The sequence below is a fragment of the Corynebacterium sp. HMSC08C04 genome, assembly GCF_001807495.1.
Lineage (GTDB): Bacteria > Actinomycetota > Actinomycetes > Mycobacteriales > Mycobacteriaceae > Corynebacterium > Corynebacterium simulans.
In genome coordinates this window covers 55,904-101,518 of sequence record NZ_KV789191.1, presented here as the reverse complement: position 1 = coordinate 101,518, position 45,615 = coordinate 55,904, and the positions used below count along the sequence as shown (strand labels likewise).

Below are 45,615 nucleotides of genomic sequence, written 5' to 3'. Positions count from 1 at the left end.
CGAGGCCGAGGTTCCGGTTAAGGGCCACGAGAAGAGCCAGGACAACAACGGCAACGGCACGCCTGCTGGTGAGCAACCGGGAGAGCCGAACGAGCCTACTCCGAATGAGAACCAGCGTTGCTTGGCTACTGGTCTGGGTGTTGGTATCCCGCTGCTGTTCCTGATTCCGGTTGGTTTGGCTTCCCAGCTGAACATTCCGGGTCTGAAGGACTTTGTTGCTCCGATTGATAGCCAGATTCAGGCTTTGAATACTCAGCTGCAGAAGCAGGCTGGTGTGTTCAATGGCCCGCTGGCTGGCCAGGTTGCTGGTATTGATGCGCAGCTGAAGCGCTTCGGTATCAATGGCAGCACCCTTGCTTTGGTTGCTGCTGGTGCGCTGGCTATCGGCCTTATCGCTGATGCTTGTGCTCCGGGTGCAGGTTCTTCCAACGGTTCCTCCAAGTAAGAGAGACGCTGACGCACGCCGAGGGCCAGTCGGCCCTTAGGGGCCGGCTGACACATAGAAGGTCAGTCTAAAGACCAAGCCCCCTTTTCCACCGTTTCCCTGCGGTGGGGAAGGGGGCTTTGGTGATCCTGGGGCGAAGGGCGTGTTGTGTGCTGGTGCTCGGGTGAGGGAACGGTGAGATTGGGTAGGTGGGGGTTTGGGGGACGTCGCCAAGCAATGCAGCGCTAGAAGTGTGCGATAATTCGAGAATGACTACCGTAGGCGACATCGCAGGCCACATCGGAACCCCTCTGACAGGAAACGCCACCAAGGTGCTTCTTTTGGGGGCGGGCGAGTTGGGCAAGCAGTTGGTAATTGCCTTTCAAAACTTAGGGCTGGAGGTCCACGCCGTGGACCGCTACGCAGGAGCGCCGGCGCAGCAGCTCGCGCACTTTAGCTACATCGCAGATATCAGGGACCCGCACAAGGTGTGGGAGCTTACAGAGCGAATCAAGCCGGACTACGTGGTCCCGGAGGTCGAGACCGTCGCGGTGGAGGCGCTGAAGCGTATCGAGGAATTCGGCACCACCGTCGTGCCGACGGCGCGGGCCTGTGAGCTCACACAGTGCCGTGAGAGCGTGCGTGAGGTGGCTGAGAGCATCGGCCTGCCGGTTACGGCCTATCGCTTTGCTGAGTCCGCTGAGCAGCTGCAGGAGGCGGTGGGGGAGCTGGGACTGCCGTGCATCGTGAAGCCGGATATTACGACCTCCGGCAAGGGGCACGTCCTTCTTAAGGAAGAAGAAGATGTGGAGGAGGCCTGGGCCATGGTGCGCCACGTGTCCTCCGATAATAAGCGCGTGGTGGTGGAGCGCTTCGTTGACTTTGATTATGAGGTCACGCTCCTTGCTGTACGCTCCATTGACCCGGCTACGGGCAAGATGGCCACGTGGTTCAGTGAGCCCATTGGCCACCGCCACGAGAACGGTGACTTGGTGGAGTCCTGGCAGCCCATGGCGATGAGTGAGGATGCGCTGGCGAATGCGCGCTCCGTCGCGGCGCGTATCTCCAACGAGTTGGGTGGGCGCGGCGTCTACGGCGTTGAGCTCTTCGTGGCGGGCGATGAGGTGTACTTCTCCTCCGTCTCACCGCGTCCTTTGGATACCGCCATGCTGACCGGCTACACGCAGCGCTTCTCTGAGTTTGAGCTTCATGTCCGCGCGATTTTGGGCTTCCCCATTGACGTGACGATGGTCAGCCCTGGTGCTGCGGTCATCCTGCACGCGGACGCTGAGCTTGACGACGTCTCCTTCACCGGCCTCGACACCGCCCTATCCTATGAAGAGACCGACGTGCGCCTGTTTGGCAAGCCCTGGGCCTACGCCGGACGCCGCATGGGCATGGTGGCTACGACCGCCGAGGACGTTGAGACCGCCCGCGACAGGGCAGCGCTCGCGGCCGGGAAGATTACTGTTGGGCCGAATACTGATAAAACCGTCCACGGTGACTCACAGCCGGTGGAACCGACGCCCAATGCAGTCTCCGATATTGAGGTCATTGAAGTCCCGGAACCGGTGGTCGATGTCGATCCGAAGCTGACCCGCTCCGCCGATGACTAGGCCTAGTTAAGCGGAGGACTCCTCTAGCCGCGCGATATGCAGCGTCAGGTAGGAGACTTCATCGGGGGTTAAAGTGCTGTCGAGGCGCAGCTCAATCAGGTTGGCTACCATCTGGGCGGTCTCGACGGCATCGGGGTAGCGCGCGGAGATGGCGGTGGCCACCTGGCGGTCGTCGGAGTCGAGCTGCTGGTGCTCCGCCATGCGCACGAAGAGATAGCGCAGGTGGGTAATGAAGCGGGCGACGGAGATATCTTCGCTGTTGAGCTCCGTATCGTTGTGAGATCCGATAACGGCCAGAATCTGTTGGATGAGGCCCGTCATGCGGTAGGTGCCGGAGAGATCCCCCACCGCGAACCCGGCGTTGACCAGGTGGAGGGTGATGGCCACGGCCTCATCAGGAGCCAGAGGTTTGTGCAGGCCGCTGTTGATGGCGGCGAGTAGCTGTTGCGCGAGGGAAAAATCGTCGGCGTAGAGGTGGCGGACCTCCGCTTCCAGTGGATAGGACACGGTGTTGCCGCGGCTGACTGCGCCGTGGATGTGATCCGCAATTGCCACGACCAGTGTGAGCTTGCTACGCAGTGTCTCCGACATGTCGACGGAGTGCATGGCGTCGATGACTAGCTGGACGTATTCGCCGGGAATACCGGCAATCATGGCGGCCAGGTGGTCCGGATCGCGGCCGGAATCAGGGACGAAGACCTTCACCACCTTGGCCGGGTCAATCTCAGCACCAGGTTTGGCTTGGAAGCCGATGCCGCGGCCGGTGACAATGACGTCTTCCGCACCGCGCCGCGCGAGCACGACGTTGTTATTGAACACGCGCAACAGTTGCACAGGGCACCTTTCTGGTTGGGGTTAACCGGTTAGGGCGAAAACGACTAAAGCCGGCCACGATGGTGGTTCCATCGAGCCAGCTTAGTCAGGGTTCGTTAGAGGCGTGCTAAAGGTTTCCTAGTGGGTCCTTTAGCGGGTCGTGGTGATGACCGTATCGCCAGCGGCGGCGTGGTTCAGACCAGCCGGGGTGACGGCGGACAGCGCCTTGGTGTTGGTGACGGCCAAGACGATGGTGGTGTCGTAGCCGGCTTCGGTGACCTTGGCAAAGTCAACGGTGGCAAGCAGCTCGCCCTGCTTGACCGTGTCGCCCTTCTTGACGGCTGGGGCGAAACCTTCGCCCTTCATCTTCACGGTGTTGATGCCGATGTGGACGAGGACCTCCACGCCGTCCTCGGTCTTGATGCCGTAGGCGTGGCCGGACTTCATGGCACTCATGACGGTGCCGCTGACGGGGGCGTAGACCTCGTTGCTCTCGGGGACGATGCCCACGCCATCACCCAGTGTGCCGGCGGAGAAGACCGGGTCATCGATCTCAGCCATGGGGACAACCTTGCCGGTCGACGGCGAAGCGATGTCGGTGGTGGTACCAGCGGCAGGCTCAGCCGCCTTGGCGGGGGCGTCTTCCTTGGTGGCCGTTGCGGTGGCAGCACCGGCGCCAGCGCCGGCAGCGGTGGTTGCGGGGGCGTCGGCAAGCGCGGCGTTGTCGGCGGTGTTGGCGTTGTCGAGCTCGGCCTTTTCGGCTGCCTCGCGGGCGGCCTTAGCCTCAGCGCGCTCCTCCGGGGAGCGGTAGTCAGTGATGAAGACCGCCAGGAAGGCCACGACGAATGCCACAGCAATGGCGATGGCGTACTTGGCCATCGGGCTAAACACAGAGATGGTGAGCACGGAGGTGAAGACGAAGGCATCGGTAGTAATGCCGTTCGTGCCCAGGGTCAAAAGTGCCACGGTCAGGCCACCGGCAAAGCAGCCCACCAGCATGCGCGGGTAGATGCGCTTGTAACGCAGGTGAATGCCGTAGAGAGAAGGCTCGGAGACGCCGCCCAGCAGGCCCGCAACCAAGGCGGAGCCGGCGGTCTGACGCATCACGGTGTCCTTGTCGCGGATGGACAGTGCCAGCACGGCGGCGGTGGCGCCGAAGCAGGCGAAGTTCCAAGCACCCATTGGGCCTTGGATGAAGTCATAGCCCAAGGTCTGGATGTTTACCAGCATCAAGGCGTTCAGTGGCCAGTGCAGACCCAGCGGAACCAGGAACGGGTAGATCATCGGGATAGCCAGGGCGAAGACGAATGGAACGTTGTCATTCATCCAGGACAGGCCGGCGCCGATGCCGTTACCGGCCCATACGCCGAACGGGCCGATGATAAATGCCGTGAGAGGGATGACGATGAGCATAGTGAAGAACGGGACGAACACCATGTGCAGAGCCGAAGGAATGATCTTCTGGAAGAAGCGGTAGACCAGCGCTGCCACAAAGGCCATCATCAACGGTACGAAGACGTTGCCGCCGTACCCCGGAAGCTGCATGGTCATGCCGAAGATAGGAATGGAGCACTGCTCGCTGCCCAACGTATCGTTGACCACGCACTGGACGGCAGGGTTCTCAGAAAGGCCCAAGAACTCCGGAGTCAGCAGGGCGGCCATGATGGCGCCCGGGACCCACGGGTCGATGCGCAGCTTCTTGCCGGCGTTGTAGGCCACCATCAGCGGCAGGAAGTAGAAGACGGAGCGCCACATGGCGTCGACGAAGAACCACGAGGCGGGCTTGTCCTCGGCGCGGAAGTCGACGATTCCGAATGCGTCGAGGATCGACGCGAAGGCGATAATCAGCGAGGCGCCGAGCAACACACCCAGAATTGGTCGGAAAGAGTCGGACAAGTACTCGAAGAACTCGTCCATAAAAGGAACCTTGCCCTTCGCCTTCGAGCGGGCCGCGGCTTTGATGTCCGCATTCGAAGCGCCGCCGTCTTTCATCTCCGACAAAGCGTTGATCTCGTCGTAGACGGTAGCGACGTCGCCACCGATAACTACCTGGTAATTTGAGTCGCCTTGCGGCACGGCGCCGAGCACCTTGGGGATGGCGTCGAGCGCTTCCTTGTCGGCCTTCGAGGCGTCGTTAAGCTGGAAGCGCAGGCGGGTGGCGCAGTGTGTGAAAGAGGCAATGTTTTGCGCGCCGCCGATGCCATCCAAGATGGCCTCAGCTGTAGAGCGCGTTTGCGTCGACATGAGATTTCCTTTCGAACTTCTTACCGGGCGCAATGCAGTTCGCGGAGGTTCCTGGGGCCTGCCCAGGAGGTCTAAAAACTACAAAAAGACCCAGGAAGCTGGGTCTTTGCATTTCACAGTTCAGTGGAATGCGCGGTGCACACAGCATCCTAGGTCTTGCCCGAAGTAACAATCCTTATAAATTCAACCTACTCCGCGGCTCTCACTCTGGGCAATTTATGTGACTCACCACACCGCTTTTTCGGGTGGCTGGGCGATTGGAGGTTCCTAAATGTGTTTTAGATTGCACTAAGCCTTTTTAAAACGGCTAAATTCGGACATCTCCAGTATGGTGAAGAGGTCACTGTATGTTGTGCCTCGTGACGCGCAACACACAACATCGTCTACTCTTTGGGAAGAGAAAGGCTAGCAGTAAATGTCTTCACAGAACTCCGCACTCGTGAGCGTCATTGGCCGTGGTTTCGACGGCCTCGATATCGCCTCCCTGGCAACCGACCTCGGCGCGACCTTCGCGCAGCTCGATGACCTGGGCACCACCCTGGACCAGATTCTGGTCACCGTTCCAGAAGGCGACGTCGTGTTGCAGGGCACGGGTGTGATGGACTTTGACGCCAAGGCCGCAGCGGCCCTGGGCATCCCGTTTGTTCTGATTTCCAACGCTCCGCAGCGCACCTCCGACCTGGCCCTTGCACATGCCCGTTCCCTGGGTGCTGAGGTAGTAGGCGCGTTTACCGACGTCGCGTCTGTCCCCGGTGCGCTCGCAGCCATCGAGTCCGTCGCGCCGGTAATGAGCGCGGAGGTCTTCCAGAAGCAGTTGCTTGACCAAGCCCGTGCCGCCGGTGCGCACATCGTTCTGCCGGAAGGCGAGGACGACCGCATTATCGAGGCAGCCGGAGCGCTTATGGCGGGCAAGGTGGCGAAGCTGACCATCCTGGGTGATGAGGCGGACGTCGCCAAGCGTGCGGAGCTCCTCGGGGTGGATCTCACCGGCGTGGACGTCATTGACCACCTGAACTCCCCGCTGGCAGAGGAGTTCGCTGCCGACTTCGCGGAGCTGCGCAAGAAGAAGGGCGTTACCCTCGAGCAGGCGCGCGAGACCATGAAGGACGTCTCCTACTTTGCCACCATGATGGTGCACAAGGGCCTGGCAGACGGCATGGTTTCCGGCGCTGCGCACACCACCGCGCACACGATTAAGCCTTCCTTCCAGATCATCAAGACCGCGCCGGGCGCATCCGTTGTTTCCTCCATCTTCCTGATGGTGATGCGCGGACGCCTGTGGGCCTTCGGTGACTGCGCGGTCAACCCGAACCCGACCGCCGAGCAGCTGGGTGAAATCGCCGTGGTTTCTGCGAAGACCGCAGCGCAGTTCGGCATCGACCCACGCGTGGCCATGCTGTCTTACTCCACCGGCACCTCTGGCTCCGGCCCGGACGTCGACCGTGCAGTTGCTGCTGTTGAGGCTGCCCGCGGTATCGATTCCTCCGTCAAGGTGGATGGCCCGCTGCAGTTCGACGCCGCTTGTGACCCAGGCGTTGCTGCCAAGAAGGCACCGGAGTCCGAGGTGGCTGGACAGGCAAACGTCTTCATCTTCCCGGACCTGGAGGCGGGCAACATCGGCTACAAGACCGCCCAGCGTACCGGCGGCGCACTGGCAGTCGGCCCGATTCTGCAGGGCCTGAACAAGCCGGTCAACGACCTTTCCCGCGGCGCTACCGTTCCGGACATCATCAACACCGTCGCAATCACGGCTATCCAGGCAGGAGTCAAGTAAATGGCCTACGTACTCGTTCTTAACTCAGGATCTTCCTCAGTCAAGTTCCAGCTGGTTGACCCAGCAGGCAAGGCTACCGACGCCCCGCTGGTCTCCGGCCTTGTGGAGCAGGTCGGCGAGCCGATGGGTGCCGTCACCGTCAAGACTGGTGGCGAGGAATACAAGGAAGAGCTGGAGATTCCTACCCACTCTTTCGGCCTGGAGCGCGCGTTCGACATTATGCATCAGCACAATGTCGGCCCGATGGACGTTGAGGTCATCGCCGTGGGCCACCGCGTTGTGCACGGCGGCCGCCTCTTCTCCGATCCACAGCTGATTACGGACCAGATTGAGTCCATGATTGAGGACCTCATCCCGCTGGCTCCGCTGCACAACCCGGCCAACCTGGACGGCATTCGCGTGGCTCGCAAGATGCTGCCGAACATTCCGCACGTGGCCGTGTTCGATACCGCGTTCTTCAACACCCTGCCGCCGGCTGCTGCGCTTTACGCCATCAACAACGAGGTGGCCTCCAAGTACGACATCCGTCGCTATGGCTTCCACGGCACCTCCCACGAGTTCGTCTCCCAGCAGGTTCCGCGCCTTCTGGATAAGGACCCGAAGCGCGTCAACCAGATCACGCTGCATCTGGGCAACGGTGCTTCGGCAGCAGCAATCCGCCATGGCCGCCCGATTGACACCTCGATGGGCCTTACCCCGCTGGCTGGTCTGGCAATGGGTACCCGTTCTGGTGACATTGACCCGGGCATCATCTTCCACCTCTCCCGCCAGGCGGGCATGTCTATCGATGAGATTGACAACCTGCTCAACAAGCAATCCGGTGTGAAGGGCATTTCTGGCGTCAACGACTTCCGTGTGCTGCGTGAGCGCATCGAAGCCGAGGACCAGGATGCATGGCTGGCATACAACATCTACATCCACCAGCTGCGCCGCTTCATCGGCTCGTACATGATTGCGCTAGGCCGCCTGGATGCGATCACCTTCACCGCGGGTGTGGGCGAAAATGACACTGAGGTGCGCCAGGATTCGCTGTTCAACCTGGGAATGTATGGCATCCACTTTGATAAGGAAGCAAACCTTGTGCGCTCGAAGGAGCCGCGCATGATTTCCACGCCGGACTCGCCGGTCAAGGTCTTCGTGGTGCCGACCAACGAGGAGCTGGCTATCGCACAGAAGTCCGCTGAAATCGCCGATATGGCGCGTGAGGCGGGGCTGTACTAGTCCGCGTTTGGAAGGGGCCAACCTGGTGGTTGGCCCCTTCGTCGCGATGAGTTATCCACAGATTTGACCTGTTGCGCCAATTCCCTCTTGCGCTAGTACTGGCCCGGCTAGTGGACTAGCCCTATGGAACAATTCGGGGGAGTAGTAGAAGGGCAGTCGCTTCCTTGGCATGAAGAGCAGCTGGCGCGGTGTTTGCGGGCGGGCCATTGTGCTAGGCGGGCTGTGCTCGTGGGAGTTTCGGCGGCGCGGGTGCATGGGTTGTGGGTCCTTCCGCCGCGGTGCGGCGAGGAGCCGGTGACGCTCGCTCTGCGCTCTGGCGTTATGCCGCCGCGGAGAGACTGGGGCCACGGCCGAAGTTACAAGAAGATGCGTCTGCCAGATTCTATGGTCGAGAAGGCGCAGGGCGTTCGCGTGACGTCTGCTTTGCGCGCCGCGTTGGATGTCGCGCGCTTCGAAGGCTGGATTCGCGGCTTCGTGGCACTCGAATCATGGTTCCGGATGCATCCTGAACTCGATGTCGAGGCTGCTAAGGCTATGGCTATGGATTGCCTCGAAACTATGGGGCGGGTCAAAGATATCGCTGAAGCACGTCGAGCTATATCGCTTCTCTCTGGTCAATGCGAGTCGCCCTACGAGGCATTATGTATCGCGTTATTGGCACACGCAAAGATGGGTCATTCCATCCAACAGCAAGTCTGGGTGATTCCCAGTGTTCGAGTTGATGTTCTGATTGATGGTTGGCTGGTATTGGAAATTGATGGAGCCGTGAAGTATGACGGCGAAACCTATGGCTCGGATACCCGGCGGGTAATCGTGGAAGAGCGTCGCCGCGAGGTGCGATTGCAGAATGCCGGCTACACGGTATTCCGTGTGACTTCGACTGAGCTGTTTCATCAGCCGCAGAAGTTCCTCGCAGATTTGCGGGCAACTTGGGTGTCTGGCCGTGAGCGGGGACTGCAGCAAGTGGTGCGCCAGGCGTAGGCGCTTCCTCTCACCAGGGTCCTCACCATTTGCAGGTGGTTGGCCTAGATGGTGAGGTCGAGCTGTAACTACTGTGACTGGCGCTGTCTGCTGGGGCTGGTGATCACTCACCTCACCATGTGGTCCTCACCATTTGGGCTGAGGCACGACGCGAATAGTCAAATGGTGAGGTCGCGATGTGACTATTGGGGCCAGTGTTCGTTGCTGGGACTGGTGGTGACTGTTGAGGTGGCGTTTGGAGCGGTTGACCTCACCATTTGGAAAGGCGGCCATGGCGGAGGGCCGGGCCGTGGGGCCGGGCCGCGGAGGCGGACCAGGCTAAAAGTTGGTCACAGGCCGCACTTGGTTCGCCAGGTCCACCAGCGTGTAGCGGTGCCGCGCGAAGGGCGCCTGCCGGGCCAAGGCGCGCAGAGTATCGGCCAAGCCGTAGCGTAAGCCACGCTGCGTGAAGGCGAACTCGAAGAGGTCGTTCGGAGAGGCCGCCGCATCGAGGTCACAGTCGCGGAGGAAGTTCAGGCCCGCGGAGATGACTGCCGCCTTGACCTGCAAGAATCGCGGCTCATTTTGCGGGATCTCCTCCAGACGGCGGGCAGCGCGGCGGATACGAGATTCGGAAAGATCGTGCAGTACCAGTTGCAAAATGGTGGTCAGCCGGGCCATGCGGTAGTGGCGCGAGGCGTTGGGCACGCGATCTAGCGTCGTCACGGCCAGCTCCACCTGCTGCTCCGAGCGCAGCTGGCGGGCCAGGCCGAAAGCGGATGAGACCGTGGTCGGGTAGGTGGCCCACACGATTCCGTACAGACGCATCGAGTTAAAACGCAGGTGAGCCGGGTCATCGGTGACGTGATCCCAGATTCCTCGATCGTCGGTAAACAGTTCGTTCGGCAGCTCGTCCAGGCTGGTAGTGAGGTTCGCACAAGCCCGCGCGATGGCAGGATCGATGAGCGAGACTTCGTTGTAGCCCAGCTGCTGCAAGATGAGCTCGTTAATCGCCGCGATAGCCAGCTTCGGCGCCGGCTCGCCCGGCAGTAGGTTGAGGACGTTCGCGAAGTGCACTTGGGCGGCGCGATAGTCGTCGAGAAGCAGCACGGCGACGCCGGAGTACCACTGGAAGCGCCAATCGTTTCCGAGCTTGTCCTCAATCGAGGCGAGCCATTCGCGGGCCTGGCCGGTATAACCCAGGTCGATCATGGAACGCACCACGCCGAGCGGGATTTCTGCGGATTCCTCGTACTCCGGGGCCTGCATGGCCTGACGCAGCGTTTCGAGGGCTTCCTGCGGCTCCGTGTAGGAAGCACCCTGCAGGAGCGCGGCGCCCACGTCGGAGCGGTCCACCAGGGGCGCCGGCAGCGCCGAGACCACCTCGGAGGCGGTGATGCGCACGGTGCGGTCGATGCCGTCAATCAGCTGGTCCGTGCGAAAGACCAGGTGCTTGGTGCCGAAGGTCGTACGCTGTGGGGAAAACAGCGAGTGCTGCGAGGGATGCTGAACGCCATCGCGCAGGGCGATGACCTCGCGGAGCACACCAAAGAGCTGGTCCCGCAGCTGCGATACGCTCTGAAAGCGCTTGGCCGGATCTGGGTCCGTGGCGCGCAGCAGCAGCCGGTAGAAGGAGAGGTAGCGGCGCAGCAGCGGCTCCTCGGCAGGGGAGGGCAGTCCGGGTAAGTAGACGCCGTCTTCCTGCGGCAGATGGAAGGTCAGGCAGGCCAGCGTGCGGCCGATGGTGTAGATATCGGAGGCTACCGAGGGGCCATCCTTGGCAATCTCCGGGGCTTGGAAGCCCTTCGTGCCGTAGATGTGCCCGAAGGCGCCGATGCCGGAGACCGCGCCAAGGTCAATCAGCTTGACCTGGTCCTCGGTGATGATGATGTTCGAAGGCTTTAAGTCGTTGTAGACCACCCCGCGGGCATGGAGATAGTCCAGCGCCGGCAGCAGCTCCAAGATGTAGGCAATCGCGGTATCGACCGGGAACAGGCGGTCTGCCTGGTCGTTGCGCCGCTGTTTGAGCGAGGGGCCGCCCACGTACTCCATTACGATGAAGCCGCCGTCCACGCGGGGGTCATCGATGAAGTTGAAAATCTTCACGATTCCCGGGTGCGTAATATCCGCCAGGAACTCGCGCTCGACCTCTGCGGTGGCGGTCTCGTCTGATGACTTTTCCGCCTGCATGCCCTTGAGCACCACGATGCGCCCGGAGACGAAGTGGTCATTAGCCAGGTAAATCCAGCCCAGACCGCCGTGGGCAATAACGCCCAGAATTTCGTACTGACCTGCCACGATATCGCCGGGAGAAAGCTGCGGCGGGGCAACCTTCTCCTTTGCGGGGTCGATGAGCGCCGCCGTAGGGTTGCGCGGCACGATGAAAGGCAAGCGCGCCATGCCGTCGGCCACCTCGCGGTCGGTGCGCTTGGCCGCACGCCGCTGGCGGAAGGTATCGATGGCCGCGCGCCGCGAGCGCTGCGAGGCATCCTCCTGCTTGCGGCGGTCACGCAGCTGCCCCAGCTCCGCAATCAGGGCGCCGATACTATCCGGGTCGTTGAAGTCGCTGTCCGCATCCGCGCCGTCCTCGTCCGCGAAGGGGTCGAAGGCCACGGCCGAGGTACCCTCCTCATCTGCAAACGGGTCGAAGGGCACTGCTTGGGTGGCATCATGCGCCGCGCTAGCCGACGCCGCACTGGACGCCGTGTGCATCGCCGCCGCCGTCGCTTGATCGTCCGCGTGCTCGCTGGGCTCTTCCAGCTTCTCCGGCTCCAAGTGGTCGAGCTCGTCCTCGCTGAAGCTATGGCCTTGAGTAGGGCTCAACGCTTATGCCTCCTCATCGTCTAGGTAGTCAGGGCTGCCCAAAGCCGGCTTGGCCAGGTAGTCACCGAGCCAGCGATCAAAAAGCTTGTCCCAGGTGCCGTCGCTGTGGATGCGCTCCAGGGTGGAATTGACCTGGCGCAGCAGCGGCCGCGAATCATGGGTGGAATCGGGCTTGCGCACGGCCACGCCGTAGTCCTCCGTGGTCAGCGGCTCGCCGACGATCGAGGTATAGGAATCTTGGGCCACCATGCCCGAGAGGAGGGCGTCGTCAGCCACCACGCCGTCGACCTGGTTGAGCTGCAGCGCCATGAGGCAGTCTCCCCAGGCACGGGTCTGCAGGATATTCGCGGTGGAGGCCTCACGGCGGATGGTGTCCACGATGGTGGAGCCCTGGACCGCGCACAGCGTCTTGCCGGCGGTGTCATCGATCGAGCGGATGCCGGAGCTGGTCAGCACCAATAGGCGGGTCTTGGTGGTCATATACGGCGCGGAGAACGCAACCTCACGCTGACGCTCGGCGCTAATGGACATCGTGCGAATGACAATATCCACGCTTTCGTCGTTGAGCGCTCTCGTGCGCTCTGAGGACTCGACGAAGCGGAAGTCAACCTTGTCCGGGTCGCCGAAGATATCGCGGGCAATCTCGCGCGCGATATCCACCTCAAAGCCACGCACCTCGCCCGTTGCGGTGTCGCGGTAGCTCATCAGGTTATTGGAGCGGTCCACGCCGACGATGATGCGCCCGCGCTTATAAATGGCAGGGATTCTTTCCTTCGCGCTCTTGCCGTCCGGTTTATAGGTGCCCTTCAGCGGCGCGTCCAATACCGGCCGGGGTTCGGCGCTGCCGGCGGGCTCGAAGATGGAGTTATCGGGAAGGGGAGGGCCAGCCTCTGCGTCTAAGGAAGCGCGCGGAATCCTTTCCTCCTTGCTGCCTAAGTCGGGGACACCGCAGGAGGCGGCACACAGGGCGGCCGCAGATAAGACGGCTAGAAGGCGAGTGGAATGAGCCATTAGAGGTACTCCTGGAGTCGCGGACGAATACCCAACCAGACGGCGATGATAGCGCCCATGGTCAGCAAGAATACGGCCGTGGCCACCATGGTCATCGCGTTGAGGCCTTCTTCCAGATAGGAACGCATGGCCACGCGCGCCTCGCCGATGAGCTCCGCCAGCGCGGAATCCACGTCGTTGAAGGAGCTCGCGGTGGTCGGAGCGCCGTCCGGGGTAATCGCCGTGGCTTCGTGGATAGCGTCGTCATAGTGGCCGTCGGCAAGCGCGTTCATGAAGACCTCGTGTGAGGCCTCCCATTCTTTGGTGGCGCTTTGTGCGGTTGGCAGGAGGGCGGGATCGGTGACGGGAATGTCGTCGTCGGCAAGCGCGGCTTCGTAGTCCTCGAGGGCCTGGTTGATGGAATAGACCGTCGAGCCAAAGCGCACCGTCATGTCGGACTCTGAGGAGCGCAGGACCAGCGCCAGGGTCTCCGAGGTGCGGGTCTGCTGGGCCTCAATCCGGGAGGCGGTGAGCGAGTCCCACGGACGGGAGACCGTTTCGAAGCCGTGATAGCCGGAGCTCCAGGTGGCGAAGTTCGCCATCGCGGCCCAGGAAAGCGCCAGGAAGAGCAGCACGCTGGCGGCTAAGAAGCCACGGTTGAAGCGGCGGCGCGTCAGGCGCCACAGCCACCACTGTGCGACAAAGAGGAAGAAAAGCGCCGCCACTAAGCCGGAAAGCGGGACCCACTGGGGGCTGGTCAGGCGCTGCTGTTGCTCCTTGACCTTGGCCGTGGTGAGCGAGAAAAGCTCGGCGGCCGCGGGCAGGATCTTGTCACTCATCAGCGAAGAGGCGTTGGACATATACGAGTTCGCCACCGCATTGCCCGCGCGGTGGTTGGTTCGCGCCTTTTCCACCAGGGCGGTATAGACGGGCAGCTCGCGCTGGATAAAGGTGACCAGCTCGCGAATGCGGGCGTCGTTAGTGTTGGTGCCCAAAACGGACTCGGTGGCCGCCACGGAGGCAGCGTCGATGGCCTTGTTATAGCGCTTGCGGTTGATCTCGGAGTCCACGCCCGCCTGGACGAAGCCCGTGGTGGCGACGGTATCCGCCAGCGAAAGGTTGGTGTAGAGGTGGTGCGCCGCGTTAGACATCGGCTCGGTGGAATTGAGCAGCTCGTCCAAGGCCTCGTGGCGGCTGGCGGAAGTATTCGACATCGACAAGCCGGCGGCGGCGAGCGCCACCGTCAGAATCACAGTGACGGTAAAAAGCTTGCCTGGGGTAGTGGCCGCGAAGTGGTAGAGACGGCGGGCCAACCGCGCCGGGCCAGCGAAGGAGTTCATGGCCAGCTGCGTGGCGTTGTTGAAGGCCGGGGTAGCGGGCTCGGTGACTTCGTCGAGCCAGTGATCGCCTGGATGCGCTTCGTGCGCGGCCGGATGCTCGCTGGGACGTGCGGCAGCATCCTCCAACCCTGTGCCAGTCATTCCCATAGAATAGCGCAGTTCCGCGCCGCTTTGGTGATGCACGCCACCGCTGTGCGCTGTCGCTGCACGCTGTCGCATGCAGCGAGAGGATCGTAGGATGGGCGCCATGAAGCAAGGAGAGCACATAAGTGGCGATGGCTGGGCAGCCGGCCCGGGCGGGATAAAGCTATGGGGCAAGTTTGGCGCGGCCGGGCTTTTCCTCCTTGCCGGCGAGCGCGTGCTGCTCCAGCACCGTGCGGAGTGGACCAACCACGGCGGCACCTGGGGCATTCCCGGCGGCGCGCGGGATTTCCACGAAAGCGCCGTTGCGGCTGCACTGCGAGAAACGCAGGAGGAATGCGCCATCGCGCCTGCCGACGTCCTGGTGCTCGGCGAGCGCGTCACCGCCGGGCCCTATCCCGCAGTGGGCGAGCTGCCCGGCAACTGGACCTATACCACCGTCATCGCACGCACCCGTGGCGATGAGCCGTTGGACGTTATTGCCAACGAGGAGTCCAACGAGCTGCGCTGGGTGCACCTCGACGAGGTGGAAAATTTACCTCTGTTGGGGGCATTTCGTGAGGCCATCCCCTCCTTGCGGGCCTTTATTGCGGGCCAACCTCGGTGAGGAGGCTGAAACTATGGCACCCTTGACAGCATGATTGAAGTTGAGGGACTGACGAAACAATATAAGTCTGTCCGCGCAGTAGACGACCTCACCTTTAAGGTGGAGCCAGGCATCGTGACCGGCTTTCTAGGTCCGAACGGTGCGGGCAAGTCGACGACCATGCGCATGATTCTGGGCCTGGATACCCCCACGGCGGGTCAGGCCCGTATTAACGGCAAGGCCTACCGCGAGTTGAAGAGCCCGCTGCGGGAGGTCGGCGCGCTGCTCGACGCCAAGGCCGTGCACCCGAACCGCACCGCGGCCAACCACCTGAAGTGGATGGCGCAGTCCAACGGCATTCCTACTTCCCGCGTGGACGAGGTGCTGGGGCTGGTTGGGCTTTCCGACGTCGCCGGTAAGAAGGCCGGCGGCTTCTCCCTCGGCATGGGCCAGCGCCTCGGCCTGGCCGGCGCCCTGCTGGGTGACCCGGGAATCCTCATCCTGGACGAGCCGGTCAACGGCCTCGACCCAGAAGGTATTCGCTGGGTTCGCTCCTTGGTCCGCGCGCTCGCGGCAGAGGGCCGTACCGTCTTGATTTCCTCCCACCTGTTGTCGGAGATGTCCATGACCGCAGACCACCTCGTGGTCATCGGCCGTGGCCGCCTAGTGGCTAGCCAGTCCACCTATGACTTTGTAAAGCAGCACTCGGATTCCTCAGTCATCGTGCGCTCCGATCACCTCGAAGAGTTCGGCGGCGCGCTGCGTGAGGCCAACGTGGCTTATACAGACGGCAGCGACGAGGAAGGTCGCAAGACCCTCATCATCAATGACGTCAGCACCGATTTCATCGGCCAGCTGGCATATTCCACAGGCGTTCCGCTCAACGAGCTTAGCCTGAAGCGCGCTTCGCTGGAGGATGCGTTCATGCGCATGACCGGCGAGGACGTGCAGTACCACGCCAGCACCCCAGGTGCTGGGCAGCCGAACCAGCCTAACCAGCCTGCCGCATAGGAGGAATGCTAAAAGTGATTATCAATACCCTCCGCGCCGAGTGGACCAAGCTGCGCACCACCAAGTCCTTCTACTGGACCACCGGCCTGATTTTTCTCCTGTCCTTCCTGTGGGCGCTGTTCAACGGTCTCAACGCTGAGATGGACCCAGCGATGCCGATTAGCCCGCTTACTGCCGAGGGCATGAACTCCATCCTGCTGATGCTGGGCATCCCGATCATCATGATCCAGGCCATCATGATCGTGACCACCGAATACCGCTTCGGACTGCAGTCCACGGTCTTCATGGCGAACCCGAATCGCTCCATCGTCGCGCTGGTCAAGCTCCTGATGTACGCGGTTATTGCGGCGGTCATCCTGTTTCTGGCGCTGGTGCTGATTTACTTTGTCTCGGACCTTTCCGCATCCAAGGAAATCGCGGACATCTACAAGCCTTTCGAAGAAGACGGCGGCAAGCGCGCACTGTGGCTCTTACCTCTGCTGGGCTTTATGGTCGTGATCTTTGTGCAGGGCTTGGGCTGGCTGCTGCGCCAGACCGCTGGCACCGTGGCACTGTCCCTGATTCTCTACCTGGGCATTGAGAACGTCGTGCGCCTGCTGCCGAAGGTCGGCGACGACCTCATCCCCTACATGCCATTTTCCGCCTTCGGCAACTGGGCTTCGGACACTGTGCCGGAAAACGTCCCATGGGACTCCTCGGCGGGAAGCGCCATCGTCTTCATCGTTTGGGCGGTAGCGCTGTGGATCCTCGGCGTCTTCGTGCTTGAAAAGCGAGACGCATGATCTCTTGGCCACTCCTGGCTACATTGGCGCTGTTGTCTTCAACAGCGCCTTTTGTCACTCGTCGCCATTTGCAGCGTGCTTCCTCACCATTTGGCTATCTACCCAGGGCTGAAAACCCAGACCTCCTGTTCGTGGATCGCTGCGCTTGCCGACGCCCCTCATTCCAGCAGAGAGCTGCATTTCCAGGTCTGGGTATTTAGTGGGGAAGGGGCCAAACGCGACGGGAGCGCAGGCAGTGTGCGGGGGAGGGCGGCCCAGGCGGCGCTGACGGTGCCGGTGGCGCTATTGCAGCGCCGAGGTCAGGCGCATCACGTTGTCCATGTAACGGCGCACGAAGCCGCGCTCGTTCCATTCCTCCAAGGTCAGCTCATGGCACACCGCGCGGTAGTTGCTAGCAAGCTGGTTAAACTCCGCCAATAAGTTGCCCTTGGCCACCAGCATCGTGGATTCGTAGTTCAAACCGAAAGAACGCATGTCCATATTCGAGGAGCCGAACATGCACAGCGGGTGGCGGCCCGGCTCGTCTGGGTCCGTCATGATGAACTTCGAATGCAGCACGAAAGGCTCTGGGAATTGGAAGATCCGCACCCCTGCCTCCAAAAGTGCCTGGTAGTAGGAGGACTGCGCGTGGTTGACCATGAACTGGTCCGCCTTGGCCGAGACATAAAGCTCCACGTCCACGCCGCGATAGCAGGCAGTGGTGACCGCCTCCATCAAAGATTCATCGGGCACGAAATAAGGCGAAACCATTACCAGGCGGTCTTTGGCGTGGTGCACCAGTGAGTTGAACATGCGCAGGTTCGGCTCCGTGGTGTAACCCGGGCCGGACGGGATGAGCTGGAGGAAGTTGGAGTCCTCGGTATCCGCGTCGTCGTAAGGCAGCGGCTCCAAAGAAAGTGCTTCTTCTGATTCCAGGTACCAGTCCACCGCAAAGACCGCCGACATGGAGGTGACCACCGGGCCGGTGAGCTCTACCATGTAGTCCACCCAGTAGCGGTCCTTGGTGCGGTAGCTGCGCTTAATCATGTTCATCGAGCCCAGAAAGCCCGTTTGGCCGTCGATGATGACCAATTTGCGGTGGTTGCGCAGGTCAGGACGGCGGAAACGAAGCTTGTGCAGCTGCAGCGGCAGCATCAAGTGCCAGTCGACGCCGATCGCGCTAAGGCGCCGGCCGAATTTCCAATAGCCGTGGTACTTCAGGCTGCCAATCTGGTCTAAAAGCAGCTTGACTTCCACGCCCCGCGAGCGGGCGCGTTTGAGAGCCTGGTAGAAGACATCGGTGGCCTCGTCCCAGGATTGGATATAAATCTCGATGTAGACGTACTTCTCGGCGCGGTCGACGGCGCTGGAAATCGCGCGTATTGCCTCGTCGTAGTCGGCGTAAATGCCACGATTGTGGCCCACGAGCGCCGGGAAACCCGTCAGATTGCGATTGAGCGCAATGACGGATTCCACCTCCGGAGAAAGCCTGCCCAGCGGATGATTCGGCGTACTCGCCGTGACGTCTTCCATCAGGTCATGGGCCTCCTGCTGGATGCGGTGGCGGCGGCGATTGATATATGGCGAGCCCATCAGCAAAAACAGCGGCAGGCCCACGATGGGCAGCAGCAAAATAGCCAGCAGCCAGGCCGTGGAGCTCGAGGGTCGGCGGCCTTCGGGCACAAATCCGATGGCCAAGATTTTGATGCCGTAGTCCAAGATGAGGAAAAACAGCTGCCAGAAAGAAAGATCGATGTTTAGTGAGAAGTCCATGCCCCAGTAGGTGCTCCTAACGCACCGAATCGAAGTCAGGCAGATCGAAATCTGCCAGCAGCGGGCAGTGGTCAGAGGTCTTGTCGCCGGCGCGTTCTACCATGTCTACCTGCGCAGATTCCACCGTCGCGGCCAAGGACTTCGAAGCCAGCTGGAAATCGATGCGCATGCCCTCGTTCTTCTGAAAGCGCATCGACTTGTAGTCAAAGTAGGTCCAGCGCTGCTCTTCCGTAAAACGCCGCGTAACCTCCTCAAGGTCTGCCTCCTCCAGCATCTGGAAGGCCGCACGCTCTGGCTCCGTAACGTGGGTCTTGCCGCGGAAGGCCTCGATATCCCAGACGTCCTCATCGCGCGGGGCAATGTTGAAATCGCCGGTGAGCAGCAGCTTCGACTGCGCGCGGCTCTCGCTGTAGTGCGCCAGCGCGTAGAGGAAGCGCAGCTTGTAGTCGTAGTGGCGGTCGGTGATTTCGCGGCCATTGGGCACATAGAGCGACCAGATCTCTACGCCGCGAATCCGCGCGCCCACCGCACGGGCTTCCAAATCCTGCGGCTTTTCTGGGTCCTTGGCAAAGCCTGGCTGGCCGGGGAAGGAGTAGAAGACTTCCTCCGGCTCCGCCTTGGAGACGATGGCCACGCCGTTCCACTGGTTCAGCCCGTGATGGGTGACGTGGTAGCCGGCGGCTTCGAATTCCATGACAGGGAACTTATCGTCGGCAACCTTGGTCTCCTGCAGGCACAACACGTCGATGTCGTGTTTGGACAGCAGGTCTACCGCCCGCTGCACGCGGGTGCGGACCGAGTTGATGTTCCATGTGGCTATGCGCATGGACTACAGGGTACCGCCTTTGCGCACGGCATACCCACGGCGATGGTGTTCTAAAAACCCGACTTCACTAAGCAGGGCCAACGCTGCGCTTTCCGACGCCTCCACCTCCACGAATGCATTCTCCGCACCGTTTGCTTTGCCCCAGGCCAAAAGCGCCTCCAGCTGTGAGGGGGTGGCGTTTCCAAGCAGCGAGATTCCCAGCCACACGCGCTCGTCGCCGGATTGGCTGAGCGTGGCGTCGAAAAGCGCGGAGTCAAGGTGCGGCTCGGCGCTCGCAGTGTCTCTAGGGAGCGGGTAAACACGAGGACCTCGGGCTCGAGCTGCCATGCCGCGGGCTCGTTATCGAGTACGCGCAATGCCGCCTTGCCGATGCGCTCCGGGATGGCCAGGCGGGTGGGCAGGTTGTGCGCGGCGTAGAAGGCGTCGATTTCTTCCATGGGCGCGGGCATGAAACCTGCGGAGGGGCCCAGAGGAATGGCGGAATCGGTGCCTTCGCCGAAGCGCATGAGCCATTGGCCATCATTGGTCCAGACTTTCGTCCCGCCGCGCGCTGCCGCGGCTGCCACCTCGACGGCGCGGATTTCGGAGTTGCGCACCGTGCGCGGCGAGAGCTTCTTGATGATCTTCAGCTGCTCGGCGGGGATTTCCACCGCCTCCAAGTCGGAAGGGTAGCCACCCACCGCCTGCGGCCGGATGACAAGCGGTGAGGTGCTCAGCACATGGCCGATGACATCGGAGTGGGTGCCGCCGAATTCGCGCCGGGCAACCACGCGGTCGCCGACGCTGACGGCATCAGAACGGAAGATATAGCTCATGTCGATTAAGGGCGATTAGGGGTGCAGTCTATTTACGCGCCGTGGCCGAAGGGATCCTCGTCCTCGCCTGGCATCCAGGTCCAGCCGGCCTCGGTCCAACCGTTGCGCTTGATGGTCTTCTTGGCCTGGCGCTTGAAGCGGCCGGTGAGCACGTCGGTGTAGACGTAGCCGTCCAGGTGGCCGGTCTCGTGCTGGAGCATGCGCGCGAAGAATCCATATCCTTCGATGGAAATGTCGTTGCCGTGCTCGTCCTTGCCTGTAACGCGGGCCCAGTCGGCGCGGCCGGTGGGGAAGCCCTCACCGGGCACGGAGAGGCAGCCTTCGTCCTCGGAGCCGTCGTCGGCAGGCATGCCCTCGGGAATCTCGGAGGTCTCCAGCACCGGGTTGATGACGCAGCCCTTGCGCATGCCGCTTTCTCCAGCACCAAGCTGCTTGGCGCTACCGTGTGGGCCGTCGGTGTCAGGGCAGTGGTAGACAAACAGGCGCTTGTTCACTCCTACCTGGTTGGCGGCAAGGCCGACGCCATGGGCGACGTCCATGGTCTCGTACATGTCGGCGATGAGCTGCTGCAGCTCTGGGGAGTCGATGGGCTCAGTGACCGGCTCGGTGGGATTGTGCAGAACCGGGTCGCCGTGGATAACGATGGGGCGAATAGTCATGCCCTACAGTTTAGGCATGCAATCCTTGTCAGACCTAGACGCGGCCATTTTGGAGTTCGAATCGCATGCCCCGCGCGGTATCGGGCCTAAGGAAGAGGCCATTCGCGCGGAGCTGGATATCTCGCCGGTGCGTTATCACCAGCGCTTGAACGTGCTTCTCGACGCCCCCGCTGCCGCCGAGGCCTATCCGGTGCTGGTTGCGCGCTTGCGGCGCGTGCGGGACGGCCGTCAGGAGGTGCGGCGCGCCGCGCGGGAGGATGCACCAGATTTCCCTAATTAGAGACTAGGGTTGCTGCTGTGACTAATGTGAATTCAGATAAAGCAGCAGAATCCACCTCCACGCCGAGCAAACAGGCGGGTGCGCACCGCAGCTCGTCTAGCGGCCTGCCGCTGCGCGGCTTCGCAATGGTGCTCATTGCCGTTGCTGTCATGCTCGGCATGTGGGGCCTTTACACGCTGACCTCCAAAGACTCCACCGATACTGCCCAGACCGGCAGCACCGGCGTCGCCACGCTGCCGGCTCCCGCCGAGGGCGAGCCCGGCGCACAGGGCGGCCCATCTGCGCAGCCGGGTGCTGCCGGCAGTGCCGCGCGGGGCACGCAGGATGCCAAGGCTGGCCAAGACGCAGCCGGACAGCCTGCCAAGGAAGGCCAGGATGTAGCCGGCCGCGAGGCAGCCAACAAGGACGGTGCCGCTGCCGGCGCTGCTGGCGCTGTAGGTGCAGAAAGCGCTGCGGGTGCCGAGCGCGCCGCCAAGGACATCCCGGTCAACGTCTTTAATAACTCCGGCCGCGCGAACTTCGCTGCAGAGCAGGCAGACAAGCTGAAGGAGAAGGGCTTCAAGATCGGCGAGGTGGGCAACCTGGCCGGCGATATCCTCACCGTTCCGCAGACCACCGTCTACTTCCCGGCAGGCGATAAGGACGCAGAGAGCCTCGCACGCGAGACCGCAGCGCAGTTCTACGGCGCGCAGTCCATCCCGGAGGGTGCCATCGCCGAGTACCCGGCAGAGCTCAAGGCTGAATTCACCAAGGGCAACGCAGTCGTTGCAGTTCTGGCCATCCCGCAGGCCTAAAAGATTCGCAAGATAGATGCACGGTGGAATAAAAGACAAAATCCACCGTGCATTTAATGCATAAGAAAATGCTCTAGCTGGACCTTGCTGCGGATAGACTCACAAGGGTGAACATTCCGGAAGAATCCTTCACCCGTTCGGCCGGGCCCACCTTGGGCGTTGAATGGGAAGTAGCCCTTGTCGATCCGCACTCTTGGGATCTGGTCCCGCGCGGCGCCGAGCTGATTGAACGCGTGCAGGCGGCCACGCCCGAAATCCAGCTGGAGAAGGAATTCCTCCAAAACACCGTGGAACTGGTCACCGGAATTTGCCACACGGTGCCGGAAGCAATCGCGGATTTGTCGCACAAGCTAGAGCATGTGCGTGCCGCTGCTCAAGGAATGGGCGTGGCCCTGTGGGCCTCCGGCGGGCACCCTTTCACGGACTACCGCGAGAACCCTGTCTCGGAGAAGGCAAGCTACTCCGAAATCATCAACCGCACCCAGTACTGGGGCAAGCAGATGCTGCTGTGGGGAACCCACGTGCACGTGGGTATCCGCCACGAAGACCGCGTGTGGCCCATCATCAATGCGCTGATGACCAAGTATCCGCACCTGCTTGCAATCTCTGCCTGCTCGCCAGGCTGGGAGGGCATGGATACTGGTTATGCTTCCAACCGCACCATGCTCTATCAGCAGCTGCCCACCGCCGGCATGCCTTATCAGTTTGCGGATTGGCGCGAGTGGCAGGACTATATGCGGGATCAAGCCATCTCCGGCGTTATCAACCACACCGGCTCGATGCACTTCGATATTCGCCCGGCGGCAAAGTGGGGCACCATCGAGGTGCGGATCTCGGATGCCTCATCTAATCTCCGCGAACTTTCGGCCATCGTCGCGCTCACGCATTGCTTGGTGGTCCACTATGACCGCATGCTTGATACAGATCAGGAGCTGCCCACGCTGCAGCCGTGGCACGTGGCTGAGAATAAGTGGCGCGCCGCCCGCTATGGCATGAACGCCTTGGTAATTACCTCTCGCGCAACGGATGAACGCTGGGTCAAAGACGAGTTGGTTGACTTGGTCGAGGAGCTAACTCCTCTGTCTCGCGAGCTGGGCTGCGAGGCCGAGCTGCAGCTCATCCACGAAATCATCGAGCGCGGGGCCGGCTATGAACGCCAGCGCCGCCTCTACGAGGAGACCGGCAGCTGGCAGAAGGTCGTGGAGGCCACGAGTAAGGAGATGGATAGCCTCCGTCCGCTCTAGGCCCCTCAAGGCTCGGCCTACTTGCGCACTACCGGAATGCGCACGTCGGTGGGGTAGTCCGCCACGTTACTCTGGCGTGCGGCATGCTTGCCGGATGGCTTGCCGTGCGGGAAGCACCCCCAAATGCCATAAACCGCGATGTAGAGGAAGCATGCAAAAGGCCACAGCAGCCATGCCCACGGATGCAGGTTCTCCATGGCCTCTAGGCCATGGGAGGACATCAAGCGCCACACCGGTGGGGAGACGAAGGGCAGCTCCACGAGCAGCAACGCCACGAAGGATGCCAGGCCCGCCAGCTGCGCACCCCAGAAGGAGGGCAGACGCTTGCCGACGGCCTCATTGACCGCCAGCATCACCCATACGCCGAGCGGTACTACCCAGACGAAGTGGTGGTACCAGGAAAAAGGCGAGACCAAGCAGGTGGCCAAGCCCGCCAGCGCCAGCGCGGCGGAGGAATTCTTATTGATCCAGGCGGTGCGCAGCGCCAGCATGGTCACCATCACCACGATGACCACGGCCAGGACCCACAGCGCGGTGTTCTCTTCGCCGTTGAGACGCGCGATGATCGAGCGCAATGACTTCGCGCCGGGGTGGTCCAGGTTGCCCACGCGATCAGAATTGAACATCTTATCCGTCCAGAAATCCCAGGCATCGGGGATGGTCTGCACGCCCACGTAGACGGTAAAGAAGAAGGTAAACACGCAAGCGAAGGCGGACCACCAGCGCTTCTGGAATAACAAAACCAGGCCCATGAAAGCAGGCGTTAGCTTCATGCCAGCGGCAAGGCCGATGCCGATGCCAGGCAGGCGCAACTTACGCGGTAGCAGGTCGAGGGAGACCAGGAACATCAAAAGGATGTTGATCTGGCCATAGAAGAAGGTGCCGTTTACCGGATCAGTAGCCAAGCTGCTTATAAGCAGCGCGAGGCCTACGAACCAAGAGGCTGGGCCCATCTTGTAGCCACGCTCGCGGATGACCAGCATGATAACGGCGAAAAGAGCGATGCCCGTGATCCACTGCCAAGTCACCATCAGGCCATGGTCGGAAAAACCAGCCATCCACTCGAAGAACCAGCCTGCAAACGGCGGGTAGGTGAAAGGAAAGTTGTGGATATACGGGGCGTCGTAAAGATCGCCGCCCGCCTTCACGTCGGCGCCGGCGAGCTGGTAGATCTTCAGGTCGAAAGGAATCCTGCCAAAGAAGGCGCGCCCGCGCTCATCCGAGACGTTGAAGCGGTAAATCACGAAGGCGGCGAAGGCCGTCAGGACAGTAGCCAACGTGGGCAAGCCGTAGAGCTTTTTCACCTGCTGTTCCCTTCAAAGGTTATTTTTTACGCAAAGCACGGGTTGCTGGTTTGTCGTTTCGGGACATCAGTTCCGGCGACCCGTAGAGGCCCTCACGGCGCGCGATTCGGGAAGTGCGCTGCGCCGTAACGGGACTCGTAATCATGGCAAACAGTACCAGCAACAACAGGATTCCCAGATCACCACGCTCTGCCGGGCCGAAGGAATCTGCGCCGGTGACGCGGAAGAATGCACCCAGGATGCTCAAGATGAGACCTGTCGTTTGCGGCTTAGAAATGGCATGCACGCGCGACATGGTGTCGGGAAAGCGCGCGACGCCGATTGCGGCTGCCAGCACCAAAAGCGCACCGGCGAGGATCAAGATGATCGAGATGATGTCGGCGAAAAGGTGATAGCTCACTAGGCATCCCTCTTTCGGAATCTGGTGACAGACACGGTGGAGATAAATCCCAAAAGGGCCACGACCAGCATCGCGGAGACCACCGAGGTGTTCAGCGTCCAACAAATATAGGCGGCCATCGCGCATTGGAACATGGCCACGAACCCGTCCATGCCCACTAGGCGGTCCAGCGAATTCGGGCCGGTGATAATCCGCCAGGTGGTAATCAGGAAGGCCACGACCAAGATGCCGGCGGCAACGCCCAGAAGAATGTCATAAAGCTGGGGATCCATTAGGGGTGGCTCCTTTCAAAAATCTCAATCATGCTTGCTTCGAGCCCCGCGACGTTCGCGATTTCGCGCTCTAAAGCGGTTTCCGACGCCGCGTCCAGGACGTGGATGGTCAGCATGCGGTTGGCGATGTCGATGTCGGTTACCGTGCCGCCTGGCTGCAGGTTGTACAGGCTAACCGCCAGAGACAAGATAAACTCGCTGTCCAGGCGCATCGGCAGCTCGAGGATGGCCGTCTTCGGTGGATCTTGCGGGCGCACCGCCAGCCAGGCCACCTTGAACGAGGCGTGGAATAAGTCGATGGTCCAGCCCACCATGAATAAGGCTAGCTTGCCCCAGGAGACCTTCAGCTCGGCAATCGGCATGGCAGGCAGTGGCAGCGCAAGCACCACGAACAGGCCCACCAGTAGTCCGCCAACTAGGTTGGCTACGGTGACCTCGCCCATGAGTAGGCACCACATGGCGGTGATCCACGCGATGAACCAGGGGCGGAAGCGGTGGCGGAGTCCAGCAAATTTCATTACTTCGCCTCGCTTTCGGTGGGTTGTGATTTGGGCTGTTCCTGAGGCGCAGTTTCTACCGCCGGAGCTGGGTCCTTGATGGGCCCACGGCGTACTTCAAAAGAATCCTGCTCGTTGGTGTAGCGATCCTTCTGGTTCTTGTGCCGGGTGGGGTTATCTGCGTTATCGCCCAGGACCGCGTAGCGGTAGATGGAATCATCCTGCGCAGACTCGGCGGCGCGGCTGGTCACGCCGGAGATCGGGCCGGCCAGGAAGGTGATGGACACCGAGGCCAGCACCAGCAGGCAGGTGGAAGCCAGCATGCCAAAGGGCACGCGGCCGACGTCTTGGCGCTCGTCGAATTCGACGACATCCGTGACGTCGGAAAGCGGCGATGGATGCGCCATCACGATGTTGCCTTCCGGGGCGTCGGCGCGGTCACGCAGGAAGCCCTTGGACCAGACCAAAACCATGACGTAGAGGGTAAGCAGGGAGGTCACTACGGCACCGCCGATGACCACCCAGGCCTGCCAGGAACCCTCGTTGGCGCCGGCCTGCAGGAGGATGACCTTGCCCAGGAATCCGGAAAATGGCGGGATGCCACCCAGGTTCATCGCCGGAATGAAATACAAAATGGCGATGAGCGGCGCGGTATAAATCAGCGAGCCCAGGCGCCGCAGGGAAGAGGTGCCCGCCTGGCGCTCGATGAGGCCGACTACCAGGAACAGTGCGGTCTGGACCAGAATGTGGTGTACCGCGTAGAAGATGGCACCGGACAGGCCCTCGGCAGTGCCCAGCGAGACGCCGAAAATCATGTAGCCAATGTGGCTGACCAAGGTAAAAGACAAAAGTCGCTTGATATCGGACTGTGCGATGGCGCCCAAGATACCCACCAGCATCGTGGCGAGAGCAACCCACATGAGCAGCTGGTCCAGCCCGCCAGCGGTGAAGATGGAGGTGCGGGCGCGGATAATTGCGTAGACGCCGACCTTGGTGAGCAAGCCCGCGAAGACTGCCGTCACCAGCGAAGGCGCGGTGGGGTAGGAGTCCGGCAGCCACGCCTCGAGCGGGAAGACGGCGGCCTTGATACCGAAGGCGATGAGCAGGACCGAGAAAATCGCGGTGCGGGTACCGGCCGGGATTTCCTCCATGCGCATCCCGATCTGCGCCATGTTCATGGTGCCGACCGCGGCGTAGATATAGCCCAGCGCCAGCACGAATATCAGCGAGGAAGCCATCGAGACCATCACATAGCCCACGCCCGCGCGCACGCGCGCCGGGGAAGCGCCCAGCGTCAGCAGCACGTAGGAAGCCACGAGGAAGATCTCAAAGCCGACGTAGAGGTTGAAGAGATCGCCTGCCAAGAAGGACACGTTCACGCCCATGGTCAGCAGCATGTACGTGGGCAGGAAGACCGCCACCGGCTCGTCCTTGGAACCGTCGCGAATACCCTGCGAGATGGCGTACCACATCACCGAAAACAGCACTACGGACGAGGTAAATAGCATCACGGCGGAAAGGCGGTCAGCCACCAGCGTGATGCCCACCGGCGCGTCCCAGCCGCCCACCTGGAGCGTTTGAATGCCGGCCGTATCGGCGATGAAGATCAGCAGTGCGTTCGCGGCGGCGAGCAACAGCAGCGAGAAGAATGCGATCTGGCGCTGCACGCCGGTAAAGCGCGCGCACAGCATGGTCAGGGCCGCAGCCAGTGCCGGGATTATAACCGGCATGGGGATGAGGAAGCCGGTATAGGGCAGCAGGAAGTTAACCAGCGGAAGCAGCGTCTCAGTCATCGTTTGCCTCCTTTACTGGCTCTTCGAAAAAGTCGGGGCCAAAGGCGTCGCCCTGCTTGGTGGCGCGGCCGGTGGCTGGGTCATTGGAAGCATCGTGGTCCGGTGCCGCCGCGGCATTGCTAGGGCGGGCGGCCATCGCTGCAATCGCGGTATCTTCCGCGTCATCCTCAATGACGTCGGCGGTGCGGTAGCGGTACTGGCGGTAGGCCAGGGTCAGGATGAAGCCGGTTAGCGCCATGGAAATGACGATGGCCGTCAAAATCATGCCTTGGGCCAAGGGATCGGCGATTTGATCGCCATACTGGGCGGTCTCGCGGCCGTCGATAGGCGGCGAACCCGCCTTGCCGCCGGCCTGCAGCATGAGCAGGTTGGCGCCGTTACCGAGCAGCAAAATGCCCAGCAGCATCTTGGTCATCGCGCGGTCCAGCATGAGGTAGACGCCGGTACCGCACAGCACGCCCGCGGCGAGGAGAAGGAACAGGTTTGCTTCCATGTTTATTTCTCCTTTCCGGAGGTCATCGTTCGGCTTGCGGGTTGCGCCGTGGCGCGGTTGCGCTGGCGGCGCGCGAGGGAGCGGGCGCGGTCGCGGGCGCGCTGCTTACGCATGTCCTCTTCCTCGTCGAGCTTGGCGCCCAGCGAGTTCAGGATGTAGAGCGTGAGCCCCACGACGATGAGGTAGACGCCGGCGTCGAAGACCAAAGCCGAAGGTAGTGAGACATCGCCCACCAGCGGCACCGGCAGCTTGGTGTAGCCGGTGGTCAGCGGCGGATGGCCAAAGGCAAAGGGGACTACCACCGAGGCGATCGAAATCAGCAGACCGGTGCCCATGGTGCGCCCGCCGTCGATTGGCAGTGCTTCATCGAGCTCCGCGCGGCCGCCGGCGAGGTAGCGCAGGATGAGCGCGAGCGCGGCCACCAAGCCACCGGCGAAGCCGCCGCCCGGCGCATTGTGTCCGGAGAAGTAGAAGTAGAGCGAAAGCGCAATCATCGAGGGGAAGAGCAGGCGAGTGGTGACGTCCACCATGAGCGAGCGGTTCAGCGCCTGCTCGGATTCCGCACCGGCCGCCAGCCAGCGACGCCCGGTCACGCGCAGCGTAGGACGCCGCGAGGAGCGGGTAAAGGACTGGGTGCGGTAGATCAGCGAGGCGATGCCGGTGGCCGCGATGACCAGGACGGTGATCTCGCCGAAGGTATCCCACGCACGCAGGTCCACCAGCAGCACGTTGACGGTGTTTGCGCCGTGGCCGATTTCCTTGGCCAGCTCCGGCATGAAGGTGGAGATGGACTCGCTGCGGCGGGCATTGATGGAGAACATGCCCACCAAGGTCACGCTAAGGCCAACGCCAACGGCAAGCCAGGCGCGCAGGCGCGAGACCTTGGGGTCTTGCTTCCACTCGGTGTTTGCCGGCATGCGGCGCAGCACCAGCATGAACAGCACCATGATGATGGTCTCCACGAGCAGCTGGGTTAGTGCTAGGTCCGGTGCGCCGTGCAGGGCGAAGATGAAGGACAGGCCATAGCCGGTCACGCCGACGATGATGACGCCGGAGAGACGGTTATCGGTCACCGTGGCGGCGATTGCCGCGACCATGATGATGACGGCCGCGACGACCTGCCATGGGTTTTCCGCGACTTCCATGTGCACGTTGGTCAGATCGCCGCGGATCAGCATGATGACCGGCAGGATCATGAGCGTGCCGAAGATGATGGACAGGTTCATCTGCAGCGAACCGCGCTGGGTGGAGGCGGTGGTGCGCAGCGAGAGGGTGCGCAGCGCCTGGAGCACGGAATCGTAGGCGGCGTCGGCTGAGCCCAGCGCCGGGTACTGGAACTGCCACTTGGCCACCACATTGCGCTGCCAGTGCACGATGATGCCCACCACAACGATGAGCAGCGACAGGCCCAGTGGGATGGTGATGCCATGCCAGAGCGCCAGATGGGTGTGCTCGTTGTGGCCGAAGAGATTGTCCAGATGCTGGTTGATGCCGAAGGAAAGCGGGCTCGGCTGCAAGCCCAGAAAGATGGTCAGCGCGATCAAGATCGCTGGCGGAATCCACAGCAGCGGGGCGAGCGCGTGCATGTTCTCCACGGCCTCGGAGGTGCCCAGGCGCACACCGTCTTTGTCCTTCTTTACGGCGAAGGCGCCCCACAGGAAGCACAGTGCATAAGCCATGGTGAGCATGGAGCCCACCACGACGCCGACGAGCAGTATGTTGCGCGGCATTCCCACCAACAGGGATTCGTGGAGGATGGCCTCCAGGGTGGCTTCCTTGGCCACGAATCCCAGCAGCGGCGGGATGCCAGCCATGGAAAGCGCTGGGATGATGGCCAGCAGATACAGGCCTGGTTTAGCGCGGCCCAGGCCGGAAAGCTTGGCGATGTCGCGCGTGCCCGAGGCATGGTCGATGGCGCCGACAATCATGAATAAGGCGGCCTTGAACAGCGAGTGCGCGAAGGTCAGTGCCAGGCCTGCTTGCAGCGCCTCCCGGGAGCCGATGGCCACGATGGAGGTGATAAAACCGAGCTGGGAGACGGTGCCATAGGCCAGAATCAGCTTGAGATCGCGCTGCTTTAGGGCCATCCAGCCGCCCAGCAGCATGGTGAAAAGGCCCAAAGGAATGATCACCAGGTGCCAGGTGGCTACCTCGTGCAGATCAGGGGCGAGGCGGGTGACCAGGTAGATGCCTGCCTTAACCATTGCGGCGGAGTGCAGGTAGGCAGAGACCGGCGTCGGCGCTGCCATGGCGCCGGGCAGCCAGAAGTGGGCGGGGGCGATGGCGGACTTGCTGAGCGCACCGGCCAGGATCAGGACGATAGCGATCGTGATATACGGAGTCTGCGTGATGTGCTCGAAATCTGCGAGTGCGCTGAAGGTCCACTGGCCGGTCTGGCGGCCGAGCAAGATGATGCCCATGAGCATGGCCAAACCGCCCAGGGTGGTGATCATCAGCGCCTGCTGGGCCGCACGCCTCGAGGAAGCACGTTCTCCGTAGTAGCTGACGAGGAGGAAGGAAAGCAGGGAAGTGATTTCCCAAAAGACGTACATCATCAGGATGTTGTCTGAGACCACCAAGCCAAACATGGCGGTGGCAAAGGCAGTCATCTGCGCGCCAAACATCGCAAGGCGCCGCCGGGTTTGGTCGAAGTAGCCCCAGCAGTACAAAAGCACGAGCGCGCCTATGCCTAAGATGATGAGGCTAAATAGCGCTGAGAGCGCGTCCATCCGCAGGGTGATGCTGAGGTTGGCGTCTGGCATCCACTCCAGGTTGTAGCGCAGCGCGTTGCCGTCATGGAACGTGGAGTTTGTCAGCTGGCTGAGTACCCAGAAAAAGCCAGCGCCTGGGGCGATGGCAAGAATGCCGAAGGCAGGTCTGCCCAAGTAATAGATTAAAAATGGCGCGAGGACTGTGGCCAGAATTAGAGTACTCAGAACTGTTAGCACAGTTAAGCCGGATCTCCTTTGCAAGATGGAGACGCGCGAGCATTTTTAGGCGCACGTGCGACGTTATATGTACACGAAATCGAGCATGCGCCGATGAAGACATCTAGGCCACCGAAAAGGCCTGGTTGATGAACCACTGTGAAAAGGAAACCCCACTAGAGGGGTGCCGCTGGCAGCGTCAACGCCCTGCCTCAAAAGAAAGTAGGGGGCGTGTCACATTTGGCGCAGCCAATACGGCCACTATACCGGCATAACCGGCAAAAGTCACAGATTTTTAATTAGGCAGTATTATATGGGGCTATTTTGGCTGAATACAGCCTCAATAGCCCCATGAGCTCAAGGCAGTCACAGCGCCTGCTGTGCGGTCTGCCGCGCGATTAGGCGAAGCGCTGGAGGAAATAAGCCTCGGCGGTGGCGATCTTTTCGATCTCGTTTGGATCGACGGACTCGTTTGCCGAGTGGATGGTGGCCTGCGGATCCTCCACTCCGAAAAGTGCGATCTCCGCGTTCGGGTGCTTTTCCTGCAGCTCTACGGTCAGCGGGATGGAACCACCCATGCCCTGGGAGATGGTCGCAGTGCCGTATGCCTCAGCTAGGCACTCGCCGAGCAGCGCTGCGGCTGGCTTTGTAGGATCGGTCTCGAAACCGCGGTTGGCCTCCAGAATGTCGACCTTGATGTGAGCGCCCCACGGAACGTGGTTCTTCAGGTGCTCGGCAATGGCCTCGGCAGTGGCGCGCGGATCCATGGTGGCCGGGGTGCGTAGGTTCAGGTTTGCAGCGGCGGTAGCCGGAACGGCATTGACGGCCTCGGCAACCGGGGTAGAGGTAAAGCCGGTGACTGTCACTGCCGGGCGGGCCCAGATCATGTCGCCGATTTCGGTGGCGCCGGCTGGATCTTGTGAGCCCATGATTTGGGTGCCCTCAAGCATCTGCGCGTCGGTGCGGAAATCTTCCGGCTTATAAGCGGTGGTCTGGCCCTCAGCCAGCGGCCAGGTGCCGGCGCAATCGACGCCGTCGATAGTCGTGCGGCCGTGCTCGTCGCTCAGGGAATCGAGTGCGCGCATCAGCGCCTTAACGGCATCTGGAGCGGCGCCGCCAAACTGGCCGGAGTGTACGCCGGCTTCGAGGGTGTCTACCTGGACATAGATCTGCGCGCCGCCGCGCAGGGAGGTGGTCAGCGTGGGCTGGCCAGCTTTGGCGTTGCCGGCATCGGCGATGAGGATGGCGTCGGCAGTGAAAAGCTCTGGGCGCTCCTCGATGAGTGCGGACAGGCCTTCGCCGCCGCGTTCCTCAGAACCCTCGATGAGGAAGGTCAGGTTGAGGTCGGTGCCACCGTTTGCGTCGATAGCGCGCAGGGCGGCCAGGTGCATGGCGATGTTGCCCTTGCAGTCTGCCGCGCCGCGGCCATACCAGCGGGTATCGCCGGAAGGTGCAGTGCGCTCGGTCAGGGTCAGCGGGTCAGATTCCCATGGCTCGCGTGGGCCGACCGGGACTACGTCGTAATGGGAGTAAAGCAGGACGGTCTTGGCACCCTCTTTGCCGGCGCGCTTGCCGACGAGTGCGGTAGAACCGTCCGCAGTCTTCACCGCCTCGACCTTGACGCCGGCGTCAGTAAGGGTCTTTTCAACCCACTGCGCTGCCTTCTGGGCATCTTCCTCGAGGCCCGGCTCGTTGTGTACGGAGTTGAAAGAAACGAGTTCTTTGAGCTGCGCGAAGATATTCGCGCGATCATTTGCGATGTAGTCAGAAATAGCAGTCATGTTGTCCAACATACTCGCAGGTTTGGACACGCACGCCAGGTGCCGTTCGGGAAACCTGTCCGAAAATTAGTATTGACTGATCGTTTGAGATCGTGCCCGGGTGAACTAGAGTTCTAAGAATATTTAATTCCCATAATTAGATACTCATACCTTCACATCGGTTTCTCGTTAGAAAGGTCTCGGCATGGCACATGACGCCGTCCAGGCTTCCCCCGCATCTTCGTCCCACTTACCAGGGGCAACCGGCAATGATGCAAGTTCTTTGCACGAGCTGACGCTGCGCGGCATCCTAATCGGTGGACTCATCACGTTGGTCTTTACCGCAGCCAACGTCTATCTCGGCCTCAAGGTCGGCCTGACCTTCGCCACCTCGATTCCGGCAGCCGTTATTTCTATGGCTGTGCTGCGTCGCTTTGCCGGGCACAATGTCAAAGAAAACAACATTGTGCAGACCATCGCTTCTGCGGCCGGCACTCTTTCTGCCATCATCTTCGTCCTGCCGGGCCTGGTCATGGTGGGCTACTGGAAGGGATTTAGCTTCTGGGAGACCGCAGCTGTCTGCGCCATCGGTGGCGTGCTCGGCGTGATGTACTCGATCCCGCTGCGCCGCGCGCTGATTACCGGCTCTGACCTGCCCTACCCGGAGGGCGTTGCCGCCGCTGAGGTTCTCAAGGTAGGCGATAGTAACGGTGCGTCGGAAGCCGCTGCGGAAGAAAACGCCCAGGGCTTGCGCGTCATCTTGGTTGGCGGCGTTATCTCCGCGGTGATGGCGCTGTTGGCTGCGATGAAGGCAGCAGCCTCCTCAGTCTCGACCTACTTCAGGCTGGGTTCTGGTGCCACCACCTTGGGTACCTCGCTGTCGCTGGCACTCATCGGTGTGGGCCACCTCGTTGGCCCGGCCGTCGGCTTTGCCATGCTCATCGGCGTCACCATTTCCTACTTCTTCCTGCTGCCGATGCACACTGCGGGCGATGCCTCTGGCCTGGACGCCACTGCGCTGGCTGATACCGTCGATTCCGTTTTCTCCGGCGAGATCCGCTTCATCGGTGTCGGTGCCATGGCCATCGCCGCGATCTGGACGCTGATCAAGATCACCGGCCCGATCATCAAGGGCATTTCTGAGTCTCTGGCTTCCTCCCGCGAGCGCAGGGAAGGTCACACCGTCGATGTCTCCGAGCGCGACATCCCGTTCCCGTACGTGCTTGGCACCATCGTCATCTTGATGGTTCCGATTGCGCTACTGCTGTGGGACTTCGTACGCGGCACGGATATCCACGAGCACATGGGCGTGCTGATTACAGTCTCGGTGCTGTTTACCTTGCTGGTTGGCCTCATCGTCGCTTCCGTGTGCGGCTACATGGCCGGCCTGATTGGTGCGTCTAACTCGCCGATTTCTTCCGTTGGCATCATCGCCGTGCTGGCTACCTCGCTGCTGATTGCCGCGGTAACTCGCGGCAGCAGCGCGGACCCGCTTTCGCTGGTAGCCTATACCCTCTTCACCGCGGCCATCGTCTTCGGCATCGCCACGATTTCGAATGACAACCTGCAGGACCTGAAGACCGGTCAGCTCGTCGGCGCGACGCCGTGGAAGCAGCAGGTTGCGTTGATTATTGGCGTCCTCTTCGGCTCCGTTGTCATTCCACCGATTCTGCAGATCATGCTCAACGGCTTCGGCTTCCAAGGCATGGAAGGCGCGGGCGAGGACGCTCTCGCTGCTCCGCAAGCTGCGCTGATGTCTTCGGTGGCATCGGGCATCTTCGATAACTCCCTAGACTGGAACCTCATCTTCACCGGTGCCGTCATCGGCGCGATTCTCATTGTTATTGATGAAGTTCTGCGTAAGACCACCAAGAAGTTCTCCCTTTCCCCACTGGCCGTGGGTATGGGCATGTATCTTCCGGCCGCGCTGACCATCATCATCCCGATTGGCGCAATCCTGGGTTACTTCTACGACAAGTGGGCGGCAAGGCAGGCTAATCCGGACTTCTCCAAGCGTATGGGTACCTTGCTGGCAACCGGCCTCATCGTTGGTGAGTCGCTGTTCGGCGTGGTCAATGCCGCCATCATCGCGGCAGCCGGCGGCGAGTCCCCGCTGGAGATCTTCGAAGGTGGCACCTCCGCCAACGTCTTCGGCCTCATCCTGTTCATCACAGTACTGGGCTTTATGTACCGTTGGACCGCCAAGAAGGTGAAGAAGGCCGAGTAGAACCGCGAAAATGCGAAGAACCCAGTAGGCTCCGCAAACTCCGCAACTTAATTTCTGACACGAACACCCTCCGGAACGCTCACAGCGAACGTACTGGAGGGTGTTCGTGTCTTTCCTTGCACTCGTAGTAGTCGAGTGCCAGAATGGTCGCTAGCACTCCCACCGGGTAAGTGCCAGAAAATCTCATCTATGTGGTTGAGGCTGGTTAACACTCACCAGCCGTGCCGTCGCGGGCGTCCGTATAGATACAGACGTGAGTGTCGTCCTAAACAAATCAAGGAGCACAAACACAATGGCAAAGCTTATTGCTTTCGATGAAGAGGCACGTCGCGGCCTTGAGCGTGGTCTGAACACGCTGGCCGACGCAGTAAAGGTCACCCTCGGCCCGAAGGGCCGTAACGTCGTCCTGGAGAAGTCCTGGGGCGCTCCGACCATCACCAACGATGGCGTCTCCATCGCTCGCGAGATCGAGCTGGAAGATCCTTATGAGAAGATCGGCGCTGAGCTGGTTAAGGAAGTAGCAAAGAAGACTGACGATGTTGCCGGTGACGGCACCACCACCGCTACTGTTCTGGCACAGGCGCTCGTACGCGAGGGTCTGCGCAACGTTGCAGCAGGCTCCAACCCGATGGGCATCAAGCGCGGCATCGAGACCGCTACCAAGGCAGTCGTTGACTCCCTGCTTTCTTCCGCTAAGGAGATTGAGACCCAGGAAGAGATCGCTACCACCGCTGGTATCTCCGCCGCTGACCCGGCAATCGGCGCCAAGATCGCTGAGGCTATGTACACCGTGGGTAACGGCTCCGTGAACAAGGACTCCGTTATCACCGTTGAAGAGTCCAACACCTTCGGCGTGGACCTCGAGGTAACCGAGGGCATGCGCTTCGACAAGGGCTACATCTCCGGCTACTTTGCAACCGACATGGAGCGTCAGGAGGCAGTCCTCGAGGATCCGTACATCCTGCTGGTTTCTTCCAAGATCTCTAACATCAAGGACCTCGTTCCGCTGCTGGAGAAGGTCATGCAGACCGGCAAGCCGCTGCTGATCATCGCCGAGGACGTTGAGGGTGAAGCACTGTCCACCCTCGTCGTGAACAAGATCCGTGGCACCTTCAAGTCCGTTGCTGTTAAGGCTCCGGGCTTCGGAGATCGCCGCAAGGCTACCCTGCAGGATATGGCCATCCTGACCGGCGGCCAGGTCATCTCCGAAGAGGTTGGCCTTTCCCTCGAGACCGCGGAGATTGAGTACCTCGGCCAGGCACGCAAGGTTGTTGTCACCAAGGATGACACCACCATCGTCCAGGGTGCTGGCAACCAGGAGCAGATCGACGGCCGCATCAAGCAGATCCGCGCTGAGATTGAGAACTCCGATTCTGATTACGACCGTGAGAAGCTGCAGGAGCGTCTGGCCAAGCTGGCTGGTGGCGTTGCTGTCCTGAAGGTCGGCGCTGCAACTGAGGTGGAGCTCAAGGAGCGCAAGCACCGCATTGAGGACGCAGTCCGTAACGCAAAGGCTGCCGTTGAAGAGGGCATCGTTGCCGGCGGTGGCGTCGCCCTCCTGCAGGCTGCTTCCGCTCTGGATGCGCTGAATGACCTGACCGGTGATGAAGCAACCGGCGTCAAGATCGTTCGTGAGGCACTGTCTGCCCCGCTGAAGCAGATTGCTCACAACGCTGGCCTGGAGCCGGGCGTTGTTGCTGACAAGGTTGCATCCCTGCCAGCAGGCGAGGGCCTGAATGCAGCTACCGGCGAGTACGTTGACCTGATGTCCGCTGGCATCAATGACCCGGTCAAGGTCACCCGCTCCGCACTGCAGAACGCTGCTTCCATCGCAGCGTTGTTCCTGACCACTGAGGCTGTCGTTGCTGACAAGCCGCAGCCTGCTGGTGCAGGCGCTGGCATGCCTGACGCTGACGCTATGGGCGGCATGGGCTTCTAATAGAGCCAAACCCCTAAAGGCGTCCATGTAGCTCCGTGCGAGCTAGATGCTGTCGATTTAAGGCGCCCTACGTGAGATAAAGAACGTCTCTCGTAGGGCGCTTTCGCGTGTCGCTACACGGAAGAGATGAAAAGTGTGCTTCCAAACCTCAACTTTCACACTAAATAACAATTTTCACAGCCAGTGGCCCATTTTTGAGACTGAATGGCGGTTGATTGGTCGCGCCTTTGTCTCTATTTGACTGCCTAGAACTCCGGGCGGAAGCGGAAACGGCTAATCTGGGGCCGTTGGTGCACCCCCGCATTGGGGCAATTTTGAAACTAATTTCCTGCTGAATTTCTAACTTTTGGACCGTGTTCATCGGCGGGGTCCTGATGTTTGTTACACACTTTTTCCAAAGAATTTGATCATTTCTGTTCAGTGTCAGAAAACCCGCTGGTAATGGGCATTCTAATTAACTTTCGAGTAAGAAATGACTTGGAGTATGCTGTGTATAAAGTGACGGTTGGGAACTGTGGGGAGCTTTCCCGAGATTTAAAAACTCGAGAGTTTCGGATTGATCTTTGAGCGCTGTGTGACAAAATAGTTACTTGTGACGCCCGCAGAGGGTGTCTGCAAATCCGCAATACCCTCGGGTGTAAATACCCGAAACCTATCCAAGGAGTTCATTATGGACCTCTCCATGATTCAGACCCACCTCGACAACTTCGTTGACACCTGGGAAGGCTGGGGCAAGATCCTGGGCAACGTTGGTTCCTTCTTCCAGAACACCATCAAAGTCTTCGACTTCCTGTCCTCCGAGCCTGAGGCATCTGACTTCTTCCCAGGCACCTCTTCCCTGATTGCTGAGAACAAGTAATTCATTTACTTCTCATCGGGGCCTTTTAGGTTCTGATCTTCAATCTTCAAATACTAGTCCTAAGGAGATAAAATGGACGGCTTCATTAACTTCGCAATCGGTTCTTCCGAGTTCGCAAACGACCTGAACATCTACGCAACCCTGATCGATCCGCTCGTTCAGATTGCTAAGGGCGCTTCCCAGCTGATCGGCATGTTCGTCTAAGAACATCCATCGCGTAAGCGATTCTAAGAGCCTCACCTTTTGGTGGGGCTCTTTTGCTATGTCTGGGTGGGGGAGGGCTTAGGGGTAAATCGGTGGAGTTGCGGTGTACTTTAACGCGCCGAATAGTTGGGTGACCGGTAAACTTTTGAGTATGGCTGACATTAAAGACGACGAACTTCCCGAGATCGACCTTGCTAAGACCGACGGCTACGTCGTCGATGATTCTGATGAGGATGACCCGGCGCTGATCATGCCGGATGGTTCCCCCATCGATACCTGGCGAGAGAACTACCCTTACGAAGAGCGCATGTCGCGTGATGAGTATGAGGCCACCAAGCGCGCGCTGCAGATTGAGCTTCTAAAGTGGCAGAACTGGACCAAAGAAACCGGCCAGCGCCACATTATCCTTTTTGAAGGTCGAGATGCAGCCGGCAAGGGTGGCACCATCAAGCGCTTCAACGAGCACCTGAACCCGCGTGGTGCGCGCACCGTCGCACTGGAAAAGCCCTCCCCGCGTGAGTCCACCTCCTGGTACTTCCAGCGCTACATTCAGCACTTCCCGGCAGGCGGCGAAATCGTCTTCTTCGACCGCTCCTGGTACAACCGCTCCGGCGTCGAGCGCGTCATGGGCTTTTGCACTGAGTCCCAGCACGCAGAGTTCCTGCGCGAGGTGCCAATGCTCGAGAACATGATTCTTGGTTCCGGTATTTCCCTAACCAAGCTGTGGTTCTCCGTTACTCGTAAGGAGCAGCGCACCCGCTTCGCTATTCGTCAGATTGACCCAGTGCGTCAGTGGAAGCTTTCCCCGATGGACCTGGCGTCCCTCGACAAGTGGGACGACTATACCCGCGCGAAGGAGGAGCAGTTCCGCTACACGGATACTGAAGAGTCGCCGTGGATCACCATCAAGTCCAACGACAAGAAGCGCGCCCGCATCAACGCTATGCGCTACGTGCTCTCTAAGTTCGAGTACACCAACAAGGACCATGAACTGGTCGGCGAGCCTGACCCGCTCATCGTTATGCGCGGCCGTGACCAGATTGGTGACTAACGTTTGTTTCGCCGTGAGGCTCTAGGTTGGCTCTAACGCCGAAAGGCTGGATGCACGATGCATCCAGCCTTTCGCTTTGCGCCTCATCGCCCTAAGTGCCAGATCGTGGGCCTACGATGGCTAAATCTTCCCACGAGTTGGCATTTAGGCAGGCACGCCGGCGAGAAAACGCCGCTGCAGCCTATTCCGCAGAGGAAAATCGGCGGCAGGCCGGGCCTAGTCCCACGGCTCAATTGGATTGCCCTGCCATACTGAGTTGGCGGGCACGCGGTCGCCGCGCATGACGAGCGAGCCGGGGCCGACGGTGCCGGCGTCGCCAAGCAGCGATGCTGGCAGTGCGACCGAGTGGGCAGCAAGGGTCGCGCCGTCTTCGATGGTGACGGTATCCAAGCTCATCACGCGGTCCTGGAAGAGGTGGGTCTGCACCACGGTGCCGGGGCCCACGGAAGCGCCCTTGCCCACGTAACAGAGGTCCGTCTCCGGGAACCAGTAGGAATCGATCCAGGCGCCCGCGCCGATCTTTACGCCCAGCGCGCGCAGTCCGAGATTGATCTCCCCAGCGCCCAGCGTGTGCTGGAAGAACCACGGTGCAGCGACGGCCTCAACGAAGGTGTCCTGCAGCTCATTGAGCCATACGAACGCGGACCACAGTGGGTGGTCGGCCGCGCGGTGCTTGCCCACGCAGATCCACTTCACGGCCACGGTGATAGCCATGCTGACCGCGCCAATTGCCATAAGCAGCAGTCCAGAGACAGCCCAGGCAAGGCCCACACCGTAGTTATCCACGAGCACGTACATGGTGGCTAACGTTGCTGCCAGCAGCATCGCCGAGGTCATCGGCGCGAGCAGGCGCATGGTCTCAACGAGACCGCGGGCCGCCTTCACTCCGAAGCCAGGGTTATAGGTCAGGGACTCGCCCTGTACGCCCTCAACGCTGGCCTCCACGCGGCGCATGCGCTCCGGCGGCGAACCCCACCAGTTCGAGCCCGACTTGGACTTCTTCGGCGTCGAGGAGAGCACCGCAACCAGCGAGTTCTTACCCAGCTTGCGGCCCGGGCCCGTGATGCCGGAGTTGCCCACGAAGGAGCGCTTGCCCACCTTGGTCTCGCCCGTGAGCATCCAGCCGCCGCCCAGCTCGTAGCCGCCGATCATCGTGTCGTCGGCCAGGAAGGCGCCGTCCTTGATGTCCGTCAGCTTCGGAATCATCACTGCTGTGGAAATCTCCACGTCTTTGCCGATCTTCGCGCCCAGCGAGCGCAGCCACGTCGGGGTTAGCTGCGAGGCGTAGAGCGGGAAGAGCGTCGTGCGGGCTTCGTCCATGAGACGCTCAACGGACCACAGGCGCCAGCCGGCAGCAGACCGTACCGGAGCCACGCCAGGCTTGAGGCCGATGGACAGAATCCGCACGCCCAGCCAGGTCTGCGCCATGAAGCAGGCGAATGCCGCCAGTGCGCCTAGCGGCGCGAAGAAGATCGAGCCGATGAAGTCGTTGCCCGCGGTCATGCTAAGGCCTGCGACAACGACGGCCGCGCCCACAGCGAGAGCTACCACCGGCTGGATGGCCAGCAGGATCGACGTTGCGCCGTAGAACGCAACCCACCACGGGCGGCGCTTCGGCGGCTCGGCGGGGAAGCGGTGCTTGGAGCGGCCTACCTTCTTGGCAGGCGAACCGGACCAGCGCTGACCGTCCTTGATCTTCTTTCGAGCCGTGACCGTGGAGCCGGCCTCCACGTGGGCGTACTTGCCCACATTGGTGCCCGGCAGCAGGGTAGATCGCGCACCAACGCGCGCGCCTTCGCCAACGTTGATGGCGCCAACGTGCAGTACGTCGCCGTCGAGCCAGTAGCCAGAAAGATCCACTTCCGGCTCGATAGCCGCGTGGTCACCCAACTTGAGCAGGCCCGTCACAGGGGGAAGAGAGTGCAGGTCAACGCCGCGGCCAATCTTCACGCCGAGTAGGCGCGCGTAGTTGTTCACCCACGTCGCGCCCGCAATCGAGCGCGAGCCCGAGGCATCAGCCCAGCGCTCCGCGGCCCAAATGCGCAGGTGCGCCGAGCCTCCGCGCGGGTAGTCGCCCGGCTTGATTCCCGCAGTGATAAGGCGCGCGCCGATGCCGCCTATCGGGATGCGGCCAATCGGAGTCGCAAAGAGCACCACCATGACGGCAACCAGCCACCACGGGGTAGTCAGCGCCCAATCCGCACCGAGCGCGTTCGCCACATTCGAGCCAAGCAGCAGCCAGGTCAGCCACGAAGTCGCAGCCAAGGTCATCACCGGAATCTGGATGAGCGTCTGCACCACGCGCGTGCCCATGCCCACCTTGCGCACCGTGCGTTTGGGCGCAGCCGAAGGCCGCTCCTCGACACCGCCGATGTGCTCGGCCAGCGAGCCTAGGCGCGGGTGGTCGTAGAGGTCACGCACCGCCACGGTGGGGTAGCGCTCACGGATGCGGCCTACCAACGTCGCCGCGGCCAGGGAGGTACCGCCCAGGGAGAAGAAGTCCGCGTTCTCATCCGAGACGGAAACGCCCAGCGTTTCCACCCACAGTTGCGCCAGCCACTGCTCGGTCTGGGTAAGGCCCGCGGCCTCCACACCAACGCCTGGAAGTGGCCACGGCAGGGCTTTCTTATCCACCTTGCCTGAGGTGCGCACCGGCAGCTTTTCCATCACGCAGATGCGCGGGACGAGTGCAGCCGGCATGGTCTCGGCCAGACGCTCGTGTGCGGCTTTTTCGTCAAAGCCCTTCGCCTCATCCTCCAAGGAAACGTAGCCCACCAGCACGGACTCGCCGCCCGGCGTCTTCTGCACTGCCACCGCGGAGTTATAGACGTTCGGCAGGGCCGCCACGTTGGCTTCGACCTCGCCGAGCTCGATGCGCCTGCCGCCAATCTTGACCTGGTCATCGATACGACCCACGAAGTACAGGCCGTCTTCCTCCAGACGGACGTGGTCGCCCGTGCGGTACGCGCGCTCCCACGCCATAGAGTCCAGCGGCGCGTACTTTTCCGCATCCTTTGCCGGATCCAAGTAGCGAGCCAAGCCGACGCCGCCGATAACCAGCTCGCCGACTTCGCCCACGCTCACCGGGAAGCCTTGCTTATCCACGACCACCAAGTCCCAGCCGTTCAAAGGCAAGCCGATGGAAACCGGCTGGCCCGGCACCATGCGCTGGGCACAAGCGACGACCGTCGCCTCCGTCGGGCCGTATGTATTCCACATCTCACGCTCGTCTGTTGCCAGGCGGTCTACCAGCTCCTGGGAACAGGCCTCGCCGCCGACGATGAGCAGGCGGATATTGTCCAGCGCCTCCGCCGGCCACAGGCCCGCCAAGGTCGGCACCGTGGAAACAACCGTGATGTCGCGGCGGATGAGCCACGGGCCTAAGTCCATGCCGGAGCGCACCAAAGAGCGTGGCGCCGGCACCAGGCAGGCACCGTGGCCCCAGGCCAGCCACATCTCCTCACAAGAAGCGTCGAATGCCACCGACAGGCCGGCTAGCACACGGTCGTCGGGGCCAAGCGGGCCTTGTGGGTGATCGACCAAAAACAGCGCCGCCTCGGCATCCACGAAAGCGGCCGCGGAGCGGTGGGTGACGGCCACGCCCTTCGGCTTGCCCGTGGAACCGGAGGTAAAGATGATCCACGCGGTGTCATCCGGCGTCGGTGCACCCTGGTGGGCGTCCTTTCCTACGCGCTCAGCTGAACGCAGCGAGCGGAAGCCCTCATCCGTAAACAGGCCATCGATGTCGGCCTCGCCAAAGACCATCTCGGCGCGCTCGTCGGGATCGTCCGCGTCGACCGGCACATAGGCCGCGCCCGCAGCCAAGGTAGCCAGAATCGCGAGATAGAGCTCTCGCTTGCCGGAGGTCATGCGGATGCCGATGCGGTCGCCGCGGCAGACGCCGTTGGCCTGCAGCTCGGCGGCCCATGCCTGGACGTCGGTGATGAGCTCTGAGTAGGTGAGCACCTCGCCGTCGTCAAGCGCGGCGGCGTCCGGGTTTAGCTCTGCAGTGGTTTGCACGATGTCCCACAGTGTGCGCTCGCGCGGCGCGCGATCCCGCAACAGGTATTGCTCCGGAATATGCACGATGCCCGCGCCGGGCTGCCGGGAATCTAAAAGGTCTTCGGGCAGCGCGTGGCGCCCGGTACTAGCGTCCTCTTCCGCCATTTAAGCATCACCCTCGCTTGAAGACATGATGGCGCGGGCCAGCTTGCGCAGGTGCTTGAGCTGCTTGGAGGTGGACTCGTCGAGGGCTTCGTCCTCGGCTGCGGCGACGAGCTCCGCGAGCTCCTTGTGGGCCTTCACGCCTTTCTTGGTGGAAGCCACGATCTGACGGCGGCGATCCTTCGGGTCGCGCTCGCGCTTGGCCCAGTTGCGCTCCTCCAGGGAATCGATGAGGCGCACCATGTCGGAGGCGTCGATCGCGAGGGTCTCGGAGAGCGCGGACTGGGAAGCAACGTCACCATCGACGAGGCAGGTAAGTACCCAGTACTCGCGGATGGTGGTCTGCCGGGTGCTGAGCGCTTGCTCGACGCCGTCGCGGGTGCGGCGGCGGAGGCGCTCCAGCTGGAAGGAAGGAGACTCTAGGAGCGCGGTAGGGATGGAAATAGAATTCAATGAAGGCATGCCGATGATTCTAACGCGCCTACGGCGGAACACCTAAATTATGGGTTATGGCCCATTAGTTTTACGCCGAGGCTAGCTTCTGAACAATGAGGGTGTTAAGGGATACGCCCTCTCGCTCCGCTTCAATGGTGAGGCTCCGGTGGAGCGATTGAGGGATGCGAAGGTTGAACTTTCCGGAAAAGCTGCGTTGGCCAAAAGGTTCTGGGGCTTGCTCATTGTTGCGTTGCATATCTTCTAGAGTTTCTTCGACGATGCTGCGCAGCTCGGACTCAGCGGTAGCTGCAGTGGAGTCGAGCCATGACAAGGAGGGGAACTCTAGGACTGTGGCAACGAATTCTCCATCCTCTTCGGACCACGCGGTTTGGTAGGTGTATTTGTCTGCGAGGTTCATGGTCTGCTCCTAGAAATAGAAGTCGCACTCAAGTTGCAGCTCAGAGAAGCGAACATTATTCCGAGAAGTCCGCATCTTGATGAGGATCTTTTCTATCTTTGAAACCACACTTTAGTGGTACCGTAAATGGTACCACTACTGTGTGGGGTAAACCATGGGACAACCTTGGGCCTTCCAACCATCCGTTCCGCCCTCGACGTTGATGACGTCCCAGCCCTTGGTGTGCTCCAGGTACTGGCACACCTGCATGCTGCGTCCGCCTAGGTGGCAGATGACGTAGATGTCTCGGTCCGGGTCAATCTCGTCGAGGCGCTCGACGAGGTCTCCCATCGGGATGTGCGTGGCGCCCTGGGCGTGCTCGGTGTTCCACTCGTGGTCCTCGCGGACGTCGATAAGCTGGGCGTTCTCTGGTACTTCCTGGGGCGTTACGTTTCTCATGCCCCATACCCTAGTCACGCGGAGGGCCTAGTGTTGCTACTCCACTCGTCGCGTCCATGGAAGAGCTTCAAACTCTGCGCGGTCTCCGTTCACAAACCGCTCAAGGAGGGACAAGGCTTCGTCGATGTCCTCAAGGAGCATCTGGAAGCTTTCCTCCTCACCGTTGTTGTGGCCCCATTCGACGAGGTAGCGCGCTGCTCCTGTTTCTGAGGGTTCCACGCGGTCGACCTGGCAGTAATCGCCCGGAACTATTCGGTCAAAGGCCGCTACCCACGCTCCCACTTCGGGGAAGCCGTCCTGGCGAACTGCTTCGAGAAGGTCATCGTTGAAAAGATATGCGGCCGAGCCGAAGACCGTGGCATTGACCATGAAGCGCTCTTCCTCAGGGATATCTGAGGACGACTTCTGATCTTGCCAATTCACTTTGTCCACCAATTGCGCTGGGGAGTAGGTGAATTCAACCATCACACCCAGAGCAAGGGGCAGTGGGGTAGAAGGGATTTCGTGTAGTTTCCCGTCGGGGGTGACAAGGTCAAGCGAAACGTTGTCGCCCGTGTAGGTGGTTGCCAAGGTATAACGCTCCTGGAAGTCCACCTGACTCCCGGATCGAACCTCAAGCTTCCATCCTGTGAAGAAGCGAAGCCCAGCTTCGAGTACGGAGGAGGATGTAGCCACCTCCCAAGTGTTCACATACAACTTATCCGCGAGTAGCTTCAACTGGCAGCTCTCAGCCCCTGGAAGCGGCTTGCCCGACGGGTTATACAGCGCCAGGGAATCATCGACAACAAGCGAAATGCCATAGTCCTGTGCCAGATGAGTTAGTCTCTCGATCGTGACCGTCCTGACGTCAGCAGGGATGAGCAGCCGAGTAAGTGCTTGGGCCTCTACCTGTTCCTCAGCGAGGAGGATTTCGCTTCCGAGCTTTGTGTTAATCCTCTCAATGTATTTCTGCATCCGAGGGCTGGGCTCGCCATTATGGTCAGCGCGGATGCGGTGCATCATGCATACTGATGCTTCAGTCCACTGTTCCTCGCGCTCTGGTAGCTCCATTGCTGTGACCGTGGTGTACGGCGCGGGATCCGAAGATGAAGAGTCCGGGAAGACCGTGGAAATCATCTCGCCGTTGCCGTCTAAATAGTGCTCCGCCACTGCGATGACTTCGTCTGCAATATCGAAGGTCTGCACATTGTCGGTGCCGAGGTTATCGTAAACCTTTGCGGTCCACTGTCCCTGTGTATTGCGGCCGTAGGCCAGGGAAAATGTTGGCCATTTGTGCAGGTGGACCATCACGCCTTCGGGGAGCTCCTTCACCGCGTCCAGCCGGCGCCAGGGTGTTTCG

38 protein-coding genes (1 of these 38 running past the window's edge) are annotated in these 45,615 nt (G+C 61.2%); 16 read left to right on the top strand and 22 right to left on the bottom strand.

The window, feature by feature from the left end; all coding sequences use genetic code 11:
• Both HMPREF3169_RS13035 and purT read left to right on the top strand, forming a co-directional pair.
• Positions 1-445 (top strand): hypothetical protein (locus HMPREF3169_RS13035; protein WP_168162610.1); only part of this gene is annotated, 445 nt, incomplete at its 5' end.
• Between the two features lie 248 nt (positions 446-693).
• Positions 694-2,040 carry a formate-dependent phosphoribosylglycinamide formyltransferase gene (purT, locus tag HMPREF3169_RS00450; RefSeq protein ID WP_070455296.1) on the top strand — a complete coding sequence of 449 codons (1,347 nt, stop codon included), beginning with the start codon at positions 694-696 and terminating at the stop codon, positions 2,038-2,040.
• Positions 2,041-2,046: 6 nt separating this feature from the next.
• On the opposite strand, the gene HMPREF3169_RS00445 is transcribed toward purT, so the two are convergent.
• Together HMPREF3169_RS00445 and HMPREF3169_RS00440 are read right to left on the bottom strand one after the other, a co-directional pair.
• A complete protein-coding gene (locus HMPREF3169_RS00445) occupies positions 2,047-2,874 on the bottom strand; it encodes a PRD domain-containing protein (RefSeq protein WP_062037024.1) in 828 nt (275 codons plus the stop codon).
• 129 nt (positions 2,875-3,003) lie between these two features.
• Positions 3,004-5,097, bottom strand: a complete 2,094-nt coding sequence (locus HMPREF3169_RS00440; protein WP_070455294.1) for a glucose PTS transporter subunit IIA — start codon at positions 5,095-5,097, stop codon at positions 3,004-3,006.
• Between the two features lie 415 nt (positions 5,098-5,512).
• Here HMPREF3169_RS00440 and pta point away from each other — a divergent pair, with 415 nt between their 5' ends.
• The 3 genes from pta to HMPREF3169_RS00425 all read left to right on the top strand — a co-directional run bounded on the left by pta (position 5,513) and on the right by HMPREF3169_RS00425 (position 9,073).
• On the top strand, positions 5,513-6,871 hold the full coding sequence (pta, locus tag HMPREF3169_RS00435; protein ID WP_061924832.1) for a phosphate acetyltransferase: 1,359 nt from the start codon (positions 5,513-5,515) through the stop codon (positions 6,869-6,871).
• Positions 6,872-8,092, top strand: a complete 1,221-nt coding sequence (locus HMPREF3169_RS00430; RefSeq protein WP_061924828.1) for an acetate kinase — start codon at positions 6,872-6,874, stop codon at positions 8,090-8,092.
• 222 nt (positions 8,093-8,314) lie between these two features.
• Complete coding sequence (locus tag HMPREF3169_RS00425; protein ID WP_070455292.1) at positions 8,315-9,073, top strand: hypothetical protein; 759 nt, start codon at positions 8,315-8,317, stop codon at positions 9,071-9,073.
• Between the two features lie 318 nt (positions 9,074-9,391).
• On the opposite strand, the gene HMPREF3169_RS00420 is transcribed toward HMPREF3169_RS00425, so the two are convergent.
• From HMPREF3169_RS00420 to HMPREF3169_RS00410, 3 genes are read right to left on the bottom strand one after another with little or no spacing between them, the layout of a single operon-like run.
• Entirely contained in the window at positions 9,392-11,875 is a 2,484-nt protein-coding gene (locus tag HMPREF3169_RS00420) for a serine/threonine protein kinase (protein ID WP_070455290.1), read from the bottom strand.
• A gap of 3 nt (positions 11,876-11,878) precedes the next feature.
• A complete protein-coding gene (locus HMPREF3169_RS00415) occupies positions 11,879-12,886 on the bottom strand; it encodes a glutamate ABC transporter substrate-binding protein (RefSeq protein WP_070432326.1) in 1,008 nt (335 codons plus the stop codon).
• Positions 12,886-14,346, bottom strand: coding sequence for a hypothetical protein (locus HMPREF3169_RS00410; RefSeq protein WP_210387428.1), 1,461 nt, complete (start codon positions 14,344-14,346; stop codon positions 12,886-12,888). Before HMPREF3169_RS00410 ends, HMPREF3169_RS00415 begins: the two co-directional genes overlap by 1 nt.
• Positions 14,347-14,443: 97 nt before the next feature.
• Between HMPREF3169_RS00410 and HMPREF3169_RS00405 the strand changes: the two genes are divergently transcribed.
• The 3 genes from HMPREF3169_RS00405 to HMPREF3169_RS00395 are packed head-to-tail and all read left to right on the top strand — an operon-like array spanning position 14,444 to position 16,725.
• Complete coding sequence (locus HMPREF3169_RS00405) at positions 14,444-14,953, top strand: NUDIX domain-containing protein (protein WP_062044452.1); 510 nt, start codon at positions 14,444-14,446, stop codon at positions 14,951-14,953.
• 30 nt (positions 14,954-14,983) lie between these two features.
• The gene (locus tag HMPREF3169_RS00400) at positions 14,984-15,943 is read left to right on the top strand and encodes an ABC transporter ATP-binding protein (protein WP_061924817.1); all 960 of its coding nucleotides are present in this window, start codon (positions 14,984-14,986) and stop codon (positions 15,941-15,943) included.
• Between the two features lie 14 nt (positions 15,944-15,957).
• Complete coding sequence (locus HMPREF3169_RS00395) at positions 15,958-16,725, top strand: ABC transporter permease (protein ID WP_062044454.1); 768 nt, start codon at positions 15,958-15,960, stop codon at positions 16,723-16,725.
• A gap of 282 nt (positions 16,726-17,007) precedes the next feature.
• Here HMPREF3169_RS00395 and cls read toward each other — a convergent pair whose 3' ends face one another.
• The 4 genes from cls to HMPREF3169_RS00375 are packed head-to-tail and all read right to left on the bottom strand — an operon-like array spanning position 17,008 to position 20,777.
• The gene (cls, locus tag HMPREF3169_RS00390) at positions 17,008-18,477 is read right to left on the bottom strand and encodes a cardiolipin synthase (protein ID WP_061924813.1); all 1,470 of its coding nucleotides are present in this window, start codon (positions 18,475-18,477) and stop codon (positions 17,008-17,010) included.
• Positions 18,478-18,493: 16 nt separating this feature from the next.
• Complete coding sequence (locus HMPREF3169_RS00385; protein WP_070455288.1) at positions 18,494-19,303, bottom strand: exodeoxyribonuclease III; 810 nt, start codon at positions 19,301-19,303, stop codon at positions 18,494-18,496.
• A 50-nt stretch (positions 19,304-19,353) separates the two neighbouring features.
• On the bottom strand, positions 19,354-20,118 hold the full coding sequence (locus HMPREF3169_RS00380; RefSeq protein WP_371440996.1) for a GNAT family N-acetyltransferase, cg3035/Rv0428c family: 765 nt from the start codon (positions 20,116-20,118) through the stop codon (positions 19,354-19,356).
• Positions 20,119-20,150: 32 nt separating this feature from the next.
• Entirely contained in the window at positions 20,151-20,777 is a 627-nt protein-coding gene (locus tag HMPREF3169_RS00375; RefSeq protein ID WP_070455286.1) for a peptide deformylase, read from the bottom strand.
• A gap of 16 nt (positions 20,778-20,793) precedes the next feature.
• On the opposite strand from HMPREF3169_RS00375, the gene HMPREF3169_RS00370 reads away from it, so the two are divergent.
• From HMPREF3169_RS00370 to HMPREF3169_RS00360, 3 genes are all read left to right on the top strand, one after another.
• The gene (locus HMPREF3169_RS00370; RefSeq protein WP_062039327.1) at positions 20,794-21,057 is read left to right on the top strand and encodes a DUF3263 domain-containing protein; all 264 of its coding nucleotides are present in this window, start codon (positions 20,794-20,796) and stop codon (positions 21,055-21,057) included.
• 17 nt (positions 21,058-21,074) lie between these two features.
• Positions 21,075-21,851: a LytR C-terminal domain-containing protein gene (locus HMPREF3169_RS00365; protein WP_070455284.1), complete on the top strand. Its 777-nt coding sequence runs from the start codon at positions 21,075-21,077 to the stop codon at positions 21,849-21,851.
• A gap of 107 nt (positions 21,852-21,958) precedes the next feature.
• On the top strand, positions 21,959-23,095 hold the full coding sequence (locus HMPREF3169_RS00360; RefSeq protein WP_070455282.1) for a glutamate--cysteine ligase: 1,137 nt from the start codon (positions 21,959-21,961) through the stop codon (positions 23,093-23,095).
• 17 nt (positions 23,096-23,112) lie between these two features.
• Here HMPREF3169_RS00360 and HMPREF3169_RS00355 read toward each other — a convergent pair whose 3' ends face one another.
• The 8 genes from HMPREF3169_RS00355 to HMPREF3169_RS00320 all read right to left on the bottom strand — a co-directional run bounded on the left by HMPREF3169_RS00355 (position 23,113) and on the right by HMPREF3169_RS00320 (position 32,562).
• The gene (locus HMPREF3169_RS00355) at positions 23,113-24,399 is read right to left on the bottom strand and encodes a glycosyltransferase 87 family protein (RefSeq protein ID WP_083286022.1); all 1,287 of its coding nucleotides are present in this window, start codon (positions 24,397-24,399) and stop codon (positions 23,113-23,115) included.
• Positions 24,400-24,418: 19 nt separating this feature from the next.
• Complete coding sequence (locus tag HMPREF3169_RS00350; protein ID WP_061924793.1) at positions 24,419-24,799, bottom strand: monovalent cation/H(+) antiporter subunit G; 381 nt, start codon at positions 24,797-24,799, stop codon at positions 24,419-24,421.
• A complete protein-coding gene (locus HMPREF3169_RS00345) occupies positions 24,799-25,071 on the bottom strand; it encodes a monovalent cation/H+ antiporter complex subunit F (protein ID WP_061924789.1) in 273 nt (90 codons plus the stop codon). The genes HMPREF3169_RS00350 and HMPREF3169_RS00345 overlap by 1 nt, the downstream gene beginning before the upstream one ends.
• A complete protein-coding gene (locus tag HMPREF3169_RS00340) occupies positions 25,071-25,589 on the bottom strand; it encodes a Na+/H+ antiporter subunit E (RefSeq protein WP_070455280.1) in 519 nt (172 codons plus the stop codon). Before HMPREF3169_RS00340 ends, HMPREF3169_RS00345 begins: the two co-directional genes overlap by 1 nt.
• Positions 25,589-27,361: a Na+/H+ antiporter subunit D gene (locus HMPREF3169_RS00335; RefSeq protein WP_062043228.1), complete on the bottom strand. Its 1,773-nt coding sequence runs from the start codon at positions 27,359-27,361 to the stop codon at positions 25,589-25,591. The genes HMPREF3169_RS00340 and HMPREF3169_RS00335 overlap by 1 nt, the downstream gene beginning before the upstream one ends.
• Positions 27,354-27,854, bottom strand: a complete 501-nt coding sequence (locus HMPREF3169_RS00330; RefSeq protein ID WP_070455278.1) for a Na(+)/H(+) antiporter subunit C — start codon at positions 27,852-27,854, stop codon at positions 27,354-27,356. Before HMPREF3169_RS00330 ends, HMPREF3169_RS00335 begins: the two co-directional genes overlap by 8 nt.
• 2 nt (positions 27,855-27,856) lie before the next feature.
• Positions 27,857-30,802 carry a Na+/H+ antiporter subunit A gene (locus tag HMPREF3169_RS00325; protein WP_070455276.1) on the bottom strand — a complete coding sequence of 982 codons (2,946 nt, stop codon included), beginning with the start codon at positions 30,800-30,802 and terminating at the stop codon, positions 27,857-27,859.
• Between the two features lie 377 nt (positions 30,803-31,179).
• Positions 31,180-32,562 (bottom strand): dipeptidase, encoded by a 1,383-nt coding sequence (locus HMPREF3169_RS00320; RefSeq protein WP_062039330.1) that lies wholly within the window; start codon positions 32,560-32,562, stop codon positions 31,180-31,182.
• 184 nt (positions 32,563-32,746) lie between these two features.
• Between HMPREF3169_RS00320 and HMPREF3169_RS00315 the strand changes: the two genes are divergently transcribed.
• The 5 genes from HMPREF3169_RS00315 (at position 32,747) to ppk2 (ending at position 38,821) form a co-directional block, all read left to right on the top strand.
• Entirely contained in the window at positions 32,747-34,768 is a 2,022-nt protein-coding gene (locus HMPREF3169_RS00315) for an OPT family oligopeptide transporter (RefSeq protein WP_083286021.1), read from the top strand.
• Between the two features lie 292 nt (positions 34,769-35,060).
• Entirely contained in the window at positions 35,061-36,707 is a 1,647-nt protein-coding gene (groL, locus tag HMPREF3169_RS00310) for a chaperonin GroEL (protein WP_061924773.1), read from the top strand.
• 670 nt (positions 36,708-37,377) lie between these two features.
• Entirely contained in the window at positions 37,378-37,566 is a 189-nt protein-coding gene (locus tag HMPREF3169_RS00305; protein WP_061924768.1) for a hypothetical protein, read from the top strand.
• Between the two features lie 72 nt (positions 37,567-37,638).
• Positions 37,639-37,770 carry a hypothetical protein gene (locus HMPREF3169_RS13480; RefSeq protein WP_256366445.1) on the top strand — a complete coding sequence of 44 codons (132 nt, stop codon included), beginning with the start codon at positions 37,639-37,641 and terminating at the stop codon, positions 37,768-37,770.
• Between the two features lie 151 nt (positions 37,771-37,921).
• Positions 37,922-38,821, top strand: a complete 900-nt coding sequence (gene ppk2, locus HMPREF3169_RS00300; RefSeq protein ID WP_070455274.1) for a polyphosphate kinase 2 — start codon at positions 37,922-37,924, stop codon at positions 38,819-38,821.
• A 216-nt stretch (positions 38,822-39,037) separates the two neighbouring features.
• On the opposite strand, the gene HMPREF3169_RS00295 is transcribed toward ppk2, so the two are convergent.
• The 5 genes from HMPREF3169_RS00295 to HMPREF3169_RS00275 form a co-directional block, all read right to left on the bottom strand.
• Complete coding sequence (locus HMPREF3169_RS00295) at positions 39,038-42,988, bottom strand: Pls/PosA family non-ribosomal peptide synthetase (protein ID WP_070455272.1); 3,951 nt, start codon at positions 42,986-42,988, stop codon at positions 39,038-39,040.
• Positions 42,989-43,447, bottom strand: coding sequence for a MarR family winged helix-turn-helix transcriptional regulator (locus HMPREF3169_RS00290; RefSeq protein WP_062037089.1), 459 nt, complete (start codon positions 43,445-43,447; stop codon positions 42,989-42,991).
• A gap of 61 nt (positions 43,448-43,508) precedes the next feature.
• The gene (locus HMPREF3169_RS00285) at positions 43,509-43,838 is read right to left on the bottom strand and encodes a type II toxin-antitoxin system HicB family antitoxin (RefSeq protein ID WP_062037092.1); all 330 of its coding nucleotides are present in this window, start codon (positions 43,836-43,838) and stop codon (positions 43,509-43,511) included.
• Positions 43,839-43,973: 135 nt separating this feature from the next.
• A complete protein-coding gene (locus tag HMPREF3169_RS00280; RefSeq protein WP_062037095.1) occupies positions 43,974-44,276 on the bottom strand; it encodes a rhodanese-like domain-containing protein in 303 nt (100 codons plus the stop codon).
• A 36-nt stretch (positions 44,277-44,312) separates the two neighbouring features.
• Positions 44,313-45,615, bottom strand: partial view of a hypothetical protein gene (locus tag HMPREF3169_RS00275; protein WP_070455270.1) — the 3' portion only. The gene runs 704 nt beyond the window's last position; only the last 1,303 of its 2,007 coding nucleotides appear in the window; its start codon lies off the right edge, out of view; its stop codon occupies positions 44,313-44,315.

What these genes read in the sequence shown, in the direction of transcription:
- HMPREF3169_RS00285 (WP_062037092.1), bottom strand. Translation starts at nt 43,838, where the DNA reads ATGAACCTCGCAGACAAATACACCTACCAAACCGCGTGGTCCGAAGAG.
- HMPREF3169_RS00305 (WP_061924768.1), top strand. Translation starts at nt 37,378, where the DNA reads ATGGACCTCTCCATGATTCAGACCCACCTCGACAACTTCGTTGACACC.
- HMPREF3169_RS00405 (WP_062044452.1), top strand. Translation starts at nt 14,444, where the DNA reads ATGGGCGCCATGAAGCAAGGAGAGCACATAAGTGGCGATGGCTGGGCA.
- HMPREF3169_RS00290 (WP_062037089.1), bottom strand. Translation starts at nt 43,447, where the DNA reads ATGCCTTCATTGAATTCTATTTCCATCCCTACCGCGCTCCTAGAGTCT.
- HMPREF3169_RS00380 (WP_371440996.1), bottom strand. Translation starts at nt 20,118, where the DNA reads ATGAGCTATATCTTCCGTTCTGATGCCGTCAGCGTCGGCGACCGCGTG.
- HMPREF3169_RS00415 (WP_070432326.1), bottom strand. Translation starts at nt 12,886, where the DNA reads ATGGCTCATTCCACTCGCCTTCTAGCCGTCTTATCTGCGGCCGCCCTG.
- HMPREF3169_RS00335 (WP_062043228.1), bottom strand. Translation starts at nt 27,361, where the DNA reads ATGACTGAGACGCTGCTTCCGCTGGTTAACTTCCTGCTGCCCTATACC.
- HMPREF3169_RS00375 (WP_070455286.1), bottom strand. Translation starts at nt 20,777, where the DNA reads ATGACTATTCGCCCCATCGTTATCCACGGCGACCCGGTTCTGCACAAT.
- groL (WP_061924773.1), top strand. Translation starts at nt 35,061, where the DNA reads ATGGCAAAGCTTATTGCTTTCGATGAAGAGGCACGTCGCGGCCTTGAG.
- cls (WP_061924813.1), bottom strand. Translation starts at nt 18,477, where the DNA reads ATGGACTTCTCACTAAACATCGATCTTTCTTTCTGGCAGCTGTTTTTC.
- purT (WP_070455296.1), top strand. Translation starts at nt 694, where the DNA reads ATGACTACCGTAGGCGACATCGCAGGCCACATCGGAACCCCTCTGACA.
- HMPREF3169_RS00370 (WP_062039327.1), top strand. Translation starts at nt 20,794, where the DNA reads ATGCAATCCTTGTCAGACCTAGACGCGGCCATTTTGGAGTTCGAATCG.
- HMPREF3169_RS13480 (WP_256366445.1), top strand. Translation starts at nt 37,639, where the DNA reads ATGGACGGCTTCATTAACTTCGCAATCGGTTCTTCCGAGTTCGCAAAC.
- HMPREF3169_RS00330 (WP_070455278.1), bottom strand. Translation starts at nt 27,854, where the DNA reads ATGGAAGCAAACCTGTTCCTTCTCCTCGCCGCGGGCGTGCTGTGCGGT.
- HMPREF3169_RS00400 (WP_061924817.1), top strand. Translation starts at nt 14,984, where the DNA reads ATGATTGAAGTTGAGGGACTGACGAAACAATATAAGTCTGTCCGCGCA.
- HMPREF3169_RS00340 (WP_070455280.1), bottom strand. Translation starts at nt 25,589, where the DNA reads ATGAAATTTGCTGGACTCCGCCACCGCTTCCGCCCCTGGTTCATCGCG.
- HMPREF3169_RS00385 (WP_070455288.1), bottom strand. Translation starts at nt 19,303, where the DNA reads ATGCGCATAGCCACATGGAACATCAACTCGGTCCGCACCCGCGTGCAG.
- HMPREF3169_RS00410 (WP_210387428.1), bottom strand. Translation starts at nt 14,346, where the DNA reads ATGACTGGCACAGGGTTGGAGGATGCTGCCGCACGTCCCAGCGAGCAT.
- HMPREF3169_RS00345 (WP_061924789.1), bottom strand. Translation starts at nt 25,071, where the DNA reads ATGGATCCCCAGCTTTATGACATTCTTCTGGGCGTTGCCGCCGGCATC.
- HMPREF3169_RS00315 (WP_083286021.1), top strand. Translation starts at nt 32,747, where the DNA reads ATGGCACATGACGCCGTCCAGGCTTCCCCCGCATCTTCGTCCCACTTA.
- HMPREF3169_RS00320 (WP_062039330.1), bottom strand. Translation starts at nt 32,562, where the DNA reads ATGACTGCTATTTCTGACTACATCGCAAATGATCGCGCGAATATCTTC.
- HMPREF3169_RS00280 (WP_062037095.1), bottom strand. Translation starts at nt 44,276, where the DNA reads ATGAGAAACGTAACGCCCCAGGAAGTACCAGAGAACGCCCAGCTTATC.
- pta (WP_061924832.1), top strand. Translation starts at nt 5,513, where the DNA reads ATGTCTTCACAGAACTCCGCACTCGTGAGCGTCATTGGCCGTGGTTTC.
- ppk2 (WP_070455274.1), top strand. Translation starts at nt 37,922, where the DNA reads ATGGCTGACATTAAAGACGACGAACTTCCCGAGATCGACCTTGCTAAG.
- HMPREF3169_RS00430 (WP_061924828.1), top strand. Translation starts at nt 6,872, where the DNA reads ATGGCCTACGTACTCGTTCTTAACTCAGGATCTTCCTCAGTCAAGTTC.
- HMPREF3169_RS00295 (WP_070455272.1), bottom strand. Translation starts at nt 42,988, where the DNA reads ATGGCGGAAGAGGACGCTAGTACCGGGCGCCACGCGCTGCCCGAAGAC.
- HMPREF3169_RS00440 (WP_070455294.1), bottom strand. Translation starts at nt 5,097, where the DNA reads ATGTCGACGCAAACGCGCTCTACAGCTGAGGCCATCTTGGATGGCATC.